47 protein-coding genes and 1 tRNA gene (1 of these 48 running past the window's edge) are annotated in these 57,671 nt (G+C 73.0%); 16 read left to right on the top strand and 32 right to left on the bottom strand.

What is annotated here, in order from left to right:
- Both ACF08W_RS18670 and ACF08W_RS18665 read right to left on the bottom strand, forming a co-directional pair.
- A protein-coding gene (locus ACF08W_RS18670) for a hypothetical protein (protein WP_392279870.1) crosses the window boundary here: on the bottom strand, positions 1-693 show its 5' portion. It extends 423 nt beyond the left edge of the window; the window shows 693 of its 1,116 coding nt (coding positions 1-693); the start codon lies at positions 691-693; its stop codon lies off the left edge, out of view.
- Between the two features lie 14 nt (positions 694-707).
- A complete protein-coding gene (locus tag ACF08W_RS18665; protein ID WP_385213674.1) occupies positions 708-1,826 on the bottom strand; it encodes an SPFH domain-containing protein in 1,119 nt (372 codons plus the stop codon).
- Positions 1,827-2,050: 224 nt separating this feature from the next.
- On the opposite strand from ACF08W_RS18665, the gene ACF08W_RS18660 reads away from it, so the two are divergent.
- The gene (locus tag ACF08W_RS18660) at positions 2,051-2,707 is read left to right on the top strand and encodes a TetR/AcrR family transcriptional regulator (protein ID WP_392279869.1); all 657 of its coding nucleotides are present in this window, start codon (positions 2,051-2,053) and stop codon (positions 2,705-2,707) included.
- A gap of 24 nt (positions 2,708-2,731) precedes the next feature.
- On the opposite strand, the gene ACF08W_RS18655 is transcribed toward ACF08W_RS18660, so the two are convergent.
- The 3 genes from ACF08W_RS18655 to ACF08W_RS18645 form a co-directional block, all read right to left on the bottom strand.
- A complete protein-coding gene (locus tag ACF08W_RS18655) occupies positions 2,732-4,804 on the bottom strand; it encodes a discoidin domain-containing protein (RefSeq protein ID WP_385213668.1) in 2,073 nt (690 codons plus the stop codon).
- Between the two features lie 195 nt (positions 4,805-4,999).
- Positions 5,000-6,253 carry an MFS transporter gene (locus tag ACF08W_RS18650; protein ID WP_392279868.1) on the bottom strand — a complete coding sequence of 418 codons (1,254 nt, stop codon included), beginning with the start codon at positions 6,251-6,253 and terminating at the stop codon, positions 5,000-5,002.
- Between the two features lie 14 nt (positions 6,254-6,267).
- Positions 6,268-7,635 (bottom strand): GH1 family beta-glucosidase, encoded by a 1,368-nt coding sequence (locus tag ACF08W_RS18645; RefSeq protein WP_392279867.1) that lies wholly within the window; start codon positions 7,633-7,635, stop codon positions 6,268-6,270.
- A 391-nt stretch (positions 7,636-8,026) separates the two neighbouring features.
- Between ACF08W_RS18645 and ACF08W_RS18640 the strand changes: the two genes are divergently transcribed.
- Entirely contained in the window at positions 8,027-8,551 is a 525-nt protein-coding gene (locus tag ACF08W_RS18640; RefSeq protein WP_392279866.1) for a hypothetical protein, read from the top strand.
- Here ACF08W_RS18640 and fusA read toward each other — a convergent pair.
- A complete protein-coding gene (gene fusA / locus ACF08W_RS18635) occupies positions 8,518-10,596 on the bottom strand; it encodes an elongation factor G (RefSeq protein WP_392279865.1) in 2,079 nt (692 codons plus the stop codon). The genes ACF08W_RS18640 and fusA overlap by 34 nt on opposite strands.
- 484 nt (positions 10,597-11,080) lie before the next feature.
- Between fusA and ACF08W_RS18630 the strand changes: the two genes are divergently transcribed.
- Positions 11,081-11,710, top strand: a complete 630-nt coding sequence (locus ACF08W_RS18630; protein ID WP_352274411.1) for a class I SAM-dependent methyltransferase — start codon at positions 11,081-11,083, stop codon at positions 11,708-11,710.
- 66 nt (positions 11,711-11,776) lie between these two features.
- Here ACF08W_RS18630 and ACF08W_RS18625 read toward each other — a convergent pair whose 3' ends face one another.
- Both ACF08W_RS18625 and ACF08W_RS18620 read right to left on the bottom strand, forming a co-directional pair.
- Positions 11,777-12,088, bottom strand: coding sequence for a hypothetical protein (locus tag ACF08W_RS18625; protein WP_352274412.1), 312 nt, complete (start codon positions 12,086-12,088; stop codon positions 11,777-11,779).
- An 87-nt stretch (positions 12,089-12,175) separates the two neighbouring features.
- Positions 12,176-13,078 (bottom strand): DUF2510 domain-containing protein, encoded by a 903-nt coding sequence (locus ACF08W_RS18620; protein ID WP_385213658.1) that lies wholly within the window; start codon positions 13,076-13,078, stop codon positions 12,176-12,178.
- Positions 13,079-13,170: 92 nt separating this feature from the next.
- On the opposite strand from ACF08W_RS18620, the gene ACF08W_RS18615 reads away from it, so the two are divergent.
- The 6 genes from ACF08W_RS18615 (at position 13,171) to ACF08W_RS18590 (ending at position 19,031) form a co-directional block, all read left to right on the top strand.
- The gene (locus tag ACF08W_RS18615; protein WP_385213655.1) at positions 13,171-13,950 is read left to right on the top strand and encodes a crotonase/enoyl-CoA hydratase family protein; all 780 of its coding nucleotides are present in this window, start codon (positions 13,171-13,173) and stop codon (positions 13,948-13,950) included.
- A gap of 68 nt (positions 13,951-14,018) precedes the next feature.
- On the top strand, positions 14,019-15,068 hold the full coding sequence (locus ACF08W_RS18610) for a S66 peptidase family protein (protein WP_352274415.1): 1,050 nt from the start codon (positions 14,019-14,021) through the stop codon (positions 15,066-15,068).
- Between the two features lie 115 nt (positions 15,069-15,183).
- On the top strand, positions 15,184-15,930 hold the full coding sequence (locus tag ACF08W_RS18605; RefSeq protein WP_392279864.1) for a FadR/GntR family transcriptional regulator: 747 nt from the start codon (positions 15,184-15,186) through the stop codon (positions 15,928-15,930).
- Positions 15,931-16,096: 166 nt separating this feature from the next.
- Complete coding sequence (locus ACF08W_RS18600; protein ID WP_352274417.1) at positions 16,097-16,864, top strand: (Fe-S)-binding protein; 768 nt, start codon at positions 16,097-16,099, stop codon at positions 16,862-16,864.
- Positions 16,861-18,402 (top strand): lactate utilization protein B, encoded by a 1,542-nt coding sequence (locus tag ACF08W_RS18595; RefSeq protein ID WP_392279863.1) that lies wholly within the window; start codon positions 16,861-16,863, stop codon positions 18,400-18,402. Before ACF08W_RS18600 ends, ACF08W_RS18595 begins: the two co-directional genes overlap by 4 nt.
- Entirely contained in the window at positions 18,399-19,031 is a 633-nt protein-coding gene (locus tag ACF08W_RS18590; protein WP_385213644.1) for a lactate utilization protein C, read from the top strand. The genes ACF08W_RS18595 and ACF08W_RS18590 overlap by 4 nt, the downstream gene beginning before the upstream one ends.
- A 52-nt stretch (positions 19,032-19,083) precedes the next feature.
- Here the strand turns inward: ACF08W_RS18590 and ACF08W_RS18585 are convergent, their stop codons facing one another.
- From ACF08W_RS18585 to ACF08W_RS18565, 5 genes are all read right to left on the bottom strand, one after another.
- Complete coding sequence (locus ACF08W_RS18585) at positions 19,084-20,985, bottom strand: DUF2264 domain-containing protein (protein ID WP_392279862.1); 1,902 nt, start codon at positions 20,983-20,985, stop codon at positions 19,084-19,086.
- A complete protein-coding gene (locus ACF08W_RS18580) occupies positions 20,982-22,022 on the bottom strand; it encodes a hydroxyacid dehydrogenase (protein ID WP_385213639.1) in 1,041 nt (346 codons plus the stop codon). The genes ACF08W_RS18585 and ACF08W_RS18580 overlap by 4 nt, the downstream gene beginning before the upstream one ends.
- Before the next feature lie 170 nt (positions 22,023-22,192).
- Entirely contained in the window at positions 22,193-23,305 is a 1,113-nt protein-coding gene (locus tag ACF08W_RS18575) for a substrate-binding domain-containing protein (protein WP_392279861.1), read from the bottom strand.
- A 180-nt stretch (positions 23,306-23,485) separates the two neighbouring features.
- Positions 23,486-25,015 carry an amino acid permease gene (locus tag ACF08W_RS18570; RefSeq protein WP_385213633.1) on the bottom strand — a complete coding sequence of 510 codons (1,530 nt, stop codon included), beginning with the start codon at positions 25,013-25,015 and terminating at the stop codon, positions 23,486-23,488.
- 94 nt (positions 25,016-25,109) lie between these two features.
- On the bottom strand, positions 25,110-26,117 hold the full coding sequence (locus ACF08W_RS18565) for a hypothetical protein (protein ID WP_392279860.1): 1,008 nt from the start codon (positions 26,115-26,117) through the stop codon (positions 25,110-25,112).
- 472 nt (positions 26,118-26,589) lie between these two features.
- On the opposite strand from ACF08W_RS18565, the gene ACF08W_RS18560 reads away from it, so the two are divergent.
- From ACF08W_RS18560 to ACF08W_RS18550, 3 genes are read left to right on the top strand one after another with little or no spacing between them, the layout of a single operon-like run.
- Positions 26,590-28,023, top strand: coding sequence for an FGGY family carbohydrate kinase (locus tag ACF08W_RS18560; RefSeq protein ID WP_392279859.1), 1,434 nt, complete (start codon positions 26,590-26,592; stop codon positions 28,021-28,023).
- A gap of 19 nt (positions 28,024-28,042) precedes the next feature.
- Positions 28,043-29,485: an NAD(P)/FAD-dependent oxidoreductase gene (locus ACF08W_RS18555; protein WP_392279969.1), complete on the top strand. Its 1,443-nt coding sequence runs from the start codon at positions 28,043-28,045 to the stop codon at positions 29,483-29,485.
- Positions 29,482-30,717, top strand: a complete 1,236-nt coding sequence (locus ACF08W_RS18550) for an NAD(P)/FAD-dependent oxidoreductase (RefSeq protein ID WP_392279858.1) — start codon at positions 29,482-29,484, stop codon at positions 30,715-30,717. The genes ACF08W_RS18555 and ACF08W_RS18550 overlap by 4 nt, the downstream gene beginning before the upstream one ends.
- A gap of 7 nt (positions 30,718-30,724) precedes the next feature.
- Here the strand turns inward: ACF08W_RS18550 and ACF08W_RS18545 are convergent, their stop codons facing one another.
- Positions 30,725-31,207: a hypothetical protein gene (locus ACF08W_RS18545; protein WP_392279857.1), complete on the bottom strand. Its 483-nt coding sequence runs from the start codon at positions 31,205-31,207 to the stop codon at positions 30,725-30,727.
- Between the two features lie 91 nt (positions 31,208-31,298).
- Positions 31,299-31,799 (bottom strand): DUF309 domain-containing protein, encoded by a 501-nt coding sequence (locus ACF08W_RS18540; protein ID WP_392279856.1) that lies wholly within the window; start codon positions 31,797-31,799, stop codon positions 31,299-31,301.
- Positions 31,800-31,905: 106 nt separating this feature from the next.
- Here ACF08W_RS18540 and ACF08W_RS18535 point away from each other — a divergent pair, with 106 nt between their 5' ends.
- The gene (locus ACF08W_RS18535; protein ID WP_392279855.1) at positions 31,906-34,539 is read left to right on the top strand and encodes an ATP-binding protein; all 2,634 of its coding nucleotides are present in this window, start codon (positions 31,906-31,908) and stop codon (positions 34,537-34,539) included.
- A 53-nt stretch (positions 34,540-34,592) separates the two neighbouring features.
- Positions 34,593-34,666: transfer RNA gene (locus tag ACF08W_RS18530), tRNA-Pro, on the top strand.
- A gap of 275 nt (positions 34,667-34,941) precedes the next feature.
- Here the strand turns inward: ACF08W_RS18530 and ACF08W_RS18525 are convergent.
- The 7 genes from ACF08W_RS18525 to ACF08W_RS18495 all read right to left on the bottom strand — a co-directional run bounded on the left by ACF08W_RS18525 (position 34,942) and on the right by ACF08W_RS18495 (position 43,069).
- A complete protein-coding gene (locus tag ACF08W_RS18525; protein WP_392279854.1) occupies positions 34,942-36,960 on the bottom strand; it encodes a hypothetical protein in 2,019 nt (672 codons plus the stop codon).
- Between the two features lie 167 nt (positions 36,961-37,127).
- Positions 37,128-37,715 (bottom strand): TetR/AcrR family transcriptional regulator, encoded by a 588-nt coding sequence (locus tag ACF08W_RS18520; protein WP_385213608.1) that lies wholly within the window; start codon positions 37,713-37,715, stop codon positions 37,128-37,130.
- 5 nt (positions 37,716-37,720) lie between these two features.
- Complete coding sequence (locus ACF08W_RS18515; protein WP_392279853.1) at positions 37,721-38,542, bottom strand: ABC transporter permease; 822 nt, start codon at positions 38,540-38,542, stop codon at positions 37,721-37,723.
- Entirely contained in the window at positions 38,539-39,495 is a 957-nt protein-coding gene (locus ACF08W_RS18510; protein WP_392279852.1) for an ATP-binding cassette domain-containing protein, read from the bottom strand. Before ACF08W_RS18510 ends, ACF08W_RS18515 begins: the two co-directional genes overlap by 4 nt.
- Positions 39,496-39,703: 208 nt before the next feature.
- Positions 39,704-40,450 carry an SAM-dependent methyltransferase gene (locus ACF08W_RS18505; RefSeq protein WP_385213598.1) on the bottom strand — a complete coding sequence of 249 codons (747 nt, stop codon included), beginning with the start codon at positions 40,448-40,450 and terminating at the stop codon, positions 39,704-39,706.
- 17 nt (positions 40,451-40,467) lie between these two features.
- Positions 40,468-41,583 (bottom strand): ribosome small subunit-dependent GTPase A, encoded by a 1,116-nt coding sequence (gene rsgA, locus ACF08W_RS18500; protein ID WP_392279851.1) that lies wholly within the window; start codon positions 41,581-41,583, stop codon positions 40,468-40,470.
- A 370-nt stretch (positions 41,584-41,953) separates the two neighbouring features.
- Positions 41,954-43,069 carry a DMT family transporter gene (locus ACF08W_RS18495; RefSeq protein WP_392279850.1) on the bottom strand — a complete coding sequence of 372 codons (1,116 nt, stop codon included), beginning with the start codon at positions 43,067-43,069 and terminating at the stop codon, positions 41,954-41,956.
- Between the two features lie 116 nt (positions 43,070-43,185).
- Between ACF08W_RS18495 and ACF08W_RS18490 the strand changes: the two genes are divergently transcribed.
- The gene (locus tag ACF08W_RS18490; protein ID WP_385213588.1) at positions 43,186-43,725 is read left to right on the top strand and encodes a CGNR zinc finger domain-containing protein; all 540 of its coding nucleotides are present in this window, start codon (positions 43,186-43,188) and stop codon (positions 43,723-43,725) included.
- A 15-nt stretch (positions 43,726-43,740) separates the two neighbouring features.
- Here ACF08W_RS18490 and ACF08W_RS18485 read toward each other — a convergent pair whose 3' ends face one another.
- The 10 genes from ACF08W_RS18485 to ACF08W_RS18440 all read right to left on the bottom strand — a co-directional run bounded on the left by ACF08W_RS18485 (position 43,741) and on the right by ACF08W_RS18440 (position 57,074).
- A complete protein-coding gene (locus ACF08W_RS18485) occupies positions 43,741-45,345 on the bottom strand; it encodes a PucR family transcriptional regulator (RefSeq protein WP_392279849.1) in 1,605 nt (534 codons plus the stop codon).
- 64 nt (positions 45,346-45,409) lie between these two features.
- The gene (gene menC / locus ACF08W_RS18480) at positions 45,410-46,516 is read right to left on the bottom strand and encodes an o-succinylbenzoate synthase (RefSeq protein WP_392279848.1); all 1,107 of its coding nucleotides are present in this window, start codon (positions 46,514-46,516) and stop codon (positions 45,410-45,412) included.
- A complete protein-coding gene (locus ACF08W_RS18475) occupies positions 46,513-47,355 on the bottom strand; it encodes a GNAT family N-acetyltransferase (protein ID WP_392279847.1) in 843 nt (280 codons plus the stop codon). Before ACF08W_RS18475 ends, menC begins: the two co-directional genes overlap by 4 nt.
- Entirely contained in the window at positions 47,352-48,497 is a 1,146-nt protein-coding gene (locus ACF08W_RS18470; protein WP_392279846.1) for a M20 family metallopeptidase, read from the bottom strand. The genes ACF08W_RS18475 and ACF08W_RS18470 overlap by 4 nt, the downstream gene beginning before the upstream one ends.
- Before the next feature lies 1 nt (position 48,498).
- Positions 48,499-49,869: a serine hydrolase domain-containing protein gene (locus tag ACF08W_RS18465; RefSeq protein WP_392279845.1), complete on the bottom strand. Its 1,371-nt coding sequence runs from the start codon at positions 49,867-49,869 to the stop codon at positions 48,499-48,501.
- Positions 49,870-49,893: 24 nt separating this feature from the next.
- Positions 49,894-51,816, bottom strand: coding sequence for a S9 family peptidase (locus ACF08W_RS18460; RefSeq protein ID WP_392279844.1), 1,923 nt, complete (start codon positions 51,814-51,816; stop codon positions 49,894-49,896).
- The gene (locus ACF08W_RS18455; protein WP_392279843.1) at positions 51,813-52,586 is read right to left on the bottom strand and encodes an ABC transporter ATP-binding protein; all 774 of its coding nucleotides are present in this window, start codon (positions 52,584-52,586) and stop codon (positions 51,813-51,815) included. The genes ACF08W_RS18460 and ACF08W_RS18455 overlap by 4 nt, the downstream gene beginning before the upstream one ends.
- Positions 52,583-54,484: a dipeptide/oligopeptide/nickel ABC transporter permease/ATP-binding protein gene (locus tag ACF08W_RS18450; protein ID WP_392279842.1), complete on the bottom strand. Its 1,902-nt coding sequence runs from the start codon at positions 54,482-54,484 to the stop codon at positions 52,583-52,585. The genes ACF08W_RS18455 and ACF08W_RS18450 overlap by 4 nt, the downstream gene beginning before the upstream one ends.
- A gap of 2 nt (positions 54,485-54,486) precedes the next feature.
- Positions 54,487-55,473, bottom strand: a complete 987-nt coding sequence (locus tag ACF08W_RS18445) for an ABC transporter permease (protein ID WP_392279841.1) — start codon at positions 55,471-55,473, stop codon at positions 54,487-54,489.
- Positions 55,473-57,074 carry an ABC transporter substrate-binding protein gene (locus ACF08W_RS18440; protein WP_392279840.1) on the bottom strand — a complete coding sequence of 534 codons (1,602 nt, stop codon included), beginning with the start codon at positions 57,072-57,074 and terminating at the stop codon, positions 55,473-55,475. The genes ACF08W_RS18445 and ACF08W_RS18440 overlap by 1 nt, the downstream gene beginning before the upstream one ends.
- 274 nt (positions 57,075-57,348) lie before the next feature.
- Here ACF08W_RS18440 and ACF08W_RS18435 point away from each other — a divergent pair.
- On the top strand, positions 57,349-57,671 hold a 323-nt coding region (locus tag ACF08W_RS18435), incomplete at its 3' end, for a transposase (protein WP_392279839.1).

Here is a 57,671-nt window from a genome sequence, read left to right as displayed (position 1 = left end):
GACGTGGGTGGTCCCGGCGACGAGGACGTCGTCGAACGCGCGGCCGACCGTACCGGAGGCGGGGGACCAGCGGGTCCGGCGCACCTCGCGGGTCTTGGTGACGGTCTCGCCGTTCTCGGTGGTGGTGTACGTCTCGGTGACGTAGTAGTAGTCGCCGCGCTGGCCCCGGTAGTGGGTGAGCGTCTGCGCGTCGTAGGTCCAGTGCGGCAGGTAGCTGCCCCGGAACGTCTCCGCCTCGCCGACCTTCTTCAGCCGGGAGGGCGCGAACCAGCGGGACGACGTCCAGGCGCGCAGCGCCTCCCGGGCCGCGTCCCGGTCCAGGCCGAAGGGGAGCACGGCCTCCGGCCGCACCCGCTCGGCGGCCGAGGCGTCGGCGACCAGCGCGGTGTCGCAGAACTGGCAGCGCAGGGAGAGGGCGTCGCTCTCGGTGTGGGCGCCGCAGCCCGGACAGACATAGGTGTGCGTCCCCCCGGCCGGGGCGCTCCGCTCCGCGACGGGCAGGGCGGCCAGCTCGTCGAAGCCGTGCTCGCGGACCTCGCGCCCCGCCGCGGCCACCACCGCCTGCTCATGACCGCAGTACGGGCAGTGCATGGCGTCGGAGCCCGGCGCGAACACCACCGCGGCGCCGCACGCCGGACAGGGATAGGAACGGGAACCGGCGCCGCCCCGGGCGCTCTGCTCTTCGGTGTCCACCGTCGTACCGCCCCTCAGCCCTGCGGCGGGAGCGGCGGGGGCACGGCCCCGAAGAGCCCGGCGATGTCGGGCACCTGTCCGGCGGGGAGCCAGCCGGACATCCCCTCCTTCCAGACGAGCACCGTCCGGGTCAGGGTGCCCGCGCTCACCAGGCCGGCCAGCGCCGCCCGGTCGTAGGGCCCCTGCTGGGTGCCGTCGACGCCGAGGAACCACTGCTCCGCCACGGGCAGCGGCGGCGGGCCCGCCGGAGGAACGGGAGCGGCGGCGGCAGCGGGCTGCGGGGCGAGCCCGGCGGCCATCCGCTGCCCGGCGGCCATCCCGAGCCCCAGCCCCATGCCGTCACCGACACCGCTGCCGGGCGTGTTCGCGGCGGCGGCGAGCGCGTCGGCCGCCCGGAGCTGGGTGTACTGGTCGAGATTGCCCGCGATGCCCATCCGGGAACGGGTGTCGATGGCCTCCTCGACCTCCGGCGGCAGCGAGATGTTCTCGATGACGAACGTGGGGACGGCGATGCCGACCGGCTGCAGCTCCTGGGTGAGCACCCCCGCGAGCCTGGCGCCGATGGCCTCCTGCTGGGTCGCCAGATCCAGCATCGGCACCCCCGAGGAGGCGAGCGCGCCGCCCAGTTTGCCGACGATCAGCCGGCGCAGGTACTGCTGCACCTCCTCGGTACGGAACTGCGGGTCCGTACCGGCCAGCTCGCGCAGCAGCGCCGCCGGGTCGACGACCCGCGCCGCGTAGGCGCCGAAGGCCCGCAGCCGCACCATGCCGAACTCGGGGTCGCGGACGATGACGGGGTTCTGCGTGCCCCACTTCATGTCGGTGAACTGGCGGGTGGTGACGAAGTACACCTCGGCCTTGAACGGCGAGTCGAAGCCGTACTTCCAGCCCTTCAGCGTGGACAGCACCGGCATGTTCTGCGTCTGCAGGGTGTACGTGCCCGGCTGGAAGACGTCCGCTATTCGGCCCTCGTTGACGAAGACCGCGGTCTGGGACTCGCGGACGACGAGCTTGGCGCCCATCTTGATCTCGTTGTCGTGGCGCGGAAAACGCCACACGATGGTGTCCCGGCTGTCGTCGGTCCACTCGATGATGTCGATGAATTCCCCGCGGATGCTGTCGAACAGCCCCATGGAACTTCCCCCGCTCGCTGATGCGCCCCGCTTCCGAACTGACAGGGAACGATAGCAACCGGCACCGACAGCCGGCCGGGCCGCTTCGGTGTTCTCGCTGCTCGGACGGGGTGCCGGACGGTCCCGGACGCCGTTTCGGCCGCCGAGCCGCCGGACGGGCCGCATCCGGCCCGCCCCACGGCCGCGTGCTACGTTCGCGTCATCGGACGACCGGGGGCGCGCAGGTGACGGAAGCAGGCGGACCGCAGCCGACGCCGCAGGCACGGCTGAGGAGGCGGCCCCAGCAGGCACGCAGCCGCGCCCGGGTCGAGGCCGTCCTCGCCGCGGCCGACCGGATCCTCTCCCAGGAGGGGTACGAGGCGCTGACGATGCGGCGGATCGCCGAGGAGGCGGGCACGCCGGTCGGCAGCATCTACCAGTTCTACTCCGACAAGAGCGCCGTCGTGGACGCGCTCGGCCGGCGCTACCTCGACGCGTTCAAGACCGCCATCGACGGACTCGTCGAGCGCGCCCTCCGGGGCGGGCTGACCGATCCGGTGGGCACGATGGTCGACAGCTACGCGGAGATCTTCCGGTCCCAGGAGGGCGGCACGGCCCTGTGGGCCGGGCGCCATCTCAGCCCCGAGCTCGCACGGGCCGACGAGGCGAGCAACGCGTACATCGCCGAGGGGCTGCGGCGCATCGTGGAGCATCTGACCGGCGCGTCCGGCGGCGAGCGGGTCGAGCGGGCGACGCGGATGGTGGTCTGGGCCGCCAACGCCGTGCTGCACGAGGTGTTCAGCGGCGACGGCGATCCGGATCCGGAGACCGTGGACGAGCTCAAGCGGATGCTGAACGCCTACTGGGCCGACCTGACCGGGCGGCTGACGGCCGAGGGGTGAACCGGGGCCGTCAGCCGCTCGCCGTCAGTCGCTGTGGACCCCGACCTCCTTGAGCGAGAAGCCCCAGTCGGTGCCGCGCTCCGCGCACTGGATCCGCACGTAGCGTGCCGGGGTCCGGGCGAACCACGCCGTGTCCAGGCCGCCGTCACCGGCGGTCGTCGACCAGACCGTCCGCCACTCCTCGCCGTCCTGCGACAGCTCGACGCGGTACGCCTTCGCGTACGCCGCCTCCCAGTCGAGGGTGACGCGCTTGACCGGCTTCACCGAGCCGAGGTCGATCCTCAGCCACTGGTCGTTCTTCCACTCGCTGGCCCAGCGGGTGGACCTGTCCCCGTCCACGGCCTTCCCCGCGGCGAAGTCGACGAACGGGTTCCACCACTGGGTCGTGGACGCCGAGGCGGCCGCGCCCGTAGCGAGATCGGCTCCGGACGCGTGCTTCTCGGTGCTGCCCCAGGTGCGCAGGTAGGACTCGGCCCCCTTGAAGAGGTCGTCCACGACCTTCTGGCCGCCGACGATCCGGATGTCCTCGATCCAGTCCGGGACCATGCCGTAGTGGGCGCCGCCGTCGGTGTTGAAGTCCCAGGTGCGGTCGCCGGTGGTCTGCTTGTCGATCACCGAGCCGCCGTCGGTGCTGCGGAACGGGTACGTCACCGGGTTCGGCGTGTCGGCGCCCCGCGGGGCCGGCCAGCCGCCCACACCGTTCATGTCGGTACCGAAGCCGTAGCCGACCTGGTACTTCTCGCGCAGCGCCTCGGTGCGCCGGGCCTCCGCGCTGAAGCCCTCGGAGCCGCCCATGTACTGCGCGGCGAACCCGCCCAGCTTGTAGAGGCGCTCGGTCCAGCCGAGGTCCATCCAGCTGTGCGAGGAGATGGCTCCGGGGTACGCCTCGGACTCGAGGATGTCGAAGGCCTGCCCGGCGGCCTTGACGCTCATGTGGTCGAGTTCCAGCATCATGTGACGCTTCATCATGCCGCGTACGGCGTAGGCGCCGAGATCGGTAAGCCCGCGGGTGTTGCACTGCGCGCCCGAGGCGTACGTGGGGACGGCCACCCCCTTGGGCAGCCGGCTCTCCGCCTCCGACGCCGTCGCGTTGCCGATGGGGTTGTCGTGCTGCGGACCGCGGCAGTCCTCCGTCTTCCAGAACGTGCCGGTCGACAGGAACTGGCCCACGTTGATCGCCGTACCGAGGGCGCCGGAGTCGAAGCGCACCCCGCACAGGGCGTTGTCGAACTTGTGGCACAGGAACATGCTGCTCACGCCCAGCCCGCGCAGCTCGTCCAGGCCGCGGTCGATGTCCTGCTCGCTGCACTGCGCGACGTCCAGGATCTGCTTGCAGCCGAACGGTTCGGAGGTCTCGACGCCCATGACGACGGCGAGCTTGCCCTGCTCGACGACCTGGCGGGCCTGCGTGCTGCTGGTGACGATCCGGAACCAGCCCTTGCCGGGGCCGCCGTACATCGTGTCGATGAACGCCTGCATGTCGTACGTCTTCTTGGCTTCGAGGCGGATGGCGGCCATCTCGTCGCAGCCGCGGTCCTTGAAGAAGTAGACGGAGCAGATCACGCCGTTGGTGACCAGGTTGTTCACCAGCACCCGCTGGCCGCCGCGCCAGGCCCGTTCGATCCAGGCGTAGTAGTTCTGCTGATGGGTCAGCGAGTCGTGGGCGGGCCAGTCCTTGAAGGTGGGCCACCCGTCGGGGTCGTGCTTGCCGTCGCCACCCTTGGTGATCATGTCGAAGATGGCGAGCGAGCCGTCGGGGTAGTGCTCGGGGCAGTCCTTGAGTGCGTCGGCCACGCCCTGCTCGGAGAACGGCTTGCCGCAGATCAGCCGGCCGCCGAAGCCCTCGTTGGACATGATGTGGTCATGGGCGTCGACGAAGCCCCGCACGCGTCCCTGGGCGTCGGTGCCCTTGAAAGGTTCGCCCGTCACGTCGATGCGGGAGTCGGGCGCGGGCCGCGCGGTCGGGTTCCACCAGCCCGGATCGGATTCCGCCGCGGAACTGGGCAGCGGGCCGAGCACCAGGGCCATCACGGCCAGGAGCAGTGACACCACCGTGAGGGAGCCGAGCCTGCGGCGTGGGGGTCGAACCATGGTCATCACTCACCTTGATTGACATGCGCATTCAAGTTACTGGCGGGTTCAGAATCGTGACCACGGCCGACGGAGTCAATGGCCCGGTTCAAGAAAGATGAGAATTTCTCATCTTTCTTGAACTCGCGCTGTGCGGAGGCGGGTTGTCGGTCCGTCGAGCGTCGACGGCCTGGGTGCCGGGACTCGGCCCCGTGGCCGCCGTCATGCCACGCCGCGGATCCGGTGGACCAGGAGGCCGCCGACGAGGGTGACGAGGGCGGTGGCGGTGTAGAGGCCGGTGTAGCCGCCGAGGTGGGCGATGACGGGTGCGGCGAGGGCGGGTGCGAGGACCTGCGGTCCCGAGTTGGCGATGTTGATGACGCCGAGGTCCTTGGCGCGGTCGGCGGCGTCGGGCAGGACCTGCGTGACCAGGGCCTGGTCGACGGCGAGGTAGACGCCGTAGCCGGCACCGAGGACGGCCGCGGCGGCGAGGGCGGCGGGCCAGGTGTGGAACAGGGCGAGCACCACCGCCGCCACGGCCATGACCAGTGAGCACAGGACGACGAAGACCTTGCGGCGCCCGGCACGGTCGGACAGGGCACCGGCGGGGACGGCCGTGAGCGCCGCGCAGAGGGTGTAGACCACCGTGAGGATCAGCACCCCGGTGCCGGGGTCGCCGTAGTGGACCGCGTCGGCGAGGAAGTAGAACAGGTAGAGGGTGCCGAGGGCGTTGCCGAGGTTGATCAGGAAGCGGGTGAGCCAGGCCCAGCCGAAGTCCGGGTGTTTCCGGGGGCTCACCCACAGCGAGCGGACGAAGGTGCGCACGTCGAGCGGGGGGCGCAGTTCCCGGGGCAGGGGAGGCTCGGAGTGGCGCAGTACGAAGGGGAGGGCGAGCGCGACGGTGAGTACGGCGAGCATGCCGTAGCCGGAGCGGACGCCGGTGATCAGCTGGGTGGTGAGCAGCGCACCGAGGACGAGGCCGAAGGACTGCATGAGGCCGGTCCAGCCGGACACCTGGGCGCGCTGCGCGAGCGGCACGCGGTCGGCGATCGGGGTGGTGACCCCGGCCAGCATGGCGTTCAGGCCCGCCTGCGCGAGGCACCAGCCGACGGCGACCCCGGCCACGGTGTGCTGGCCGGCGGTGAACGCCAGGCCCGCCGCCCCGGCGAGGCCGCCGCCGAGGATCCAGGGCCGGCGGCGGCCGAACCGGCCGGTGGTGCGGTCCGACCACGCCCCGGCGAGCGGGTTGGTCACGACGGCGACGAGCGCACCGAGGCCGGTGACCAGGGAGAGCGCGCCGTTCTTGCCCTGTGGGTCGATGTGCTCCAGTTGAAGGGGCAGCAGGATCTGGATGGGCGTCATGAACGCCATGAAGACGGCGAGCGTGGCCAGCGAGAGGTGCGCCGTCCAGCCGGCCCTGACCGGGGCGGTGGGCTCGGCGAAGACGGCGGCGTCCGCCGCGGAGGCGTGGGGCATGGCGACTCCGTCGCTCAGGACCGCTGGGAGGCAATCAGGTCGCGGTACCACCCGAAGCTGTCCCGGGGGGTGCGGCGACCGGTGGCGAAGTCGACCTCGACCAGGCCGAAGCGCTGGTGGTAGCCCTCGGCCCACTCGAAGTTGTCGAGCAGCGACCAGGTGAAGTAGCCGCGTACGTCCACCCCGAGGTCGACGGCGCGGGCGATCGCGGCGATGTGCCCGGCGAGGTAGTCGATGCGCGCCCGGTCGTGCAGTCCGGCCGGCTGGGAGCAGCCGTTCTCGGTGATCCACACCGGCGGAAGGCGGTCGCCGTAGCGGTCCTGGAGGCCGGTGAGCAGCTCCGTCAGCCCGTCCGGGACCACCGGCCAGTCGAACGCGGTCCGCTCGTACGGCTCCGCGGGCTCGGCCAGGTCGAAGGGGAGTGCGGCGGTGGGATCGGCGGGGGCGGTCACCCAGGTGGGGTTGTAGTAGTTGACGCCCAGTCCGTCCAGCGGAGCGGCGATCGTGGCGAGGTCGCCGTCGCGCACCACGCCTCCCCAGCTGCCGTCGGTCATGCCGTAGGCCGAGAGGTCCGGATAACTCCCGGTCAGGATCGGGTCGTTGAAGAGACGGTTGTGCAGCACGTCGTAGGCGTGGGCGGCCGCCACGTCCTCGTCCCGCCGGGCGTCGGGGCGCAGCCGGACGGGGGTGCAGTTGTTGGCGATCAGCACCTGGGCGTTCGGCACGGCGGCCCGCAGCGCCGCGGTCGCGAGGCCGTGGCCGAGCAGTTGGTGGTGCGCCACGGGCAGCGCGTCCAGCATCAGCGCGTGGCCGGGGGCGTGGACGCCGAAGCCGTAGCCGAAGGACATGTGGACGAAGGGCTCGTTCAGGGTGATCCACCGCGCGACGCGGTCGCCCAGCCGCTCGGCGACCACGGCCGCGTACTCGGCGAACCGGTGGGCGGTCTCGCGGTTCAGCCATCCGCCCCCGTCCTCCAGGGCCTGCGGCAGGTCCCAGTGGAACAGGGTGGGCGTGGGCTCGATCCCGGCGTCGAGCAGGGAGTCGACCAGGCGGTCGTAGAAGTCCAGTCCGCGCGGCTCGACCCGGCCCGCGCCGGCCGGCAGCACCCGGGTCCAGGAGAGGGAGAACCGGTAGGCGTCGAGCCCGAGGCGGCGCATCAGCGCGACGTCCTCCTCGAACCTGCGGTGGTGGTCGCAGGCGATGTCGCCGGTGTGACCGTCGCGCACGGCCCCGGGGCGCCGCACGAAGGTGTCCCAGATGGATGCCCCCTTTCCGTCCGCCTCGGCCGCGCCCTCGATCTGGTACGCGGCGGTCGACGCACCCCAGACGAAGCCGGCCGGGAGCCGGGGGGAGCGGGTGGCATCGGTGGAACTCGTCGTCACTGGCGCCTGCCTTCATGGGTGAGATGCGGGCCGTCCGGATCCGGCCGTCCGCGCATGGCTCCGGAACTCCGCCGATCGGCGGCCCGGGGGCGGCGTTCCGTGGCCGGGGCACGCCGCCCGAGGTGGGCCGCACCGTAACATGAACGCGCGTTCATGTTCTATGGGTCGGCAGGACCGGGACGGGACGCCCTCCGGTGGGCCGGGCCGGGGCGGCCGGGAAGCGGCGCGAGCGCCCGCGCGGACGCGGGACACCGGCACTGCTGGTGGTTGGCCGCTGTCGGCGGTTCGGCCGGTACGTGGCCCGTCACCCGCGAGGTGGACGCGGCATGGCGCGGGCGGTCCGGCGGTGTCGTTCCCGTACCGGGCGGGACCGCGGTACCAGGCTCGTCGTGTGCTTGTCACCACCGGGATCAAGCGCCACTACGCGGCCGCGCGGGAAACCCTGCGTCTGCGGCCCCACGCCGCCGAACTCCCCGCCCGCACGGGCGCCGGCCCGCTGGCCCCGGCCGCCCGGACGGCGCGGGCCCCGGCCGACCGTGAGCCCGAGGAGATCCGCCATCTGTCGGTGGTCGCCGTCGCCACCCTCGACCTCGCCGCCATGCGGACCCTCGCGTACGCCGCCTCCCTCGGGCAGCCCGTCCTCGCCGTCCACATGGGCGGTGGAGAGCCGGGCGGCCGGCTCCGGCGTGGTCAGGACGCGGATGGGGCGTGGCCCATGGGCGCTGCGCGTGCCGGGGCACCGGTGTCGGTGAAGGCCGCGGCACAGCGCAGGTGGGCGTTCCGTTCGTCGGGGAGGGGACCACCCGCCCCCGAGCCCGACGTTCCCGGGGGCGGCCCGGGCCGGTCCCGCCCGCGTACGGGAAGGACCGGCCCGGCCGTCGGCTACGGGCCCGGTGCCACCGGGGCCGGGGCGTAGCCGGTGGGGCGGGAGGTGAAGGTGCCGCGCCCCTGGGTCCGGCTGCGCAGCCGGGTCGCGTAGCCGAACAGCTCCGCCAGCGGGACGGTCGCCGTGAGCACCGCCGTACCCGAACGGGCGGTCTGGCCGGAGACCCGGCCGCGCCGGGCCGCCAGATCGCCGAGCACCCCGCCCACGGCGTCGTCGGGCACCGTCACGGTGACCTCCGCCACCGGCTCCAGCAGCACCATCGCGCTCGCCCGCAGCGCCTCGCGGAGCGCGAACCGGCCGGCCGTGCGGAACGCCATCTCCGAGGAGTCCTTGGAGTGGGTCGCCCCGTCGGTCAGTGTGACCCGCACCCCGGTCACCGGATGCCCACCGAGGGGGCCCTCGGCCAGCGCGTCCCGGCAGCCCGCCTCCACCGCCCGGACGTACTCCTGCGGCACCCGGCCGCCGACGACCGTGGACCGGAACGCGAAACCGGCCTCGCCGCCGTCCCCGTCCCCGGCCTCCAACGGCTCGACGTCGAGGACGACATGGGCGAACTGGCCCGCCCCGCCGTCCTGCTTCACATGCCGGTACACCAGCCCCGAGACCCCGCGGGCCACCGTCTCCCGGTACGCCACCTGCGGCCGGCCGACGCCGATCTCCAGCTCGTGCGCGCGCCGGATCTTCTCCACCGCGACCTCCAGATGCAGTTCTCCCATCCCCGACAGCACCGTCTGACCGGTCTCGGGGTCGGTCCGGACCGTCAGCGAGGGGTCCTCCTCGACGATCCGCGTCAGCGCCGTCACCAGCCGTTCGGTGTCGGTGCTCCGCCGCGCCTCGACCGCCACCGAGACCACCGGGGCGGCGGCGGAGGGCGGTTCGAGCACCAGCGGGGCCGAGGGCGCGCAGAGCGTGGCCCCGGCGCGGGCCGCCTTGAGCCCGATCACCGCGACGATGTCCCCGGCCACCGCCGTGTCCACGTCCGTGTGCCGCCCCGCCTGCACCCGCAGGATCCGCCCGACGCGCTCGTGGCGCCGTACCGCCGCGTCCAGCACCGTGTCCCCCTTCCGGACCGTGCCCGAGTAGACCCGCAGGAACGTCAGCCGTCCCGTGGCCGTCGAGTTGACCTTGAACACCAGCGCCGCGAACGGTGCCGACGGATCGGCGGCCCGCTCCTGCACCGCGTCGCCCAGCGTGCCGCGCACCGGCGGAACGTCCAGCGGCGAGGGCAGGTAGGCCACGACCGCCTCCAGCAGTGGTTCGATCCCGCGGTTGCGGTAGGCCGAGCCGCACAGCACCACCACGGCCTCCCCGGTACGGGTCAGATCGCGCAGCGCGCCCCGCAGCGTCCTCTCGGAGAGCGACGCCCCCGCGCAGAACTCCTCCAGCGCCGCCGGATGGAGCTCCGCCACCGCCTCGTCCAGCAGCCTCCTGCGCCGCAACGCCTCGGCACGCAACTCCTCCGGCACCGCGCCCTCCTCGAAGCCGTCGGCCCCGTCGGCCCAGACCAGCGCCCGCATGCGCAGCAGGTCGACCACCCCGGTGAAGCCGTCCTCGGCCCCGATCGGCAGCTGGACCGCGAGCGGAACGGTGTGCAGCCGGTCCCTGATCGACGCGACCGCGGTGTCGAGGTCGGCCCCGGCACGGTCCAGCTTGTTGACGAACGCGATCCTCGGCACACCGTGCCGGTCCGCCTGCCGCCACACCGACTCGCTCTGCGGCTCGACGCCCGCGACGGCGTCGAACACCGCGACGGCCCCGTCGAGCACCCGCAGCGAACGCTCCACCTCGTCGGAGAAGTCCACATGGCCCGGGGTGTCGAGCAGGTTGATCCGGTGCCCGTCCCAGGAACAGCTCACCGCCGCCGCGAAGATGGTGATCCCGCGGTCGCGCTCCTGCGGGTCGAAGTCGGTGACGGTCGTGCCGTCGTGGACCTCGCCCCGTTTGTGGACGGCGCCGGTGAGGTACAGGATCCGCTCGGTGACGGTGGTCTTGCCCGCGTCGACGTGGGCGAGGATGCCCAGGTTGCGGACGGCGGTGAGCGGACTGGTGGGTCGACGGTGCAGTTCGGTACGCACGGCCCATGGCCTTTCGGAGTGATCCGGAACGGAAGGGTGCGCGATTGCCGGACGGACCGGCCCGTCATCGGGCCGGGACCCCGCGCCGGTGCGGGGCACCGACGGGCCGCGGCCCGGCCGTGGCGGCGGGCGGCGGCGAGGAGGGCGGGGTGTCCGTCAGGGGATCCGGAGCGGGCCGCGCGGCCCGCACCGGGCGCACCGAGACACCAGGAACACCTCGTACCGCGACGGGGGGACGACGGCGGTGGTGTGGTGACGCACGGCCTGTCTCCCCTCACTGGTCACGGTGCGCGCCGCGGCACGGTCGCGGCGGGCGATGTGCGGTGAGTGTAGTGAGGCGCCAGGCCCGCGAGGAATCGATTTTCCCGACTCGTGTCCGGTTCACGTCCGGCCCATGTCCAGTCCGTCGAACGGGCGTTGAATGCGTCGGCCCATGGTGGAACGATCCGGGGGACCGCAGGGGAAAGAGGAAGGAACCACAACGATGGACGAGGCACGCGGCCCCGCCGCCACGGTGTTCGACGCGCTGGGCGCCGACTACGAGCGGGCGTTCGGCCGGTCGGCCGCCCACCACGCCTCGCTGCGAAGGCTGCTGGACGACCTCGCGCCGCACGGCCGGGTCCTGGACGTCGGCAGCGGCACGGGGCGGCCCACCGCCCAGGTCCTGTCCGAGGCCGGTCACGAGGTGCACGGGGTCGATGTGTCACCCGTCATGGTCGAACTCGCGGCCCGTAATGTGCCCGGTGCGTCCTTCACCTGTGCCGACATCCTCCGACTGCCCCTGGAGGAGCAGAGCTTCGACGCCGCCTGCGCGTACTTCTCGCTGCTCCAGATGGCGCGCGCGGACCAGTCCCGGCTGCTGCGGAAGCTCGCCCGGCTGCTGGTGCCCGGCGGCCACCTGGTCGTGGCCACGGTGCCGCTGGACGTCGAGGACGTCGACGTCGTCTTCATGGGGCAGCGGGTACGGGCCACGAGCTTCGGCCCGGAGGAGTTCACCGAGCTCGTCACCGGGGCCGGCTTCACGGTCCTCTGGGAGCAGAGCACGATCTTCACCCCGGAGTACGAAGGAGCCTCGGCCGAGCCCCAGCTGTTCCTGCACTGCCGAAGGGCCTGACACCGGCCCCGGGCGGGGCGGGCGTCAGGCCCTTCAGGGTTTCCTCCGTCCGGCGGGACCGGCCGTTCAGCGCCCGGCCGACGCGGGCCGCCGGCGGAGGGGGCGCCGGGCCGCGGAGCACCACCGCCCCGAAGTCCCGGTCAGCGGCGTCCTCCAGTCGCGCAGCGCCTGCCTGCCGCAGCCGCGCAACTGCGCGGGCGAGAGCGGCACGCCCTGGCCGCCCCGGGTGACCAGGGCGCTCACCGGCGACATCGGGTCCATGGCCATGCTCTTGGCGAGCAGGACACCGATCACCACGGGGGCCAGGGACAGCGCCAGCGTGGTGCCGGCCGAGGTGACGTGGCGGATGCGGGCGTGCGGCGGTGTGTCGGGAAGCATGACCCCCATTCGACCGGCGACCGTGCCGCGGCGGATCGGGCCGGGTACTCAGGACCGCACCGCCCGGGTACTCAGACCCGGGCTCCGCTACGCGTTGGTGCCGGGGCCGGAGCCCCTGCCCGAGACGGCCTTGATCCCCTTCGTGATGTCGTCCATCACGGAGAGCGCGGGTGCCTCGGCGCTGATGTCGAAACCGGACCGGACCACGATCAGCAGCTCCTTGGAGCGGGGCGAGGGGAAGGCCAGCGACTGGACGTACCCGTCGTCGCCGTTCTTCGTCACCACCTTCCAGCGCACCAGATAGCCCTGCTCCCCGGCGACGGTGACCGCCTCGGACTTCAGCTCCTTGTGCGAGGTGATGCCGCCGTAGATCTCCTCGCCGTACGACTCCGAGGCATTGGCCGTGATGTCCTTGAGCGCGGTGGCCTTCGCCGTCGTGGTGTCGAGCTTCAGCGACTTCGCGGGCATGGAGAACACCCCGCCGCGCACGCACTGCTCGGAGGGCTTGCCGGGGCAGGGGTACTCGCCCGTGGTCACGCCCGCGCCGCCGACCCCGGAGGTGCCCTGCCAGCCGTCCGGCACCGGCAGGCCGATCCCGCTCATCAGGTCCGTGGCGTAACCGTCCTCGGTCTGCGGCAGGCCCTTCTCCTCGCCCCGGTTCTCGCCGCCGCCCCGACCGTCCTGTCCGCCCTGTCCGTCCGGTCCGCGGTGGCGGCCGTCCGAAGGCGCGGTGGACGGGGTCCGGTCCGCGCGGTCGTTCCGGCCGTCCGAGGTGTCCGACAGCAGGAGGACGCCGCCCGCCACGGCGGCGAGGGCCACCACGGCGGCGGTGACGCCCAGCGCGATACGGGTTCGGCGGCGCCGGGCCGCGGCGGGCGGCACCCGGAGGTGGTCGGTCCACCGGGTACCGTCCCACCAGCGTTCGTGGACGGGGCCAATTCCTGTGTACCCGGGGTCTGGATGCCAGCCGGGCGGGCTTGTCTCGGTCACGCCCCCACCGTAGAGCGATTGCGTGAGAATCTCATGAATCCGCCCGGCGGTCCTCGCCGCCGGCCCGTACCGTCCCCAGGGGAGACCGAACGATGGGTGAACAGCCGCCGGTACGGATCGAGCGCGACGGCGCCGTCCTCACCGTGATCCTGAACCGGCCCGAGGTGCGCAACGCGGTCGACGGGCCGACGGCGAAGCTCCTGGCCGATGCCTTCCGCGCGTTCGACGCCGACCCGGACGCCTCCGTCGCCGTGCTGTGGGGCGAGGGCGGGACCTTCTGCGCGGGCGCCGACCTGAAGGGCATCGGCACGGAGCGCGGCAACACGGTGCGGGCCGGGGGCGACGGGCCGATGGGGCCCACCCGGATGCGGCTGGGCAAGCCGGTCGTCGCGGCCGTCTCCGGTCACGCGGTCGCGGGCGGCCTGGAGCTGGCGCTCTGGTGCGATCTGCGGGTGGCCGAGGAGGACGCGGTGTTCGGGGTCTTCTGCCGCCGCTGGGGCGTGCCGCTGGTGGACGGCGGCACGGTACGGCTGCCGAGGCTGATCGGGGAGAGCCGGGCCATGGACATGATCCTCACCGGGCGGCCGGTCCCGGCCCCGGAGGCGTACGCCATGGGGCTCGCCAACCGGATCGTCCCGCCCGGCAAGGCACGTGCGGAGGCCGAGCGGCTGGCGCGGGAGCTCGCCGCCTTCCCTCAACTGTGCCTGCGCCACGACCGGCTCTCGGTGTACGAGCAGTGGGGACTGGGTGAACAGGAGGCGCTGGCCGCGGAGTTCCGGCACGGGACGGTGCCGCTGAACGCGGGCGAGACGCTGGCCGGGGCCGAGCGCTTCGGCGACGGGGCGGGCCGGCACGGCTCGTTCGACGACTGAGCGACCGGGCGGCACGGGTGGGCGGAAATTCTCGCGACGGTCCCGTGCCCGGCTCCTAGGATCGGTGGATGTCGATCACCCGTACGTACCCGGCCAAGCCGCGCCCCGGTGACCGTGTCGCCGTCATCTCCCCGTCCTCCGGCCTCCCCGGCATCCTGCCCCGCCCCTACGAGCTGGGACTGCGCAGGCTCCGCGAGGAGTTCGGGCTCGTCCCCGTCGAGTATCCGACGACGCGGAAGATGGGCTCGACCCCGCAGGAGAGAGCCGCCGACATCCACGCCGCCTTCGCCGACCCGGACATCAAGGCCGTGATCTCCAGCATCGGCGGCGACGACCAGATCACCGTACTGCCTCACCTCGACCGCGCGTTGCTGCGCGCCAACCCCAAGCCCTTCTTCGGGTACAGCGACAACACCAACCTGCTGGTCCTCCTCGACCGCCTGGGCATCGTCGGCTACCACGGCGGGACGGTGATGTGCGAGTACGGGCGCCCCGGCGCGATGCACCCGCTGACCACCGACGCCCTGCGGGCCGCACTCTTCACCAGCGGTCCCTTCGAGCTCTCCCCGGCGAAGGAGACCAAGACGACGGACCGCCGCTGGGAGGACCCGGAGACCTTCGAGTCCGAACCCGAGACGCGCCCCTGCGACGGCTGGATCTGGCACAACGCCGAGGGCCGGACGGTGAAGGGGGCGAGCTGGGGCGGGGAAGTGGTGATCGTGTCCTGGCTGCTGATGGCCGACCGGGAGATCGGTCCGGTGGAGAGCTACGCGGGCCGGGTGCTGTTCCTGGAGACGAGCGAGGAGCTGCCCCCGGCGGTGGAGGTCTACCGGATCCTGCGCAACATGGGGGAGCGCGGTCTGCTCGCACAGTTCCCCGCCCTCCTCATGGGCCGCGCCAAGGACTGGTCGTTCGAGCGGCCGCTGGACGCCGAGGAAGGGAAGCGGTACCGCGCGGAGCAGCACGAGGCGGTCCTGCGCGCCCTGGCCGAGTACGCCCCGGACACCATGGCCGTCCTCGACGTCGACCTCGGCCACACCGACCCGCAGCTGGTCATCCCGTACGGCGGGCAGATCGAGGTGGACGGGGTGGGGCGCCGCATCGTCGTCACCTACTGACGGCCGGGCCCGGCCGCCGTCTTTGGTCCGACCATATGGGGTGTGTGACATAGTGGGAGACCGGGTGGCGGAGGCGAGGGCGACCGGGTGATCCGGTCGAGGCAGGGGGTGCGCGATGCCCGTCGAGTGGCAACCCGTACGGCAGTCCCGTACGCATGAGCTGGTGCTCCAGAGCATCGAGGAGCGGGTGTTCGCCGGTGAGTTGAAGGCCGGTGACCGGCTGCCGCCCGAGCGTGAGCTCGCGCCGGTGCTCGGGGTCAGCCGGTCCGCGCTGCGCGAGGCGCTGCGGGTGCTGGAGACCATCGGTGTGCTCGTCGCCCAGCCGGGCCGGGGGCCGGATGCCGGGGCGCGGATCGTCCGCAACCCGGACGACGCGCTCGGACGGCTGCTCCGGCTCCACTTCGCGCTGGGCAGCTACAGCCTGGAGGACGTCCTGGAGGCGCGCGTCGTCCTGGAGCGGTCCAGCTTCGAGGCCGCCGCCCGGCACGCCTCCCCGCAGGATCTCGACGAGGCGCGGGCACTCGTCGAGGCCATGGGGAAGCCGGGTGTGGCGGTGGCGGAGTTCAACGACCTGGACACCCGGTTCCATGTGCACATCGCCCGCAGCTCCGGCAACGAGCTGACCTCCACGCTCACCTCCGCCGTCCGTGAATCGGTGCGGCCGCTGATCCTGAGGGCGCTGGAGGCGGCGGAGGACTGGCCGGCCACGGCGGCCGCGCTCAACGCCGAGCACGCCGAACTGCTGCGCCTGCTGGGCGCGGGCCGGGGCCCGGCCGCCGCCGACCTGGTCGAGCGGCATATCCGGAGTCTCCACGGCACGCTGGTCGACGAGAGCCCGGGGCGGGACGAAGCGGATTCCTAGCGGATTCCTAGCGGGTTCCTGAGGGGGCCGGCTCGGGCCGGACGGTGACCGCATTGTTGTCAGGTGCATGACTTCTGCTGCGAGGTCGGTGGCGTCGCGTCTTCGTTTTCCGGACCGAGGCTAGTATGGTCTGACCATAAAATCGACGTAGCGAACGGAGAGACCCTTGCGCATCGGACTCTTCGCCACCTGTCTGGGAGACACACTCTTCCCCGAGGCGGTGAAATCGACCGCGGTCCTGCTCGCCCGCCTGGGCCACGACGTGGTGTTCCCGCCGGAGCAGACCTGCTGCGGCCAGATGCATGTCAACACCGGCTACCAGCGCGAACCCGTACCCCTGGTGCGGAACTTCGCCGAGCAGTTCGGCGACGCCTCGTTCGACGCCGTCGTCATGCCGTCCGGATCGTGCGCCGGATCGGTCCGCCACCAGCACGAGATCGTCGCCGAGCGGTACGGGGACGCGGCGCTGCGCGCGGGCGTCGCCACCGTCAAGGCCAAGACGTACGAACTGTCGGAGCTGCTGGTGGACGTGCTCGGCGTCGAGGACGTCGGCGCGTACTTCCCGCACCGGGTGACGTACCACCCCACCTGTCACTCGCTGCGGATGCTGCGGGTCGGGGACAAGCCGCTGAAGCTGCTCCGGGCCGTCGACTCGATCGATCTGGTCGAGCTCCCGGAGGCCGACTCCTGCTGCGGCTTCGGCGGCACCTTCGCGGTCAAGAACGCCGACACCTCCACCGCCATGCTCCAGGACAAGATGCGCAACATCTCCGCCACCGAGGCCGACGTCTGCACCGCGGGCGACTCCTCGTGCCTGATGCACATCGGCGGCGGACTCTCCCGGATCAGGTCGGGCACACGCACCCTCCACCTCGCCCAGATCCTCGCCGCCACCCGTACCTCGCCGTACGTCCCCACGGAGGCCGTCCGATGAGCAGCACCTTCCTCGGCATGCCCGCGACTCCGCCCCGCTCCCCGTACGGAACGGGCAACCTCCGCGGCGACCGGTCGTTCCCCAAGGCGGCCCACGACGAACTGCGCAACGAACAGCTCCGCCGCAACCTCGGCCGCGCCACCCGCACCATCCGCGCCAAACGCCTCCACGTCACCGCCGAGCTGCCCGACTGGGAGGAGCTGCGCACGGCGGGTTCGGCCATCAAGACCGACACCATGAACCGGCTCCCCGAACTGCTGGAACAGCTGGAGCGGAAGGTCACCGAGCGCGGCGGCACCGTCCACTGGGCCCGCGACGGCGCCGAGGCCAACGAGATCGTCGCCCGGCTGGTCCGGGCCACCGGCAGCCGCGAGGTCATCAAGGTCAAGTCGATGGCCACCCAGGAGACCGGCCTCAACGAGCACCTCGAATCGGTCGGCATCACCCCGTACGAGACGGACCTCGCCGAACTCATCGTCCAGCTCGCGCACGACAAGCCCTCGCACATCCTGGTCCCCGCGATCCACCGCAACCGCGACGAGATCCGGCAGATCTTCCTCAAGGAGATCCCCGGCGTCGACCCGGGCCTGGACAACGTGCCCGCCCATCTGGCCGCCACCGCCCGCGCCTATCTGCGCGAGAAGTTCATGACGACCAAGGTGGCCGTCTCCGGCGCCAACTTCGGCATCGCCGAGACCGGCACCCTCGCCGTCGTGGAGTCCGAGGGCAACGGCCGGATGTGCCTCACCCTGCCCGACACCCTGATCACCGTCATGGGCATCGAGAAGGTGCTGCCGTGCTACCAGGACCTGGAGGTCTTCCTCCAGCTGCTGCCGCGCTCCTCCACCGGGGAGCGGATGAACCCGTACACCTCGATGTGGACCGGCGTCACCCCGGGCGACGGGCCGCAGGACTTCCATCTGGTCCTGCTCGACAACGGACGCACCGCGGCGCTCGCCGACCGGATCGGCCGCGAGGCGCTCAACTGCATCCGCTGCTCGGCCTGTCTCAACGTCTGCCCGGTGTACGAGCGGGCCGGCGGCCACGCCTACGGATCGACCTACCCCGGACCGATCGGCGCGGTCCTCACCCCGCAGCTCGCCGGGATGCACGCGGCCAAGAACGACCCGAACAGCTCGCTGCCGTACGCCTCCAGCCTCTGCGGCGCCTGCTTCGACGCCTGCCCAGTCAAGATCGACATCCCGTCGCTGCTGGTCGAACTCCGCCACCAGAGCACCGAGCAGTCCGGCACGACGGCGGAGAAGCTGGCCATGAAGGCCGCGGCCACCGTCATGAAGCATCCGAAGCTCTTCACGGCCGCGCAGAAGGGCGGCGGCATCGGGCGGGTCATCGCCGGACGGGACGGCAGGATCTCCCATCTGCCCCCGCCGTTCGACGGCTGGAGCGAGAGCCGGGACATCGCCGCGCCACCGAAGGAGACCTTCCGTTCCTGGCTGGCGTCACCGGAGGGCGGCGCGACGATGCGGGCCGCCGAGGCCGAGTACCGGAAGAAGAAGGAAGAGGAGGAGGGGAAGTGACGACCGCTCGCGACACCGTGCTGGGCCGGATCAAGGACGCCCTCGCACTCGCCCCCGCACCGCGGACCACCGTGGAGCGCGCCTACCGCACCGGCCGCACCCTCCCCGACGACGAACGCCTGGCCCTCTTCACCGACCGGCTCGTCGACTACAGGGCCACCGTGCACCCCTGCACCGCCGACCGCACCGCCCAGGTCGTCGCCGAGGTGCTGGCCGAGCGCGGGGCGCGGCGGATCGGGGTGCCCGCCGGTCTCGACCCGGGCTGGCTCGACGCGTACGACGGGGAGGTCCGGCGGGACTCCGCCGACATCCCGGCCCCCCGGCTCGACGAACTGGACGGGGTGCTCACCGCCTCGGCCGTCGGCTGCGCCGAGACCGGCACGATCTTCCTGGACGGCTCGCCGGACCAGGGGCGGCGGGCCCTGACCCTCGTCCCCGACCTGCATGTGTGCGTCGTCGACCTGTCGGCCGTCGAGGCGGGGGTGCCGGAGGCGGTCGCCCGGCTGGTGCCGGAACGGCCGACGACGCTGATCAGCGGACCCTCGGCCACCTCCGACATCGAACTGGAGCGGGTGGAGGGGGTGCACGGACCGCGCACCCTCGCCGTGGTCGTCCGGACCGACGCGTAGGACGGAGCCGTAGAGGGGGTGCGCGGCGCCCGCGCGCCGCGCACCCCGGCGCTCAGCCGTGCGTGACGGCCACCGGCGCGAAGCCGATCCGGGTGGTCGCCCCGTCCCCGGCCCAGCGCACCTCCACGGTGTCCCCGTCCACCACCACACCGCTCACGACCCCGTCGAGCGGCGCCGCGTCGGCCTCCGCGGACAGCGAGGCGAGCGCGACCAGCACGGCCGTGCCCCCGGCGGGCGCCGACAGCCGGGGCACCACCGCCCAGGGTGTGTACGCGGTGCCCTGCGGGGCCCGGACCGCGTCGTGGGACTCCCAGCCGTGCAGCCCGTGCAGGGCGGAGACGAGGCCGTCGTCGCGGCCGGTCGCCCAGCCGGTCTGCTCCACCAGGGCCCCGTCCGGGGCGCCGCTCACCCGGTGCACCCGCAGCTCGTACCGGCCGCGCGCCACCGTGACGCTCTCCACCCGCAGCCCCGGCACCATCGGCGAGCCCGAGGTGAAGACCGGACGGTGCCAGGAGGCGGCCCAGCCCCAGCCGTCGCCCCCGCCGGCGCCCAGCGCCCGGACGATCCGGCGCTCGCTGCGCGCCCCGGCGACGACCACGGCCAGATGGTTGTCGGCGGCGTTGCCCGCGGCCGTGGGGCCGGTCACCGTGGAGTACGACTGGCGGCTGTACAGCGGGTCGTCCTGGACCTGCCCCTCGCCCTCGTGCACGCGCACGTGGTCGCTGCCGTGGTTGTGCAGCCGTACGATCCCGTCGGCGCCGGTCGACTGGACGAGCAGTCCCGGCGCGGGCAGGGCGAGGACCCGGTCGGGCCCCTCGCTCGGCGCGGGTTCCTCGGTCGCCGTCCACAGCGGATGCTCCTGCGGGGCGAGCAGCGCGACGAACGCCTTGGACGCCCAGTACGGCGACGCGGGCGCCGAGTAGCTCTGCAACGAGGCCTGGTGCGGGCCGTGCCAGCCCAGGTTCAGCAGTCCGTCCGTGCCCGTCGCGCCCCGGTCCAGGAAGTAGCGCAGCGCACCGCTGGCCAGCCGCCGCGAGACACCGGGCGTGAGCGGGGTGTGCCCGGTGAGGGCGCCCAGCGCGACGGAGGAGGCGGCCGCGAACCGGTAGGTCAGCGAGCGGCCGAAGTGGATCGGCGCGCCGTCGCCGCCGAACGTCAGCGAGAAGCCCGCCAGGTGTTCGCGCAGCCGGTCCCCGTAGCGCGCGGACAGCTCCGCGTCGCCCGACAGGTACGCGTCCAGCACCGGATACAGGTGCAGCGCCCAGCCGTTGTAGTGGTCGAAGGCCCGGCCGTCGCCGTCCGCGTACCAGCCGTCGCCCCGGTACCAGCCCTCCATCAGCTCCAGGGCGCGTTCCCTGGCCCGCGCGGGCAGGGCGTCGCCCCGGCCCACGGACTCCAGGAACCCGGCCACGGAGTACGGGAACAGGTACCAGTTGTTGGGGGAGGGGACGTGGCGCAGCGCGTCGCGCAGCCATGCCTCCGTCCGGTCCCGCACCCCGTCGTCCAGCCGGTCCCAGAGCCACGGCCGGGTCAGCCGCAGCCCGATGGCGACCGAGGCGGACTCGACCATGGGCTGGCCGAAGACGCCGTGGTCGCGGATGAGCGGCCAGGACTCGGCGTCCTCCCGGCCGGGGGTACGGGTCCCGGCGGCCAGCCCGTCCGCGTACCGGCCCAGCCAGCCGTGCGGGTCGCCGCCCTCCGCGCCCGCCACCCGGAACGCGGCGGCCAGGAAGGTGCGCGCGTACCCCTCCAGGCCGTCGGAGCGCACCCCGGACGAGGACGGCCGGCCCGGCAGGTCCAGCAGGGCGCCGCCCGGGGTGGCCCACTGCCAGGCGGCCCGCAGCAGTCCGTCGGCGGCGGCCTCCCAGTGGGCCCGGGTGTAGCCGGTGTGCGGGCTCGACACCCGGTCCTCGGCGGGGAGTTCGATGGGGGAGGTCGGGTGTGCGGCGGTCATGCGAGAAACGCCAGCCTTTCGCGTCGTACGGGGTGGGCGAAGCCGTCGCCCGCGGCCCAGCGGCCGGTCTCGGCGGCCGCCAGGTCGACCAGCCGCCGCAGCTCGTTGCCCTGGGAACCGGCGAGGTGCGGGGTGATCAGGGCGCCCGGGCACTCCCAGAGCGGGTGCGCGGCGGGCAGTTCGTCGGGGTCGGTGACGTCCAGGACGGCCCGGACACGGCCTTCGCGGAGTACGTCGACAAGAGCGTCCTGGTCGACGACCGCGCCCCGCGCGGTGTTCAGGAGCACGGCGTCCGGGCGCATCGAGGTGAGCAGTTCCCGGCTGACGAGCCCGCGGGTGGCGGGCAGGAGCGGGGTGTGGACGCTCACCACGTCGCTCCGCCCGAAGAGTTCGGCCGGCCCGACGAGGCGGACCCCCATCTCCGCGGCCTCCGCCTCGGAGACGTACGGGTCGTGCAGCAGCACCGGCAGGTCGTAGGGGCGCAGCAGTTCGATGACGCGGCGGCCGATCATCGAGGCGGAGAGGATGCCCACGGTGCGGCCGTAGTTGCCGATGTGGCCGGGAAGTTCCAGCCAGTTCTCGCGGCGGCGCAGGGTGCGGTAGTCGTGGGACCGTTCCAGGACGCGCTTGCCGGAGAGCAGGATCATCGCGACGGTGTACTCGGCGACCGGCAGGGCGTTGGCGGCGGCGGCCGACGAGACCTCGATGCCGCGTTCCCAGCACGCCTCGGTGATGTGGCCGCGGACGCTGCCCGCGGTGTGGACCACCGCGCGCAGGCCGGGTGCCGAGGCCAGGGCCTCCTCGTCGATCGGCGGGCAGCCCCAGCCGGTGATCAGGATCTCGGTTTCGGCGAGGACGGAACGGGCCCGGTCGGTGGTGAAGTCGTCGAGCACCGGCAGCGGTGCGGGCTCGCACACCGCGCCGAGCGCGGCCAGGGCCGGTCCGTCGAGCAGCGCGGCCGCGGCGGCGGGCCGCATGGCGAAGGCGGCGCGCGGCCGGTGGCGGGCGGCCGGGGTTCCGGTTGCGGGGTGGGGCATCTCTCTCCTGGTGGGAGGTGCGGACGGCCGGGGCTCCGGGCACGGTTCGGCGGCTTCGCCGACCGGGCGGGTACACCTCCCTCGGCCGCTGGAACGGCTCAGGGAAATCCTGATCGGCCGACCGGAACTGGTCAATAGATCGATCAAGAGAAAATAAAGCGGTCAAACGATCATTCGGTGGCGGGCTCCACGGCCCGGGTGGACCCCCGTACCTCCAGGGCGGGCAGCAGCTCCGTCCGGCGCACCGGACCGGTCGCCCCGGCGGCCCGGGACAACCGGAGCAGCAACAGCTCGGCCGCGGCCCGGCCGATCTCCGCCTTGGGCGGCGCCACCGCCGTCAGCGGCGGGCTCCCGAGCGCCGCGACCCCGTCGTCGTACGCCACCACCGAGCAGTCCCGGGGCACCTCGATCCCGCTCTCCGCCAGCCGCTGGACCAGCATCAACGCGTCCACGTCGCCGTGCAGCACCGCTGCCGTGGCGCCCCGTTCCCGCAGCAGCGCGGCGAGATCGGGTGCGTCGCCCCGGCCGTCGGCCGCGGCCTCGGGCGAGCTCAGCACCACCGTCCAGTCCGTCACCTCCGGGCGGGCCCGGACGATCTCGGCGAACGCGGCGCGGACGCTGCGCGCCGTCGGGCTGTCGTCGCGGGCGGCCAGCACGATCCGGCGGTGCCCCAGCGCGACCAGGTGCTCCACGGCCAGATGCGTCCCGTACCAGTGGTCGGAACAGACGGAGTCCAGGGCGTGCAGCCTGCTGCCCGGCCGGGGGCGCCGCTCCATCAGCACCGTGGGCACCCCCACCTCGGCCAGCCAGTCGTGGTCCCGTTCCTCCGCGAGGGCGCCGGGCCAGCGCGGGGCGATCAGCAGCCCGCGCGCCCCCTCCGCCAACGCCCGCTCCACCAGGGGGCGTTCGGCCCCGGGTGACGGGGGAGCGATGTGCAGGGCGATCCGTATCCCGGCCTCCTCCAGGGCGGACCGGGCGCCGTGCAGGGTCTCGTACAGATAGGAGTGCCGCTCCGGTACGACCAGGGCGACCGCCCCGGCGTCCGGGTACGGTTCCTCGTCGCGGCGTGCCGGGGCGGCCGCGGCCGCCACCGGGTCGCCGACCGGGCGGGCCACCCCGTGCCCCCGGCGCAGCCGGCCGGACCGGGCCAGCTCCTCGACGTCCCGCCGGACCGTGACCACCGAGACGTCCAGCTCGGCCGCGAGCACGGCGATCCGGACGGCGCCGCGCGACTCCACCACGGACAGGATCCGCCGCCGCCTCAGTTCCACCGGCTCCCGCATGCTGCTGGCCCCCTCGCCGTACCGTCGCACTGTTCGTTTGAACGCTTCGGTGGCGTCCGGCCCGCAGCATAGCGAGCGGCCCTCCCGGCCCGCCGCCCGTCGGGGCGCCGGGCCGGAAGGGCCGGAGAGAGCTCAGGGGGAGGTCGGGACGGCGCGGCGCCCCGACGGCGGACCCCCGGGTCAGACGATGCCCTCCTCGATCTCCGCCTGCTCGCGGGCGTTCCCGTACGCCGAGGGCGTGCTGTACGAGCGGCGGGCGACGAACCACCACACGGTGGCCAGCACCAGCACCGCGATCAGCGCGATCGAGGCGTAGTTCATCGAGTCGACCGTCACCGGGGAGGACTGCGGCAGCAGGAACAGCACGGTCACGATGGCCACCCACACCACGGCGATCCAGCCGATCGGCTTGCTCCACCGCCCCAGGTGCCAGGGCCCGCGCTCGAACCGGTGGCCGGAACGCAGCTTCAGGAAGATCGGGATCGCGTAGGCGGGCGTGATCCCGATGACGTTGATCGCGGTGACCGCGCCGTACGCGGTGGCGGAGTACAGCGACGGCAGAGCCAGCACCGCGGCGACGGCGACCGACAGCCACACCGCGTTGACCGGCGTCTGGGTGCTGGCGCTCACCTTGCGCCACAGCGCCGAACCGGGCAGCGCGTTGTCGCGGCTGAAGGCGAAGACCATCCGGCTCGCGGCGGCGACCTCGGCGTTTCCGCAGAACAGCTGTGCCGCGATCACGATCAGCAGCAGCGCGGTGGCCCCGGAGGTGCCCAGCGCGTCGATCAGGATCTGGGCCGGCGGGACCCCGGTGGGGCTGTTCTGGGTGCCCGCGTAGTCCTGGATGGCGAAGGTGAGCCCGGCGAGCAGCACGAAACCGGCGATCCAGGAGACCCAGATCGCCCGCACGATGCCCTTGGCGGCCGTCACGGAGGCGTTCGACGTCTCCTCCGACAGGTGGGCGGAGGCGTCGTACCCGCAGAAGGTGTACTGGGCGAGGAGCAGACCGATCGCCGCCACGTACAGCGGGTTCTGCCAGCCCGTGTCATTGACGAACTCGGTGAAGACGAACGACGGCGACTGGTGGTGCGAGGGCACCACCGCGAGCACGACGACGATCACCGCGACGCCGGCCAGGTGCCACCACACGCTGATGGAGTTCAGCACACTGACCAGGCGGACGCCGAACAGGTTCAGCGTCGCGTGCAGCAGCAGGATGCAGAGGAAGATGACCATCGTCTTCCCCGGGGTGGGGGTGAACCCCCACTGCAGGTTCATGAACGCGCCGGTGAACAGCGCGGCGCCGTAGTCGATGCCCGCGATCGCACCCAGCAGACCGAGCAGATTCAGCCAGCCGGTGTACCAGCCCCACTTGCGCCCGCCCAGCCGGTCCGCCATGTAGTACAGCGCGCCCGAGGTCGGGTAGGCGCTGGTGACCTCGGCGAGCGCCATGCCGACGCAGAGCACGAAGAGCCCGACACCGACCCAGCCCCAGAGCATCACGGCCGGACCACCGGTCGACATGCCGAAGCCGTAGAGGGTCATGCAGCCGGACAGGATCGAGATGACGGAGAAGCTGATGGCGAAGTTGCCGAAGCCCCCCATCCGGCGGGCGAGCACCGGCTGGTAGCCCAGCTCGCGCAGCCGCTCCTCCTCGTCCCTCGGCGGTGTGGGCTCCGCGCCCGACCGGGCCGGGGTGGATATGGACATCGGGAAAACCTCCATGAGCGGTACGGGAACGGGGGACGCGGAAAAGTCACGGGTACGGGGCGGCCGGGCGGATCCGGCGGCCCCGGGCCGTCGTTCAGCGGCGCGGCCCCCGTCCGGGGGTGCGGGGTGCGGTCAGGCAGCGGCCGCGGGCGCGGAGGAAGACCTCCTCCGCGTCCCCGGGGCCCTTGCGGTCCCGGGTGCGGTACGCCCAGGGGATCGAAGTGAAGAACGGGCCGAGCGCCTCGAACACCGCTGCCGCGTCGGCGAACTGGAGCGCGCCCCACAGGGCGTGGGCCAGATGGTTGAGGTCGAGCAGCGAGCGCGAGAGCGGAACCGTGCGGTGGAACCACAGCTCCAGCGCACGGGCCGCGTCCCGCTCCGCGTCCTCGGTGACCCAGTGCAGGTCGAGGGCCTTCTCGTGACCCTGCTCGCGGCGGTAGCGCTCGACCCGCACATAGAGCGGCAGCACATGCAGCGCGGAGCCGTCCGGGGCCGAGGAGGCCGCCCACTGGACGAAGTTGACCGCCTCGGAGAGGGAGCCGCCGGCCCTGCGCGCGTACACGAACTGGAGCATCCGGTGGTACGCCTCGCGGTTGTACGGATCGCGCTTGTCGGCCTCCGCCAGCAGCCCCCACGGGCCGGGGAAGAGCATCGGGCCCGGCGGGTGCAGCCGGTGCTCCTCCAGCTGCTGCTGTTCGTCCAGTTGGGACAGGGCCAGCAGGCAGACCCAGGGCACCGGGTCCGCGGGCGAGGCGTTCGCCGCCGTCCGGCAGGCCTGCCACGCCTCCTGCCACAGCTCACGGGCCCGGTGGTGGCCCTCGCGGTGGGCGCGCACCGCCCGTTCGACGACGACCCGCGCCTGCATCACCGCGGCGGCGACGCTCCGCGGATCCTCGGCCAGCCATGCCTGGACCGCGTCCGAACCGGCGGCCACCGCGCCGAGCACCTGGGTGCGCTGGGTCCACAGGGACCAGTCCGGTGTGTTCTCCAGAAGGCTGCGCATGGACATCCAGCGTCCGGTGCGCAGATCCTGTAACGCGGCCCGCAGATCGTTGTCATGGCCGGCCGGATGGTAGACCGGCCGGAAATCACTGTTGCCCATGGACCTGCCCCGCCCCCGTACGACGGGCCGGACCGCAGGCCGGAACGCGACGGTCGAAAGATCTCCTCAGCACGTCACGCAACCCGGTGGCGGCATGGGGCCCGTGCTGACACGGAAGGCGCGGGAGCCGGTGGGGCGGTGCGCGGGGCAGGGTTTCGGTTTCATCGATCCTCTGGAACGTGGGGGGTCGAGCAGCTGTTGAACAACGAACTGCCGCAAGGCGTCCGGTTGTTGCACGGCGGTGAGTGTAAGGCCATTGCTGTCGCCATCCGGCGCGATTCGCGGATCTTACTCAAGTACGTTCATCCCAACGGATGTTCAAAGTCGAATCAATTGTTCGGGTGGTTCCGGTCAAGGTCCGGTCGGCCCTTGACGCGCGCGGTGGTCTGCACCACTCTGGGCGGCGAGTTCAGTGATCACCGTTCCGCTCGATCCACCGAGCCTTCGCACCGTTCGCACCGATGGAGAGTCGATGACAGGCCCGGTACTCGCCGTGGACCAGGGCACGTCGGGAACGAAGGCGTTGGTGATCTGTCCCGAGCGCGGTGTGATCGCTTCCGCCTCCGTGCCGGTCTCCGTGCGCCACGGGTCGGGGGGAGCGGTCGAGACCGACCCCGACGCACTGCTCGGCTCGGTCGTGGAGGCGGGCCGCCGGGCGTTGCGGGAGGCGGGCGAGCCGGTCCACGCGGTGGGCCTCGCCAACCAGGGTGAGACGGTGCTCGCCTGGGATCCGGCCACCGGGCGCCCCCTCACCGCGGCGATCGTCTGGCAGGACCGCCGCTCCGCCGGACTCTGCGCCGAACTCGCCGAACACGAGGAGGAGCTGACCCGGCTCACCGGACTCCCCCTCGACCCCTACTTCGCCGCGCCGAAGATGGCCTGGATCCGCCGCGAACTGACCCGGGAAGGCGTCGTCACCACCACCGACGCCTGGCTCGTCCACCAGTTGACCGGCGCGTTCGTCACCGACGCGGCCACCGCCGGCCGCACCCAGCTCCTCGACCTCGACCGGGTCGGCTGGTCGCCCCGGGCCCTGGACGTCTTCGGCCTCGGCGACGAACGCCTTCCGGAGGTCGTCGACTGCGACGGCACGGTCGGCACGACGACCGCCTTCGGCGGCGAACTCCCGCTGACCGGCCTCCTCGTCGACCAGCAGGCGGCGCTCCTCGCCCAGAACGCCCTGGACCCCGGCAATGCCAAATGCACCTACGGGACCGGCGCCTTCCTCCTCGCCCAGACCGGCCCCGCCCCGCGCCGCGGCTCCACCGGCCTGGTCGGCTGCGTGGCCTGGCGGCTCCGCGACCGTACGGCCTACTGCCTCGACGGCCAGGTCTACACCGCCGCCTCGGCCGTCGACTGGCTGACCGGCCTCGGGGTCGTCTCGGGCGCGGCCGACCTCGACCCCGTGGGCCGGACCGTCCCCGACTCCGGGGGCGTCACCTTCGTCCCCGCGCTCGCCGGACTCGCCGCCCCCTGGTGGCGCGGCGACCTGCGCGGATCGCTGACCGGCCTCGGCCTCGGCACCACCCGGGGGCACCTGGTGCGCGCCCTGTGCGAAGGCATCGCGGCCCAGGTCGTCGAACTCACCGAGGCGGCCGCCACCGACCTCGGCACACCGCTCACCTCACTCCGCGTCGACGGCGGCCTGACCCGCTCCGAACTCCTCATGCAGACCCAGGCCGACCTGCTGCAACGCCCCGTCGAGGTGTCCGCGCTCCCCGACGCCACCGCGCTCGGCGTCGGAGCCGTCGCCCGCCTCGGCCTCGACCCGCACCTCACCGTCCGCCGGGCCGTCCCCGAGTGGAAGCCCGCCGCCGTGTACGAACCCCGTATCGGCGCCGACCGGGCCGCCGAGCGCCTCGCCGCGTTCCGGACCGGCGTACAGAGCCTGCTGGACCATGCCTGACACGTACGAGAGCCGCACCATGCGCACCACGATCACCACCACCGGACCCCTGACGGCCCGGAACCTGCCGGGAACGGGCTCCGGAACCGGCCCGCCGGTCTACGACGTGACCGTCATCGGCGCGGGCGTCGTCGGCACCGCCATCGCCCGCGAACTGGCCCGCCACCCCCTGCGCACCGCGCTGCTCGACGCCTCCGACGACATCGCCAACGGCACGTCGAAGGCCAACACCGCGATCCTGCACACCGGCTTCGACGCCGTGCCCGGCACACTGGAGGCCCGGCTCGTCCGCGAAGGAGCCCATCGGCTGCGCGCCTACGCTGCCGGGGCAGGCATCCCCGTCGAACGGGTCGGCGCCCTCCTCGTCGCCTGGGACGAGGAACAACTCGCCGTTCTGCCGAGCCTGTTGAAGAAGGCCGAACACAACGAGTACCACGCGGCCCGGCTCCTGGACGCCGACGAACTGCGGAACCGGGAGCCACGGCTCGGCCCCGGCGCGCTCGGCGCCCTGGAGATCCCCGACGAGAGCCTCGTCTGCCCCTGGACGACCCCCCTCGCCTACACCACCCAGGCCGTCCGCGCCGGAGTCCACCTCCACCTGAACTGCCGGGTACGGGACATCGACGACGACGGCGGCCTGCACACCCTCACCACCTCCCGGGGCACCCTGCGCACCCGCCACCTGATCAACGCCGCCGGACTGTACGCCGACGAGATCGACCGGCTGCTCGGCCACGACGAGTTCACCGTCACCCCGCGCCGGGGCCAGCTCATCGTCTTCGACAAGCTCGCCCGGGACCTGGTCCGCCACATCCTGCTCCCGGTCCCCACCGCCGCCGGCAAGGGCGTACTGGTCGCGCCGACCGTCTTCGGCAACGTCCTCCTCGGCCCCACCGCCGAGGACATCGACGACAAGACCGCCACCGGATCGACCGCCGACGCCCTCGCCCTGCTCCGCGAGAAGGGCCGCCGCATCCTGCCCGACCTCCTCGACGAGGAGGTCACCGCCGTCTACGCCGGACTGCGCGCCGCCACCGGCCAGGAGGACTACCGCATCCGCTCCCGCCCCGACGAACGCCACATCACCGTCGGCGGCATCCGCTCCACCGGACTCACCGCCTCCATGGCCATCGCCGCCCATGTCGTCGGACTGCTCGGGGAATCCGGCCTCGACCTCGGCGAACCCGCCGAACTGCCGCCCGTCACCCTGCCCAACCTCGGCGAGGCCTTCCCCCGCCCCTACCAGGACGCCGCGCTCATCGCCCGCGACCCGGCGTACGGCACCCTGGTCTGCCACTGCGAACGCGTCTCCGCCGGCGAGATCCGGGACGCCCTGGCGAGCACGGTGCCACCGGGCTCCCCGGACGGCCTGCGCCGCAGAACGCGCGCCGGGAACGGCCGGTGCCAGGGGTTCTCCTGCGGAGCCGCGGTCCGGGCCCTGTTCGAGGAGGCCCGGCCGTGACCCGGCACGAACGCACCGTCGACGTCCTGATCGTCGGCGCCGGTCCGGCCGGCCTGGGCGCCGGGGCCGAACTCGCCGCGTCCGGCGCGGGCCGGGTCGAGATCCTGGAACGCGAACAGACCGCGGGCGGCATCCCCCGCCACTGCCACCACGGCGGATTCGGCGGCCGGACGATCGGCCGGGGCACCGCCACCGGACCCGCGTACGCCCGCGACTGCGTCGCCACCGCCCTGCGCGCCGGAGCCGCCCTGCGCACCGGCGTCTCCGTCACCGGCTGGGCCGGACCGCTCACGGTCGACACCACCGCACCCACCGGCCTCGAACGGATCACCGCCCGCGCGGTCGTCCTCGCCACCGGCGCCCGCGAACGCCCCCGCAGCGCCCGGCTCGTCCCCGGTGACCGCCCGCCCGGCGTCCTCACCACCGGCGAACTCCAGCAGGCCGTCCACCTCCACGGGCGGCGGATCGGCGGCCGCGCGGTCGTCATCGGCGACGGACCGGTCGCCCGGGCCGCCGCCGACACCCTGCGCGTCGCGGAGACCGAGGTCGTCGCCCTGGTCACCGACCAGCCGCCCGCCCCCTTCGCCGCCCTGACCCGGGGCAACGACCGCACCCCGGTCCTCACCCGCACCACCGTCACCGCCCTCGTCGGCCGGAAACGGCTCACCGGCGTCGCCGTCCGCCACCAGGACGGCCGCACCACCACGCTGCACTGCGACACCGTCGTCTTCACCGGCGACTGGATCCCCGAACACGAACTGGCCCGGCGCGGCGCCGTCACCCTCGACCCCGGCACCCGGGGACCCGCCCACGACCCGGACCACCGCACCGACCGGACCGGAATCTTCGCCGCCGGCAACCTGCTGCACGGAGTGGAGAGCGCGGGCCACGCCTTCGCCGAGGGCCGAGCCGTCGCCGCCCCCGTACTGCGCCACCTGATCACCGGCACCTGGCCCGCCCACCGGCCGGCCATCGCCGCCGACGCCCCGCTGAGCTGGGTCGCCCCCAACCTCGTCGGCCCCGACGGCACCCTTCCGACCGGCGGACGCTTCCTTCTGCGCACCGCCGAACGGCTCACCGCGCCGCTGCTCCTCGTCCACCAGGACGGCCGGGAACTGCACCGGGAGCGGCTGCTGCGGTCCGCCGTTCCGGGCCGGTCCTTCCCTCTGCGCGCCGACTGGCTGGAGCGGGCCGAACCGGACGGCGGCACCGTACGGATCACGCCATGCTGACCACGCGTCAGGGAATCAGCAGCCAGTCCGAACCGATGGCCGCGACCAGGCCGACGGCGAGCAGCCAACTGCCGAGCCGCGTACGCCCGTTGCGACTCAGCTCGATCACGATCCCGCACAGGATCAGCGCCAGCCCGTACACCCCGACCACCAGGACGGACGACCGGCTGGCGATACGCAGTGCGAGAACGACCGCCATCGCGGCCATCCCCACCGCCGACAGCGCCATCCGCAACCGTCTCGCCTGGCGGGGCGTCAGCCTGCGGTCACCGGCCTCGTCGGCGTCGGCCTCGGCCTCGGCGTCTGCGCCGGTCTGGGTGTCGACGGCCGCCTCGGAAGCCGCCTCCGCGTCGGTCGCCGCTTTCTTTTCCCCGGCGTCCGCCTCCGCGCCCGCTTCCTTCTTCGTCCTCGCCCCCGCGACGCCCGTGTCCGCGGCTATCGGGGCGTCCACGCTTCGGCCCTGCTCCTGGTCCTGGTCAGAATTGCTCATGACGCGCGATCGTAATGGCTGCGGGCCGCCCTGTTCGCCGCTCGGTGCGACGGGCGCCGGATCCGCCCCGGAGCGGACCGCTCCCGGACCCTCAACGCACCGGGCCGCACAGCCGCGGCGCCTCCGCCACCGGATCGATCCGCCGGCCGGCCGCGCCCTCCTCCGCCACCCGCCCGGCCAGCCCCTCGGCCCAGCCGATCAGCCCGGCGACCCCGATCCCGTACGGCCGGCCCGCGGCGAATCCGGTCAGCGCCACCGCCCCGCGCCGCAGCAGCCGCGCCCCGCCCGTCGCATTGCCCCGGGCCGCGTGGGTCAGCCCCACCGCCAACTGCGCGAGCCCCCGCCACAGCTCCCGCTCCGACTCCGGGCCCGACTTCCACGCGTCCTCGAACACCTCGTGCGCATGGAACGGCATCCCCGCGTCCAGGAGCCGCTGCGCCTCGCGCACGGTCTCCTCGGGGGCACGCACCACCCCCTCCGGCTGCCGGGCCACCCCCTCGCTCCCGTACGGAAGCGGGCGGCCCAGCCCGTCACGCGGGCGCGCGTTGCGTGCCCGGCCCCCGGTGTCCCGGTCCCTGCGATTTCCGTCCACTCCACGATTGTGCCCGCACCCGCGCTGAACTGTCCGAACCACTGTCCGTGGACCAGTGTTCACGACTAGTGTCGAAACCACACGCATCACCTTGGGGAGGGTAGGGATGAAGCCGTCCCGGCCGCTGTACGAACGCGAACCGGAACTCGCCGCCGCCGCGGAGGCGGTGGACGCCCTCTGCGGCGCCCAGGCCGTCGGCGGGCTGCTGATCTTCAGCGGCGAGGCCGGTATCGGCAAGACCGCGCTGCTCGCCGAGATCCAGGCGATGGCCGCCGACCGCTGCACCGTCTGGTCCGCGCGGGGCGGCGAAACGGTCACCTCCGTGCCGTTCCACGTCGTACGCCAACTGCTCCAGCCCGCGTTCGACCGATTTCCGCCCGACGAGGTGCGGGCCCTCTTCGGCCCCTGGTACGAGGTCGCCGCACCGGCGCTCGGACTGGCCGAGCCGAGCGGCCCGCAGCCCGATCCGCAGGGTGTGCGGGACGGCCTGGACTACGTCGTCGCCCGGCTGGCCTCCCGGCTGAGCCACCGTCCGCTGCTGCTCGTCATCGACGACGCGCACTGGGCGGACGGCGAATCCCTCGCCTGGCTCGCCTCGTTCACCGCCCGGCTGAACGAGCTCCCGGTCCTGGTCGTCCAGGCCCACCGCCCGGAGGAGTTCGCCACCCGTGAGAAGGAGGACGGAGTGGGCGGCGCCCACCCCGCCCAGGTCCGCGTCGCGCTGCGCGCCCTCACCCCGGACGCCACCGCGGAACTGGTCCGCGCGGCCCTCGGCGAACACGCGGACGACCCCTTCTGCCGCGAGGTGTGGGCGGTCACCGGCGGAAACCCGTACGAGGCGGTCGAGCTCGTCGCCAAGGTGCAGGACCGCGAGCTGGTCCCGCTGGACGAGTCGGCCGGACTGCTGCGCGAGCTCGGCGCCTCCGCCCGCGGCAGCGGCCTCGTCGCCCGGCTCGAACGGCTCGGTACCAACGCCACCCGCTTCGCCTGGGCCGCGGCCGTTCTCGGCACCGACATCTCCCAGGACCTGGCCGCCACCCTCGCCGGAATGACCTCGGCCGAGGCCGCCGACTGCACGGCGCGGCTGCGCGAGGCCCGCATCGTCACCGGCTTCGACCCGCTGGAGTTCGTCCACCCGCTCATCGCGAGCGCGATCTACCGCGCCATCCCGCCGGCCACCCGCACCGCCATGCACGGCCGGGCCGCCTGGGCGATCAACCGGGCCGGACTCGGCCCCGCCGCGGCCTCCCGGCATCTGCTGGAGGTCCACCCGGACGACGACCAGGAACTCGTCGAGCAGCTCCGCGAGGCGGCCAAGCAGCACCTCGCCGTCGGCGCCCCGGAAGCCGCCCGCCGCTGCCTCGAACGCGCCCTGCGCGAACCCCCGCGCGAGCGCGTACAGGCCACCCTGCTGTACGAGCTGGGCTGCGCCACCCTGCTCAGCTCCCCGGCCACCACCGTCCAGCACCTGCGCAACGCGCTCGACATGCCGGGGCTCGACGACGACCAGCGGGTCGACGCCACCTACCGGCTCGCGGCCGCGCACTCGCACAACAACCAGCTCAAGGAGGCGGCGAGCGCACTCGCCGCGGAGGTCGCCCGTACCGCCCCGGGCCCCGGCCTGATGCGGCTCCAGGCCGCCCACTTCCTCTGGGAGGGCATGCAGGCCACCGAGGAGGACGGCCCCGGCCGCTCCGCCCGGCTCGCCCGCAACGCCGACCATCTGCACGGCCGGGACAACGCCGAACGCGCCCTGCTCACGCTCCGGGCCTTCGACGCCATGGTGCGCGGCGAGAACGCCCAGCTCGTCGTCGACCTCTGCGAACGCGCCCTGGTCGGCGGACACCCGGCCAGGGGACTCGGCTGGACCGACACCGAATGGGGCTTCGAGCTGCCGACCCTGGTCGGCATCACCTATGCCTTCACCGACCAGCTCGACCGCGCCGAGGAACTCTTCGCCGAGGCGGTCCGCGCCTTCGAGATCTCCGGCTGGAGCGGCGCGCACCTCGCGTTCGCGCACACCCTGCTCGGACTGGTCCACCGCCGTCGGGGAAGGCTGGCGGAGGCCGAGGGCTTCCTGCGCGAAGGGCTGCGCCTCGCCGACCGGGTGGGCAGCGGACTGCCGGTCCACTGGGACGCGGCCTGCCTGCTCATCGACACCCTGGTCGCCCGGGGCCGGGTCACCGAGGCCCGCGAGATCGCCGACCGCTACACCTTCGAGGCGCCCTACCCCAGCGCGATGGTGCTGCCCGACGGCCCCTGCGTACGCGGCAGGCTGCTGCTGGCCGAGGGCCGGACCAAGGAAGCGATCGTCGAGCTCGAAGCGGCCGGTCAGAAGCTCGAACCGCGCGGCAGGTTCAACGGTGTGTGGGCGCCCTGGGCCGGTGATCTCGCCCGCGCCCTGGCCGAGGAGAACCCGGACCGCGCGGCCCAACTCGCCGCCACCGCACGGGTGCACGCCGAGCGCTTCGGCACGGAGACTGCGATCGGTGAGGCCCTGCACTGCCTCGCCCTGTTCGCCGCTCCCGAGGAGGCCACCCGTCTGCTCTCCGAGGCGGTCCGCCACCTGGAGTCGTCCCCGTCCGCGTACGAACACGCGCTGGCCCTGGTCGACTACGGCATCGCGATCCGCTCGCCGCGCGAACTCGCCCGGGCGTACAAACTGGCCACCGCCTGCGGCGCGGAGTCCCTGGCGAACCGCGCCCACCAGGCACGGGCGTCGATCCGGTCCTCGGAGTGAGGTAATGTTTGTCCTGCGAGGCCACCCGGCAACACCGGGATGGAACATCGCATCGGGACGTGGCGCAGCTTGGTAGCGCACTTGACTGGGGGTCAAGGGGTCGCAGGTTCAAATCCTGTCGTCCCGACTGGAGACAGTCGCAGATCAGGGCTGGTTTCGGAGGAATCCGAAACCAGCCCTTGATCATTCTTGGGGGCCTTCGACGGGCTGCTCGGTCAGTCGGTGACGGCGTTGCGATGGTCACCGAGATCGGCTTGACCAGGTGGAAGCCTGGACGCCGTGGTCACGCCATCGGCCAGGATGTTCCCGGATTCGCGCGGTTCGAAGAGCCCAAGCGGCAGGCAGCGTGAACGCCGGGCGCAGGGTACGGGCGGCGGCAGGGTGGCGCCGCCCGTACCTGGGTCAGAGACCCGAACTGAGTGCCGACGTATCGCTCGAAGTGACGTGCGCCGTGCCGTCGGCGTCCAGCCATGCGATGCCGCTGCCGAACTTGTCCACGTCGTAGTTCTTCCAGCCGGTCGAGACGGGCAGGTCTGCCAGCGTCCGGGGCGCGGCGACGGTGCCGGTGTGGAAGTCGATGAGCTGCAGCTTGCCCGTGGCTGTGTCGTGGTTGACGAGGAAGCCGTCTCCGAGCTTTCCACGTTTGGGCAGACTGATACCGGCACCGGACTTCAGGTCGTACACGCCGAACGGGGTCGACTGGTCACCGGTCGTGTCCTGGCCCAGGCAGTCCCAGTACATCCAGTGTCCGGCGACCTGGATGTCCCGGATCACGCACGAGGCGCCGACCGTGTACGGGGTGATGGCGCCCGAGACCAGATCGCGTGCCTCGACGCGTCCGCCGGTGCCGTCGGTGGTCCACAGCGTGGATCCGCCGAGTGCGGCCGCGGGGGTTTTCAGCTGCTGGACCACCGTCCCGCCACCGGGTGCGTCGAAATCGACGACCACCCGCTCGTCGCCACCTCCGTAGACCGCGTACCGCCCGGCGGCGTCGCGCAGGCCGCGGCCCGAGGTCGGAGGCATGGCGCGGTCGAGGGGCACGACCTCGGTGCGCGTACCGCCTGCCGTTGCGCGGACCAGGACGTCCCGCTGAGAGGCTTCGTCGTACCGTACATGGACGACCGAACCGTCTCCCGCGCCCAGCGGCTGGCCGTAACCGTCACCGAGGGGGGCGGTGGTGACCTCGGAGCGTGCCCCCGCCGACGGTGTACCGGTGAGGGTCACCTCGCGGGTCTGATAGGAAGGCCGCGGCCCGCTGTCCTCCTCCTTGGTGACCAACTGGCCACCGGAGAGGGCAATGCCACGCAGAACGGCGGGCGCGGCGGGTACCTGGGAGAGCGTGCGCAGCGTCGGGCGGCCGTCCGGTCCGGTCTCGACCCGGCGCACCGCCCAGTCGCCGGCGTGCGCGCCGCCTACCGTCACCGCCCCGCCGCCGGGGACCTGCAGCAGGTCGGGCTGCGCCGCGTCCAGCAGGGTGACGGGTGAACCGCCGTCGAGCGGGACGGCCTTGAGGGGACCTCCCCGACGCGCGGGAGGGTTCTGCTCGGTGGGGGCCTGCGGCCGGTAGCTTGTGAGGAGCCACTCGCCGGCCAGTCCGACGACGGGAGTGCCCTCGTCGGAGGGCGGCACGGTGACGGAGGTCTGTGCCCCGGACGGGGCGTCACGGCGGATCACCCGGGCCTGGCTCATGCCCTTCTGGTACCAGGCGATGTGGGTGGGGGAAACGGCGGCCTGGACGGACCAGGGCTCGTCGACGGCGACGTTTGTGGAGACGGGCGTCAGGGTGCCGGTCGTCAGGTCGACGAGGCCGATGGTGTGCGCGCGGGTGAACCTCACGACGGCCAACTGCCCGTCCCCGGCGGCGACGGGGTACCGGTCGAAACGCAGTCCCGGTGGTGGTTCGACCGGGGTTTCGGTGGTCACGCCGTCCTGGAGCCGGAGGACGTGCAGCTTGTCCACCTGCCACACCTCGTTGTACGAGAGCGTCAGCACGGTCCGCCCGAAGGAAGCGACGGTGTACTGACCGTCAGGCACGGTGAGCGGTGTCGACTCGCCCGTCGCCGGGTCGCGCAACTGCACGACTCCACTCGCACCCACGGGCACGGGAAGGATGTCCGTCCCCGCGCCGTAGTAGCCCTGCTGGCCCGGCAGTTGGCCGGTGAAGTTCTCGACGTTCCGCTCGGTTCCGTCGTATCCGCGCCACTGGTACGGGGCGGTGGAGCCGTCGTCCGTCTCCCGCCGGTGAAGGTAACCGGTCTCTCCGGCGGCGTACAGCACGTCCTGGACGGGCGTATATCTGTCCGGTGCGGTCAGTGCGACCTCAGGCGTCTCGGACTCTTCGGCGTGGGCTGTGGGAGAGGCGGCGACGGGCACGGCGGCGAGCGCGAGGACGAGAGCGAGACGACGCACAGAATCGGACACGTGTTTGAATTTTGTGGTCACGTATATCTCAGCGCCGAACGGGCCGAGAACATCACACCGGCCGGGGCGGGCCCCTCGGCCGATCAGGGGACCGTCGTACATCCCCTGTGCGACCTCGGCGTTTCAAGCACACGGCCTGGCTGGATGTTCGAAGGCTGAACTTCAGGTCAAGGGGTGTCCGGGCCGGCTCCTCGCAGGAAGAGGTCGACGACGTCCTGGGCCAGGCGGTCGGCGGACGCCTGATGGCAGTCGTCCTGCGGGGGATGAACAGTGGCGGCGAGCTCCATGAAGGCGGTGGCGAGGAATCCCGGGTCGGCTTGCCGTAGTGCGCCCGTGGCCACCGCCTGGGCCATGAGGTCGGTGACGGGCTGGATGAGGCCGCGCACGTAGGCGTGGGAGACCTCGGCGCGCCGGCTCTCCTCGAGATGGCGGGTGGCGTAGTAGATCTGGTTGCTGAGTGCGGAGTTGTAGGTGCCCTGGGCATAGGAGGCGGCGAGGGCGAGAAGCTTGTCGCGCAGGGTGCCGGGGGTGGCGAGTGCGCTCTGGAGGAGGGCGGAGGCTTCCTTGGTGTAGTGGTCGGCCACCTCCATGAACAGGGCGGGCTTTCCGCCGGGGAAGTGGTGGTAGAGGCTGGCCTTCTTCACGTCGACGGCTTTGGCGATGTCGTCGAGGGAGACGCCGAGGTAGCCGTAGTCGGCGAGTCGTCGGGCGAACTCGTCACGGGCACGGGCGCGGGTGTCGCTCTGGCGGGGCATGGTGGTCAGACTCCTGTACGAGTACGACGGGTCAGGGTGAGGTGGGCCGCAGCGGCGCCCGCCGCCAGGAGAACGAGAGCGACAAGGGCGCCCGGCAGCAGGTTCTGCTCGTTCCAGGAGGCGGTGAGCAGACTGCGCATGGCTTCCAGCGGTGGGGTGAGCGGGTTGATGTCGGCAGCGTGGGCCATCCAGCCGTCGAGTTGGTCACGCGGGACGAAGGTGGCGGTGAAGAAGGAGAGCGGGAAGAAGACGAGGGTCACGGAGCCGACTGCCGCGCTGTTGCCGGTGTGGAGGCCGACCGCGGCGGCCAGCAGCAGGAACCCCGTCCCCAGCAGGACGGTGGCGCCGATGAGCGCCAGGACGGCGGGGGGCCCGGAGACGGGGTTCAGGCCGAGCAGCAGGCCGAGTCCGGTGAGCGCGGCGGCCTGAGCGGTCAGGACGACGACCCCTGCCAGGACGGGGGCGGTGATGAGGGCCCAGCGGCCGACCGGGGTGAGCCAGAGCCGTGCGTGATAGCCCGAGCCGATGTCGTTCACGAGCAGTTGCCCCGCAGTGGCGCCCCCGGTGAAGGCGGTAGTGAGCAGGCACAGCGGCAGAACCACCTCGATGTAGCGACCGCCGGGAGCGGCCGCGGCCGTGACCGAGGACAGCTGCCCCTCATAGATGATCATGAAGAAAGCGCTCGTGAGCAGCGGCGAGAGAAGCAGCGAGGGTATGCGGAGGCAGGACGTGAGCGAGCGAGCGGTCAGTGGTCCCAGGGCCGCCCACGACCTCGGTGCTGCGGGCGGGTACGCGGGGCCGGTGACGGCGGTGGTGATCGTGCTCATGCGGCGGTGGCACTTTCCGGGGTGAGGGCCAGGCGGAGGAAGACGTCCTCCAGGCTGGGTTCGTCGACGGTCAGGGATTCGGCGCGCAGGCCCGCGGAGGCCAGGGTGAGCAGCGCCTCCCCGTCGGCTCCAGGACGGGCGAGCCGGATGCTCACCGTGTGCGGGGCGGTTCCGGCTGTGTGGATCTCCGCTCCCTTGGCGGTGAGCAGCTCCCGGGCCTGGCCGGCGGTGGGGGCATCGAGGAAGCGCAGGGTGAGGACACGGTCGCCGACCTCCTCCTTGAGGGCGTTCGGGGCGGCGGAGGCGATGAGGCGGCCGGCGCGAAGGATGCCGACGCGGTCGCAGAGCTGGTCGGCCTCTTCCAGGTACTGGGTGGTCAGCAGGACGGTGACGCCGTGGGTGGCGGCCAGTGTGCGGATCTCGTCCCACAGGTCCCGGCGGCCGGCCGGGTCGAGCCCTGTGGTGGGTTCGTCGAGGAAGAGTACGTCCGGGCGCTGGACCAGTGCGACGGCGAGGTCGACGCGGCGGCGCTGGCCCCCACTGAGCTTGCCGACCGGGGTGTCCGCGAAGTCATGCGCGTCGAAAGCGGTGAGGAGCTCGGCGCAGCGTGCGCGTGCCTGCCGGGCGCTGAGTGTCTGGAGTCGTCCTTGCAGCCGCAGCAGTTCGCGGGCGGACATCAGAGGGTCGAGGGCGGCGCCTTGAAGGACGACTCCGGTGCGGCGGCGGACCGTTCCGGGGTCACGGGAGATGTCGGCTCCGGCGACCTGGGCAGCGCCCCGGGAGGGGCGGAGCATGGTGGTGAGCATCCGGACGATAGTGCTCTTGCCCGAGCCGTTGGGGCCGAGCAGGCCGTAGACCTCTCCGGGGTTCACCTCCAGGTCGAGCCGGTGCACCGCGGTGTGCTCGGCGAAGTCCCGCCCGAGCCCGACGGCACGGATGGAAGGGGTGGTCATGTTGTCCATACTGCAAACCTACCTATCAATAGGTAGGTTTGCAAGCGACTTCCGGTCGCCGGTACTCCGAGCCCCCGGTCCGTCCGAAGGCCGGCGTCTGCACGGCGGCGGGGGCGTCGGCGCCGCTGCCGTCGGATCGACCGCCGTGATGATGCCCCAAGCGGGGCCCGGACGATCTGACGTCCGGGCCCCACCGGGGACGGGGATGTCAGCGCTTCATGAGGGCGAAGACGCCCCAGCTGAGGTACTCACGCCCGTAACGGGCGTAGTGGGCGGGCTCGGTGGTGAGTTCTTCCCGTACTTCGGGGGCGAGTTCGTCGTCCGGGTTCTCATCGAGCCAGCGGCGCATGCTGAGCCACTGCGCCGCGGCGTAGCGGTCCCAACTGTTTTGGTCGGCCAGCGTCATTTCCACGACGTCGTACCCGAGTTGCTGGAACTGCTCGATCAGACCGGGGAGGAGCAGGAAGTCGGCGACGGAGGTGGCGTGGCAGGCCTTGGCGGTCTCGTCGTCCGGAGGGGTCTGCCGCCAGAACGGTTCGCCGATCAGCATCGTCCCTCCCGGCCGGAGGCTGCGCTGGAGCAGCTCGGTCGTTCCGGCGACACCGTTGCCGATCCAGGTGGCGCCGACGCAGGCGGCCAGATCGACCGGCTGGTCGGCGACGTGGCCGGCGGCGTCACCGTGGACGAACTCGACCCGGTCGGCGACGCCGAGTTCGGTGGCGCGGGCCCGGGCCTGCGCGGTGAAGAGCGTGCTGATGTCGACCCCCGTACCGGTGAAGCCCAGGTCGCGGGCCCAGGTGCACAGCATTTCGCCCGAGCCGCTGGCCAGGTCGAGCACCCGGGTCCCGGCGGGGAGGCGGAGGGATTCACCCAGGGTGGCGAACTTGTCCGCGGTCAGCGGGTTGTGGATGCGGTGGCCGCTCTCGCGGATGGTGAAGATGCGGGGAAGGTCCATGACCGTATTCCTTTCCGTCATGCCTTGAAGTGGGGGGACTGCTTGAGGGCGCGCACCTGGCGCGAGATCCGCTTCATCGGCCGTTGCAGCTCGGCGCGCAGCCGCGCGTCGGTGCGGGCGGCTGCGTAGGCGTTCTCGCGCTGCAGCCGGTGGTAGCTGTCGAGGCGCCGCTGGGTGAGACGGCCGTCCTCGACGGCGGCCAGCACGCCGCAGCCCGGCTCGGTGGTGTGGGCGCAGTCCGCGAAGCGGCAGTCGCGGGCCAGCTCGGTGATCTCTGCGAAGGTGTGCTCCAGGCCGTCGTCGGCGTCGTGCAGGCCGACGCCGCGCAGGCCCGGGGTGTCCAGAAGCACTCCTCCGTGGGGCATCGGCACCAGTTCGCGCCAGGCGGTGGTGTGTCGGCCCTTGCCGTCGCTGCCGCGTACCGTGCCGGTGGCCAGGAGATCCTCGCCGAGCAGTCGGTTGCCGAGGGTGGACTTGCCCGCGCCCGAGGGTCCGAGCAGAACGACCGTGCCCGACAGGACGGCGGTCAGGACGTCCAGGCCCTCGCCGGTGGTGGCGCTGGTGACCAGCACCTCCGCCCCCGGGGCCGCCTCGGCCACCTCGGACGCCGCAGAAGCGGGGTCGGTGGACCGGTCGGCCTTGGTGAGCACCACCACCGGTGTGGCGCCGCTCTCCCAGGCCAGGGCGAGCATCCGTTCGATCCGCTCGAGCTTGAGCGGGTCGGCGAGAGAGACGGCCACCACCACGGTGTCGACGTTCGCGGCCAGGATCTGGGCGTGGGAAGTCCGCGAGGAAGTGGAGCGGACCACCGCACTCCGTCGCTCCAGCACCTTCACCACGGTGGCGGAGGTCGCCGGTCCGGCCGGCCGGACGGCCACCCAGTCACCGGTGCACGGCGTCAGCCCATCACCGGTACCTGAGGAGGGGAGGACCGTCGCGCGGACGGGGCCGGTCTCGGCGACGATGTCGCACAGACCGCGCTCGGTCCGCACGACCCGGCCCGGTACCAGTCCCTCGTCCCTCGATGGACCGAAGGACCGCTCACGTTCCGTGTCCCAGCCGAAGTCGGCCAAGGTCGGGACGCGCGAAGGACAGAAGAGAGCAGAAGGGGGAGAAGCGTGTTGGTGAAACAATGGAAGAGACCCTTGAGAGGGGGTCTCGCCGGACGTCAGACGTGCCGGAACCACTCCCTGCAGAGAAGGGAGGTCGACAGAGGAAAGGTCAGGCCGAGACCCGAGAGATGCGAACGAGTCGGGCACCGCACACAGCGGTGGTCACCACGACCGTCATCGCGCATCTCCTCCGATCTCCAAGAATGGCCTGGTTGCCACTTCAACGGAAACCGTAGCATCTTCTGTGAACCCATGAGTCGGCCCCGACCGACCGGAAGCGTTTCTTGGGCAGTGCTTCAGCACGCAGCCCAGGGCCAGGCGCCGGTCGCATGCGCACGAGCGACGCACAGGCGCAGATGAGGGCCGGTTTCGAATCCGAACCAGCCCTTGATCATTCTCGGGGCCCATCCGCCGACCTGAGTCCTTGACCGGGGCCAGTGGGGAGGGCCTTGACCATTTCCCCGTCGACCAGGACGACGAGGCAGCCGCAGCCACCGGTGCAGTACTCGACCTCGCCCTCGGACGTGCGGTGGCGGGACCGCAGCGTCCACCACCGTGCCTCTCCCTCGGTCGGCCCGTGGCAGACGGGGCAGCGGTCGTGTGCCGGTGCGGCGGTGGCCGAGGGTGCGCGGGCCTCCGGCGCGGCAGGTTCTCCGGTCCGCCGCACCGACCAGGCGCCGGCCAGGACGACCAGAGCAGCGGCCGCCAGTTGGCGTACGGTCAGCTGCTCGTGCAGCAGAAGGAGACCGACGGCCGCCGCCACGGCGGGGCTCAGCGCGAGGAGCACCCCGAAGGCGCGGGTGTCGATGCGCCGCAGCACCGTCATGTCCAGCGCGTACGGGATCAGCGAGGACAGAAGGGCGACGAGGAGACCGGTGAGGAGAACGGCCGGGTGGGCCGCCACCGCGGCGCCGCCCGTGACGGCGGAGACCGGGGTCAGGACACAGGCGCCGCAGGCCAGTGCCAGCGACAGGCCCGTCCAGTCGGGAAACAGTCGTCCGACCCGCCGGCTCAGGACCACGTACCCCGCCCGGCACAGCGCGGCGGTGCCTCCCAGCGCCAGCCCGACGGCGGGCAGCGAGGCCCCCGGGCCCGTCAGCAGCAGGACGCCCGCCAGCGCCAGCAACGCCACCACGAGGTGCTCCAGCCGGCGGGACAGGGCGATCGACAGGGCGAGCGGGCCGAGCAGTTCCACGGTCGCGGCCACGCCGATCGGCAGGTGGCTGATGGCCTGGAAGTACGCCACGTTCATGGCCGCGAGGACCAGGCCGAGCGGGATCACCGCACGCCACTGCGTTGCCGTGACCTCCCGCGGCGACGGCCGGACGAGCAGCCAGAGGACCACGGCGGAGAAGCACAGCCGCATACCGGCCAGGGCCGAGGGGCCGACGGACGCGTACGCCTCCTTCGCGACGGCCGACCCCGCCTGAAGACTGGCGATCTGGACCAGCATCAACGCCGGCGCCGTCGCGGACCCCTGCCGCGACAGGCGGGCAGCCTGCACCATCGTGCCTCCGGGATCTCGTCGTGTCCGGTGTCGTCCGGAGGGCCGCCCGAGGTCGTACGGCGTCATGGTCCGTCGCCCCGGTACCGGCCCGGGGCATACGATGATGTAATCGTCTTATGCAGTTCAACCATTACGGCGGTGAGGCCGCCAGGCTCGCCGCCGACCTGGTCAACCTGACCGCGGCGCCCCACCCCGCGGACCTGGAGCCGCTCCTGGCCGCGCACGGCGTGGTGAACCGCACGCTCACCACCGCGCAGGCCGAGGCCGTCTGGACATGGAGCCGGCGCCTGGCCGCGTGTTTCGGGCGACAGAACCTCGACGAGCGGTGCGCCGCGGTCAACGCGCTCCTCGCCGACGCTTCGAGCAGCCCCCGTATCTCCCTGCACGACGGACGGCCCCACCTGCACTACAGCGCCACGGGCGCGGACCCGGCCGCGCACATCCGCGCCATCACCGCGGCCGGACTCGCCTACGTCATCTGCTCCGCCGACGCCGAGCGGCTGGGACGGTGCGCGCGACGCGACTGCGCCCTGGCGTTCGTCGACACCTCCCGCAACGGCAGGCGCGCCTACTGCTCGGTGCGCTGCGCCAACAACGACGCCGTGGCCCGCCACCGCGAGCGCCGCCACGGAAACCCGACACCGAGGACCCGCTGAGGCGTGTCCGGCGGGTCATGGCCGGGGGCGCGGTGGGCGCAGCCGTAGTTGGAGCATCGCCTCGAACCGCGCCTCCGGGTCGTCGAGATCGATGTCCGCGACCGCGGCCAGCCGCTTGAGGCGGTAGCGGAAGGTGTTGGGGTGGACGTGTACGGCGGCAGCGGCGGCGGGCACGTCGCCGAAGGTGCTCAGCCAGGCGTCCAGGGTCTCGGTGAGGGCCGTGCCGTGCTCGGTGTCGTAGGCGAGCAGCCGTATGACGGGGCCGTCCGGCAGATCGTCCTCGGCGGCCATCCGGTCCGTCAGCTCCTCCAGCAGCGAGGCGGCGTAGACGTCCGACAGCCGGGCGGCCCTGCGCCGGGCGCGGCCGGAGCCGAGGACGCGCAGCGCACGGTCCGCGTCGGCCCGCGAGCGGCGCAGCTCCACCGGGCGGGCGGCGAGCCGGCCGACCCCGATGACGGCGGGCACCCGGTCGCCGATCCGGCCGAGGAACGCCTCGGCGACCCGCAGCCCCTGCTCGTCCGAACCGGTGGGCAGGACCGCGTAGGTGACCTGGCCGAGGGTGGCGGCGGCGGTGCGGGGGTGGATCGCGGCCAGGTGGAGGGTGAGCGCCTCGGCGACGCGGTGGCCCACGGCCACCTGGTCGGGCTCGTACTGCTCGCCGGTCACCGCGAGCGCCAGTACGCAGGCGGGCTGGGCGGAGAGGCCGAGACGGACGGCGGCCTGCGGCGCGTGCGTGCCGCCCTCCAGGACGGTGGCGAGCAGATCGGCGCGGAGCCGGCGCTCGGCGTCCGCGCCGGTGCGGCGGCGCAGCAGGTGCAGGGCGGCGACCTTCGCCGCCTCGTGGAGGGCCTGGGTCCTGTCCGTGCTCAGCGGCCCGTCGACCACCACCCAGATCGAGCCGAGGACCTCGCCGCCGGCGCGGACGGCGATCGCGACCCGGGGCTTCTCCGCGATGCCGTCCACGTAGACGGGCTCCTCCTTGCGGTACAGGGCCTGGAAGGCGCCGAGTTCTTCCAGGGCACGCAGTTTCTCGGCGGGTACCTGACGGTCCAGTACGGTCGCGATCCGGTCGGGGTCGGCCTCGTCCTGCCGGCTGGAGAAGGCCAGCACCCGGCCGCCGCGGTCCTCCACGGTGACCGGGCCGTCCAACAGCCCGGCCGTCGCGTTGGCCAGGGCGAACAGGTCACCGGCGAGCGGCTCGGCGCCGTCGGCCTCGTCCGGACCGCCCACCGTGCCCAGTTCGTCGACCGCCAGCAGCGACCGCAGCAGCGCGGCCACCTGCGCCCAGGACGCCCCCGGCGTCAGGCCGAGCACGGTGACGCCGGTGCGGGCCGCCGCCTTCGAGACGGGTCCGTACACCGGGACCGGGGAGCGGACGACCACGGCCGCCGCGCCGAGTCCGGCGGCCGTGTCGACCAGGGCGGCGACCGGCCCGGCGCCGTACACACCGACGCCGAGCACCACCGCGCCGGGCAGCCTCGCGGGTTCGTCACGGGGGTCCTGGATCAGCACCCCCGTGACGGCACGGGCCGGGTCGGCCTCCCCGGCCACCACCTCGATCAGCGTCGAACCGAGATCGTTGATGATCCGGCCGAGAACGGCCCGCGGCTGTTCCGTCATGATCACAAGCTAGTGGATCGTGGAAGGGGCGCGGCGGGTGCGGACGGTCCGGCTCCGGGGGCCGTCATCGGCCGATCCACTCCGTCGACCTGGTCACCTCGGCCAGTTGCCCGGGGACGGGGGAGATCCCGATGCCGGGTCCGCGGGGCACGTCGAGATGGCCGTCGCGGAGTGTGAACGGCTCGGTGATGTCGGTCCGGTAGTACCGGCCGGAGGCGGACGTGTCGCCGGGCAGGGTGAAGCCGGGCAGTGCGGCGAGGGCCACGTTGGCGGCGCGGCCCAGACCGGTCTCCAGCATCCCCCCGCACCAGACGGGGACGCCGTGGGCGGCGCACACGTCGTGGATCCGCCGGGCCTCCAGATAGCCGCCGACCCGCCCCGGCTTGATGTTGACGACCGAGCAGGCGCCCATCGCGAGGGCGTCGGCCGCCGAACGGGCGGACACGATGGACTCGTCCAGGCAGATCGGGGTGCGGATCCGGCGGGCGAGTTCCGCGTGGCCCCGGACGTCCTCCTCGTCCAGCGGCTGCTCGATCAGCAGCAGCCCGTACGGGTCGAGCCGGGCGAGCTGGGCGGCGTCGGCGAGGGTGTACGCGGTGTTGGCGTCCACCTGGAGCTGTACGTCGTCGCCGAAGCGTTCCCGGACCGCGCGCACGGGTGCCACGTCCCAGCCGGGTTCGATCTTCAGCTTGATCCGCAGATAGCCCTCGGAGAGATATCCGTCGACGGTGTCGAGCAGTGCGGGGATGGAGTCCATGATGCCGACCGACACTCCGGCCGGCACCCGGTCGGCCGTCGCTCCCAGCCACTGGCCCATCGACAGCTGGTGGGAGCGCAGCCAGGCGTCGAGGACCGCCGTCTCCAGCGCGGCCTTGGCCATCCGGTGGCCCTTGAACGCGGCCAGTGCCGGGGCGACCGCCCACGGGTCGAGCGACGGCAGGGAGGTGAGGGCGGGCACGAAGTAGTCGCGCAGCACGTCTGCGGCGCCCGCGGTGTACTCCGAGGAGTACAGCGGATCGGCCATGGTGACGCATTCGCCGTAGCCCTCGTGGTCCTCGGTCTCGACCCTGACCAGCAGGATCTCCCGGGCGGTCATCGTGGCGAACGAGGTCCGGAAGGGCGCGACCAGTGGCATCGCGATCCGGCGCAGTTCGACCCCTGCGAGCTTCATGGCTGACTCTCCTGACGTCTGTCGATCACGTACCAGCCGTCCCGGGTGAATCCGGTGACGGTGTGTCCCTCGGCCATCAGTCCGCCGAGGACCTCGCGCAGCGCGTACCGCCATGCGCGGGCCAGGGACGGGTCGGTCCGGCGCAGTTCCTCCGCCTCGGCGGGGATCCGGACCAGGACGGTGTCGCCGTCCTGCCGCCCGACGACGGGGCGGCCGTCGGGTCCGGCATCCAGTGCCACCACGGTGCGGGCCCCCGCGCCGTCGACGGAGACGGCACGGGGGAGGCCCGCGGCGGATGCCACGGCGGGCTCGCCGGTCAGCTCCCAGCGCACCAGGAGCCGGTCCGTCTCGGTCCCGGCGTTGACCTCGTCCTGCATGACCCCGTAGAAGTCGGCCAGGTACTCGCTCGGTTCCGCGCCCAGTTTGGCCAGGTTGAAATAGGCGTTGCGGCTGATCAGCGGGTCGAAGGTCCAGGTGACGGTGGTGATGGAGCGTTCCAGCGCCCAGGCCCGCTGGTGCTGCTTGACCGCGAAGCCGGCGTTGCGGCCCCGGAGGCTGCCGTCGACCCCGGCGATGTGCGAGTGCAGTCCGGCGCTGGCCAGGAAGGCCAGACAGAATCCGGCCATCCGGCCGCCCTGGTCGATCCCGACGACATAGCTGCCGGAGTGCGCGAAGACCCGGAGCAGCTCCGGGGTGATCAGCGGCTTCCCGGGATCGGGCCGCCAGATCCGGTCCAGCACCCGGCATGCCTCGTGCATCTCGTCCAGCCCGTGCAGCTCCCGGACCGTGACGCCCGCACGGAGCGCGGCCCGCTCGGCGGCCTCCCGCGCCTCGTTCATGGGGTCACCCGGCCGGGGGCGGCGGGTGCCCCGCGCAGCAGCGAGTCGACCAGGCGGGCCACGAGCGCCGTGCGGCGGGGCAGTTCGGCGACGACCACGTGCTCGTCGTCCGCGTGCGCCCCGCCGCCCACGGCGCCCAGGCCGTCGAGCGTGGGGGTGCCCACTCCGGCGGTGAGGTTGCCGTCGGAGGCGCCGCCGACCGCCACGCCGCGCAGCGTGCCGAGGCCCAGCTCCGCGTAGTGGCCCCGGGCGAGTTCGAACAGCCCGGCCGACGCGCTCGTCGGCAGCGGCGGCCGGTCCGGGCCGCCGGAGAAGGTGAGCGAGGCGCCGTCGAGGACCGGGGCGAGGCCGCGTACGGCGCGGTCCACCCGGTCCTGTTCGGCGGCCGTGGCCACGCGTACGTCGACCATCAGCCGGGCCGTGTCGGGCACCGTGTTGCGGGTGGTGCCGGAAGCGGCCACGGTCGGCGTCACGGTGGTGCCGGCCGCCGGGTCGGCGAGGGCGGACAACGCCAGGACCTGGTGGGCGAGTTCGGTGGTGGCGTTGACGCCCTTGCCGGGCTCCAGACCGGCGTGCGCGGCACGTCCGGCGACGGTCAGCTCGTAGCCGGACATCCCCTTCCGCGCGGTCTTCAGTGCCCCGCCCTCGCTCGCCTCCAGGACGAGGACGGCACCGGTCCGCCGGGCCTCGTCCTCGACGAGGGCGCGCGAGGTCGGGGCGCCGATCTCCTCGTCCCCGGTCAGCAGCACCGAGACCCCGTCCAGGCCGTCCAGGACCGAAAGGGCGTGGAACAGCTGCACCACACCGGCCTTCATGTCGAAGCAGCCGGGTCCGGTGAGCCGCCCGCCGGCCACCTCGAAGGGGTGCCGGGCCAGGGAACCCACCGGCCACACCGTGTCGAAGTGGCCGAGCAGCAGCACCCGGTCGCCGGAGCCGAAGCGCCAGCGCAGGGCGGGCCGACCCGAGCTGTCGACCCACTCGGGCGCCGTACCGGTCAGCCGGGTGCCGAGCCCGGCGACGACCCGGGCGCAGTCGGCGACCGAGGCGAGGTCCTCGCTGGGCGACTCGGTGCGGACCAGCTCCCCGATGTCGGCGAGCAGTCCCGGCAGCCCGGCCTCCAGGGCGGTGACGATCTCGCTCATGTCAGCCCACCTTGGGGGTGGCGCGGCCACCGTGGTGGAGGTACGGAGTGCCGTCGTCGAGCGTGTGGAACACGACCGGGACCCAGGCTTCGAAACCCGGGCGCCGTACGACGAACACGCCCGGCTCGACGGGGTGCAGCTCGTACTCGTGCTCCGTCTCGGGGGCCAGGGCGGCCAGGGGGCCGGTGATCCGGTCCAGCATCACCAGGCCGCCGTCCCGCTCCACGATCTCGATCGTGCTGGAGAGCCGCTGGTAGACGCCGACGTGGCCGGCCGGGTCCACCGCCACCGGTCCGGCCGCGGGCCGGATACCGGCGCGCATCGTCACCCCGGCCAGCTCCCGGACGATCTCCGTGAACACGTCCCGGTAGAGGCCGGAGGTGTCGCCGCCGTTGGTGAGCAGGCAGATCGCCAGCTCGGCCTCGGGCAGGACCCGCAGGTAGGCGCTCTGTCCGATCGTGCCGCCGTCGTGTCCGAACACCCGCTGTCCGTCCCAGGTGTCCAGGAACCAGCCGAGGCCCCAGGCGTTGCCCAGGATGTACGGGTCGGGCAGTTCGACCTGCGGGGTCTGCATGGCGGCGACCGACTCCGCCGAGAGGATCCTGGTGCCGTCCGCGGTGGTTCCCCCGGCGAGGTGCAGCCGGGCGAACTCCAGCACCTCACGCGGTGTGGAGCAGATCAGTCCCGCCGGACCGGCCGAGCGCATCAGCCCCCACAGCGGGGCCTGCGCCGGAGGGCTTCCCAGGTGTCCGATGGCGGCGCGGAAGCGCAGCACCTCCTCCGGCAGGGTCGCGGTGTGCGTCAGACCGAGGGGCCGGTACAGACGCTCGCGCATCAACTCGTCCCACTGGACGCCGGTGACGACCTCCAGCATCCGGCCGAGCAGGGTGAAGCCCGCGTTGCAGTACGACATGGTGGCGCCGAGCGGGTGGTTGGGCGGGGTGTCGCCCAGCAGCGCGACGTACTTCTCCAGGCAGTCGTCGCCGCGCCCGGTGTCGGTGAAGAGGTCGCCGTCGATGCCGCTGGTGTGGGTCAGGAGATGACGAAGTGTCAATTCACGGGTCAGCTCGTCGTTCTGAAGGCGCAGTTCGGGGAGTATGGAGACGACGGGGGCGTCCAGGTCGAGCAGGCCCTCGTCGACCAGGGCCATGGCCACCGTGGTCGTCCATACCTTGGTGATCGAGCCGACCTGGAAGAGGGTGTCGGTGGTCGCCCCGATCCCCGCCCCGGTGTTGGCGAGGCCGACGGCGGTCTCGGCGACGATCTCGCCGCGGTGCAGCACCGCGAGACCGGCGCCGGGCACGGAGCGGCGGGCGGCGAGCTCGGTGAGCCGGGTGGTCCAGCGGGCCGACAGCTCGGTGGTTTCGGTCATGTCGTGCTCCGGTTTCCGTGTCGTTCAGCGGTTGGTGTGCGTGGTGACCCAGTCGACGAGCCTGCGGGAGTAGTCCTCCCGGTGCGAGGGCCGGCCGTCCAGGAGGAAGAGATGGGAACTGCCGGGGTAGACGACCAGCCGGGCCGGTACCCGTCGGGTGCGCAGCGCGTGGAACCACTGCTCGGCCTGGCCGACCGGGCAGGTGTCGTCCGCGCCGCCGTGCAGGATCAGGGTGGGGGCCCGTACGGCGTCGGCGTGGGTGAGCGGCGAGAGTTCCGCCATCCGTGCCGGGTCGCCGATCTCGTGTTCGGCGATCAGATGGCCCTCCTCGGAGGTGCCGGCCATGCTCCTCAGGTCGACCAGGACCCCGCCGGGGACGACGGCGGTGAACAACTCGGTTCGGGTGGAGAGCCAGCAGCTCAGGTAGCCGCCGTAGCTGTAGCCGGTGAGGGCGATCCGGTCCCGGTCGACGAGCCCCTCGTCGACCAGGGCGGCGACCGGTTGCAGGACGTCCTGCTCGTCCGTCTCGCCCCAGGCGCCCACGGCGGCGGTGTAGTGCGCCTCGCCGTAGCCGTCGCTGGCGCGGACGTTGAGGGTGAGGACTGTCCAGCCGCGTGAGGCCAGCTCCTGGTGGTAGAGGTGGACCGGGTCGGAGTGCGGGGCCCAGGCGTTGTGCGGGCCGCCGTGCAGATCGACCAGGAGCGGGCCGCCCGGGGGAGTGCCGGCGGCCCGGGTGATCATGCCGTGCACGACCGTGCCGTCCGCGATGCGGAACTCGCGTTCGGTGACCGGGTGGAGGGCGACCTCGGGCAGCGACCGGGCCATGTGGTCGGTGAGCCGCTCCGGCCCGCCCGGCTTTCCGTCGGCCCAGGCGGCCAGGTCCAGCAGCACGATCTCGCCGAAGCGCTCCGCGTCGCAGACCACGACCGCGGCCCGCCCCGCCCCGTCCGCGACCGAGCAGCCGCCGACCCCGGTTCCCGCGGGCAGCGAAGAGGCGCTGGTCCCGTCCGCACCCACCCGGTACAGCCGTGTCGCGCCCCGGTCGCGGGCGCAGAACACGATGTCGTCGCCGTGGAACTGCGGCAGCGCGCCCGGGTAGCCGGGACCGCCGCCCATGACGTTGCGGTCCAGCGCGGCGCTGAGCGACACCGGCGCGGAGCCGTCCAGCGGCTGCCGCAGCAGCTCCGCGTGGCCGACGCCGAACGAGGCGCGGCCGACGACGAGGAGCGCGGACCCGTCGGGGAACCAGCAGACCGGACCGGCCAGACCGTCGGCCGGCCCGACCCGGCGGGGCGCGGACGCGTTCTCCCCGACCCCTACGACATGGGCGGCCGAGGGGCCGAAGGACGCCGCGTCCGGCGTCGTCCGCGCCGGGTAGGCGAGCCGGGTCCCGTCGGGCGACCAGCTCGGCGGCCCGACGTGCCGGTCGTCGTGGGTGAGCTGTGCGACCTCTCCCGACGCCACCTCCACCACGAACAGCTGGGTCCGGACCGACCCGGTCAGGCCCGCCCCGTCCGCCTTCCAGCCGAGGGCGTCGATGACCACCGGCGCACCGTCCGCGCGACGCGCCTCGGGAGCGGCGAAGGCGATGCGCGACCCGTCCGGGCTCCAGACCGGGACGCCCGCCCCGGCCGGGCAGTCGGCGGACGTGGTGAGCGGCACGGCCTCCTCCCCGTCGACCGGCAGCAGATGGAGCTGCCCCGCGCGCAGGAACGCCAGCCGCGTCCCGTCCGGGGACCAGCGCGGCGCGGTGTCCGCCGGGCCGCGGGTGAGGCGCCGGGCCGGTCCGCCCCCGCCGCGCACCTCCCAGATCGAGCGGACCGCCCGGTCGTTCCCGGCGTCCTGCGTGGTCAGGGTGTACGCGACCCGTTCGCCGTCGGGGGACAGCGTGGGATCACCGGGGATCTCGAACCGGTACAGGTCGTCGATCGTCAGCGGTCGGGTCATGACGCCTCCTCGGAGAGGGCGAGTTCGGGTACGCAGGAGAGGAGTTCGCGGGTCGTCGGATGCTCGGGACGGGCCAGCACCCGATCGGCGGGACCGCACTCGACGAGGCGTCCGCCGTCCATCACGGCGACCTGGTCGCACAGGTGGCGGACGACCGCGAGGTTGTGGGAGACGAAGAGCATGGCGAAGCCCAGTTCGCGCTGGAGACGGCGCAGCAGATTGAGCACCGCGCCCTGTACGGAGACGTCCAGGGCCGAGGTGATCTCGTCCGCGATCAGCGCGGCGGGCCGGGCGGCCAGGGCCCTGGCCAGTGCCACGCGTTGGCGCTGGCCGCCGGAGAGCGCGTCCGGGGTGAGCGCGGCACGGGAGGGGTCGAGGCCGACGAGCTCCAGGCAGCGCGCCACCTCGGCGTCGCGTGCGGCGCGGCGTTCGCGGCGGGGCGACCGGCGCCCGTCCGCCCCGACGGACAGCGCCTCGGCCACGGACGCGCCGATGGTCATGCGCGGGTCGAGCGAGGCGTACGGGTTCTGGAACACCAGTTGCACGGGGCTGCGCCCGCGTCGGCGGGAAGCGTCGGTCCCGTCGACCAGCACCTGCCCCGACCGCAGCGGGGCCAGCCCCACGACGGCCTTGCCGAGGGTCGACTTCCCCGACCCGGACCCGCCCACCAGCCCGGTCACCGTGCCTTCCGGTATCAGCAGGTCGACGTGGTCGACGGCGGTGAATCGGCCGTGGCGGACCGTGATCCCGCGCAGTTCGAGTGAGCTCATGACGTCGCCTCCACCGTGCGGGACGTGGTCGCGGCCGGCCCGGCCGGGTACCAGCAGGCGACCCGCCGCCCCGGACCGAGGTCCGTCAGTTCGGGGGTGTCCTCCTGGCAGCGGTTCCGGGCGCGGTCGCAGCGCGGGGCGAACGGGCATCCGGCGCCGGCCTCCCCGGGTTCCGGCGGCCGGCCGGGGATGGTCGCCAGTTCCTTCCCCGGGTCCGCGGCCATGGTCGGCGCCGTCCCGACCAGCGCCCGGGTGTACGGGTGGGCGGCGCCGCCGAGCAGTTCGCCGACCGGGAGGTCCTCCACGATCAGGCCCGCGTACATCACCAGGACCCGTTCGCAGACCTGGGCGACGACGGCGAGGTCGTGGGAGATCAGCAGCAGTGCGGCGCCGGACTCCTCACGGACCTCGGCGAGCAGGCCGAGGACCTGTTTCTGGACCACCGTGTCGAGGGCCGTGGTGGGCTCGTCGGCGATGATCAGCCTCGGCCTCCCCATCAGCCCCATCGCGATGACGGCCCGCTGCCGCATCCCGCCGGAGTACTCGTGCGGCCGCTGCCGGGCGCGGCGTTCCGGAGCGGCGATCCGGACGGCACCGAGCCGGTCGACGGCGCGCGCGGCGGCCCGGGCGCGGCTCGCGCCCAGGTGCACCTCTGCCACCTCGGCGAGCTGACGGCCCACCCGCAGGGCGGGGTTCAGCGAGGCCATCGGGTCCTGGAAGACCATGGCCAGCCCGGTGCCGAGCCGCGGATCCGCCCGCAGGTCGGCGCCGTCGAAGCGGAGGGCGTCGGCCGAGACCCGGCCCGGGTGGGGCACCAGGTCCGCGAGCGCCAGCGCGCTCAGGCTCTTGCCCGATCCCGACTCGCCGACCAGGCCGACGGCCTCGCCCGCGTGGATGTCCAGCGAGATCCCGCGTACGGCCTGCCGCCCGCCGGGGAACGTCACCCGCAGACCGCGCGCCCGGACCAGGGCCCCGTCGTCACCGGCGACCGCCGCTTCCCCGGTCGTCGGCGACGGCTGCGGCGGAGGCGCCGGTTCCGCCGTCCGTGGCGCCCGCCGGCCACCGGCCTGTGCGAGCACCTCGCCGACCAGACCGAACATCAGCCCCGTCAGGACGACGGCCGCGCCGGGCGCGAGAGCGGCCGCCGGGTTCACGAAGACACGGCTCAGCTGCTCGTTGAGCAGCCGCCCCCAGTCGTACTGCGGCGGCTGCACCCCGAGCCCGAGGAAGGACAGCCCCGAGAAGGCGACCAGGATGCCGCCGGTCGCCTGGGTGGCGAACAGCACCGACGGTTCGGCGATGTTGGGCAGCAGATGACGCACCACCATCCTGAACCGGCCCACGCCGAGGATCCGGGCCGCCGCCACATAGTCGGAGCCCGCGACCGACGCCGTCAGGTTCTGCACCAGCCGCGCCATGGGCGGGACCATGGCCAGCCCCACGGCGAACACCGCCCCGGTGGTGCCCACCCCGAAGACCGTGGCGAGGAAGAGCAGGAACAGCAGGCCGGGAAAGGCCACCAGCACACCGACGACCGCGGGGATCAGCCGGCCTGGACGCCGTCCCACGACCGCCGGGGCGACACCGAGCAGCAGCCCGCCGCCGACGCCGATCACGGCGGCCAGCAGGGTGAGCCGCAGGGTCGGCCGGGTCGCCACCACCACGCGGGCCGCGATGTCCCTGCCGAGCTGGTCCGTACCGAGCAGATGGGCGGCGCTGCTGCCCTGGTTGATCGCGTCCGTGTCGATCCGCGCCGCCCGGTCGCCGAGCAGTACGGGACCGAGAACGGCGACCAGCGCGACCAGCAGGCAGGCGGTGAGCGCGGTGACGCCGAGCGGCGTCCGCAGGGTGCGCCCGAGCCGGTGCCGCAGTGAGCTGTCGTGGTGGGGATGAGGCATCGTCAACTCCCGCGGACGGTGGAGTGGGGGTCGGCGACGGCCACGGCCATGTCGACGACGAAGGTGATCAGCAGCGCGGCCGCCCCGTAGACCAGCACCACGCCCTGGACCAGCGGGTAGTCCTTCTCGGTGATCGCCTGGACGATCGTGGTGCCGAGGCCGGGCCAGGCGAAGACGTTCTCGACCAGAACGGTCCCGGCGAGCAGCGAGCCGAGGAGCAGACCGCCCAGGGTGAGCGAGGAGGTCAGCAGGTTGGGCAGCGCGTGCCGCAGATAGCGCAGCCGGGCCGGGAGCCGCTTCGCCCGCGCGGTCCGCATGTAGTCCTCGCCGAGCACCCGCAGCGTCTCCACGCGGACGATGCGCGACAGCGAGGCCGCCGGTACGACGGTCAGGGCCAGCACCGGCAGTACGTAGGAGTCCGGACCGCCCCGCGAGGCGACCGGGAAGAGCGGCCAGGCCACCGCGAACGCCGCGACCAGGCCCACCGCCAGCAGGAACTCCGGCACCGCGCCCAGGAGTCCGGTGACCCCGGTGAAGGCGAGTTCGCCGCGCCGCCGGCGGCCGTCCCTGGTCAGCGCCGCGGCGGTCATGCCGACGGGCACGGCGATCAGCAGGATCAGTACGAACGCGGGGACGGCGATCTCCAAGGTGGCCGGGGACCGGCCGGAGATGATCTCGGACACCGGTATCTGGGCGCCGATCGACTCGCCCAGCCGGCCCTGGAGGAGATCGCCGACGAAATCGGCGTACTGCTTCGGCAGCGACTGGTCCAGGCCCAGCGCCTGTCTGCGGGCCTGGACCAGGGCCGGGTCGGCGGTGGGGCCGAGAGCCGCCCGCACCGGGTCGCCCGGGATCAGATGGATCATCGCGAACGCGGCCGTGACCAGCGCGGCGAGCGAGACCAGCAGCCGCCAGGTGCGCCGCAGGACGAATCCGGCCCAGGGGGTGCGGGCCCTCGCCGCCAGGGAGTCCGGGGTGACCGTCGCCATCAGTCGGCGCTCCGGCGCAGGGTGCTGGGGACGATGCCGTTGCCGTCCACCTGGAAGGTGACGCCCTTCGCGTAGTACCGGTTGGCCTTGCTGACGATCGGCGCGATGTCGACCCGCTTGACCAGGGCGGCCTCGGCGGCGTCCCACAGGGCGCAGCCGGTGGCGCCGGGTTCGGCGGCCGCCTCGGCGGCGAGCCGGCGGTAGTCGGGGTTGGCGACGGAACCGAAGTTGTTGCCCTTCGGCGGTGGCGGACCGTCGTAGAACTGGGTGAGCTGGTCCGGAAGCGTGACTCCGACGGGCGCCCAGGCGATGTCCCAGTCGCCGCCGCCGAGGACGCCGACGATGCTGCCGGACCCGGTGGGTTTCGCCGTCGCCCGCACGCCGAAGGACGTCCACCGCTGGACGGCCAGCTCGACCGCCGAGGCCACCTGCGGGCCCAGGTTGGTCGCGTAGCCGAGCCCGACGGTGAGTGGCCTGCCGTCCTTGGCCCAGGTGCCGCCGCTCTTCGTCCAGCCGGCCTCGGTGAGTGTGGTGGCCGCCTTCGCCGGGTCGTGGGCGGGGAGGTTGCCGTCGACCGTGTCGCCGGTGCAGGGAGTGGGGGCGATCTCGCCCGTGCGGGTCGGTGTCCGGCCCTTCCCGCCGGTGGCGACATCGCCCAGCTGCTTCAGGTCCAGTACGGAGACCAGGGCCTCGCGCACCGCGGGGTCGGCGGTCGGCCGGCCGGCCGCCTGGTTGAACATGAGCTGCCCGAACAGCGCCTCCAGACTCCGGTACTTCACTCTGGCGGCGTCCAGCCGGTCCTGGTCGGCGCCGTTGACGAGGGCGACATTGATCTGGCCCGCCATCAGGAGGTTGGCGGCGGTCGACTCGTTGGCCACCACCTTGACCACCACCTTGCCGGGCAGGCCCGCCCCGGTGGAGCCGCCGGGCCCCCAGTCGTATCCGTCCCGCTTGACGTAGGTGTAGTGGTCGCCCGGGACCGCTTCGGCGAGCCGGTAGGGGCCGCTGGCGTTGGTGGTCCGGGCCAGCGCGGCCGGCCTCGCCAGGCTCTCCTCGCACACCAGCGGCAGCAGCCGGGCCATCTCCACGATGAACGGTGCGGGCTTCGTGGTGGTGACGGTGACCGTCCGGGCCGCCGCGTCGGCCTTGGCGACGGCGGTCACGGGGACGGAGAGACCGAGCAGCGGCGACCGGTTCTTCGGGTCGGCGATGTGGTTGTACTCGGCGGCCACGTCCTCGGCGGCGAGCGCCGAACCGTCCTCGCAGGTGACCCCGGGACGGATGGTGAACGTCGCCGAGGTGGTCGTCGCGGACCACTTCTCGGCCACTCCCGGCACCGGCGAACCCTCGGCGTCCAGGTGCACGAGGGTGTCGTACGCGAAGGAGTTCATCGCCACCGCCGTGCTGGCCAGTGCCGTGGTGGGGCTGAGGCTGCCGGGATCACCCCCGACGGCCACCGTGACCGCCGACCCGTCACCGGCGGACGTGCCGCCGCACGCGGTCGCGGTGCCGACCAGGCCGAGCACCGTGACCACCGCTGCCGCCGCCCGGCTCCCGCGGGCCCTTCCGTTCCTGGTCTCCGCGCCTGCGGTGCCGCCCATGGTCCACCTCCGAGGGAGCGGCACTCCGCCGCCGAGTGAGGGAACAGTAGGCAGCGCCGCACCGGCTCCGACTGGTCGCACCGCACGAAAAACCGGCCCCCCGATGGTGCGCCGCACCGAAGACGGATGAGGGGACCCGGTGATCGGTGCTCCCGGGGACGCAGGATTCCCGGCCCACGGGAACACCGGACGCGGCGAGGCTTAACTGATCGTTTCAGAATGAAGTTCGTTGTGGGTCTCGGCGGTTGGGTGATGTGTCGGCAGGATCTGTTGGGTGTCTGCTGATCTTGTGCCTGATGACCTGTGGGAGCGTGTGGCCCCGCTGTTGCCTGCTCGTCCGCCGCGGCGGCATCGGTATCCCGGGCGGTTGCCGGCGGATGACCGGGCTGCGTTGCGGGGCATCGTTTACGTGCTGTGCAAGAGCGTGAGCTGGCGGGACGTTCCTGCCGAACAGGTCGGCTGCAGCGGTGTGACGGCCTGGCGTCGGCTGCGGGACTGGACCGAGGCCGGTGTCTGGCCGCAGCTGCACGAGGTACTGCTGGCCGAGCTGCGGGCCGCGGGCCTGCTGGACATGGACGACGCGGCAGTCGACGGCTC

The sequence above is a fragment of the Streptomyces sp. NPDC015144 genome, assembly GCF_043079735.1.
Lineage (GTDB): Bacteria > Actinomycetota > Actinomycetes > Streptomycetales > Streptomycetaceae > Streptomyces.
Note: the sequence above shows the minus strand (reverse complement) of the source record. Positions and strands in the feature narration are given on the sequence as shown.

Coding starts and splice junctions, on each gene's coding strand:
- ACF08W_RS18515 (WP_392279853.1), bottom strand. CDS start 38,542: ATGAGCACGATCACCACCGCCGTCACCGGCCCCGCGTACCCGCCCGCA.
- ACF08W_RS18570 (WP_385213633.1), bottom strand. CDS start 25,015: ATGTCCATATCCACCCCGGCCCGGTCGGGCGCGGAGCCCACACCGCCG.
- ACF08W_RS18665 (WP_385213674.1), bottom strand. CDS start 1,826: ATGGGGCTGTTCGACAGCATCCGCGGGGAATTCATCGACATCATCGAG.
- ACF08W_RS18440 (WP_392279840.1), bottom strand. CDS start 57,074: ATGGGCGGCACCGCAGGCGCGGAGACCAGGAACGGAAGGGCCCGCGGG.
- ACF08W_RS18610 (WP_352274415.1), top strand. CDS start 14,019: ATGTCGATCACCCGTACGTACCCGGCCAAGCCGCGCCCCGGTGACCGT.
- ACF08W_RS18510 (WP_392279852.1), bottom strand. CDS start 39,495: ATGACCACCCCTTCCATCCGTGCCGTCGGGCTCGGGCGGGACTTCGCC.
- ACF08W_RS18455 (WP_392279843.1), bottom strand. CDS start 52,586: ATGAGCTCACTCGAACTGCGCGGGATCACGGTCCGCCACGGCCGATTC.
- ACF08W_RS18470 (WP_392279846.1), bottom strand. CDS start 48,497: ATGAGCGAGATCGTCACCGCCCTGGAGGCCGGGCTGCCGGGACTGCTC.
- ACF08W_RS18565 (WP_392279860.1), bottom strand. CDS start 26,117: ATGGGCAACAGTGATTTCCGGCCGGTCTACCATCCGGCCGGCCATGAC.
- ACF08W_RS18650 (WP_392279868.1), bottom strand. CDS start 6,253: ATGCCCCACGCCTCCGCGGCGGACGCCGCCGTCTTCGCCGAGCCCACC.
- ACF08W_RS18490 (WP_385213588.1), top strand. CDS start 43,186: ATGCAGTTCAACCATTACGGCGGTGAGGCCGCCAGGCTCGCCGCCGAC.
- ACF08W_RS18615 (WP_385213655.1), top strand. CDS start 13,171: ATGGGTGAACAGCCGCCGGTACGGATCGAGCGCGACGGCGCCGTCCTC.
- ACF08W_RS18630 (WP_352274411.1), top strand. CDS start 11,081: ATGGACGAGGCACGCGGCCCCGCCGCCACGGTGTTCGACGCGCTGGGC.
- ACF08W_RS18450 (WP_392279842.1), bottom strand. CDS start 54,484: ATGCCTCATCCCCACCACGACAGCTCACTGCGGCACCGGCTCGGGCGC.
- ACF08W_RS18520 (WP_385213608.1), bottom strand. CDS start 37,715: ATGCCCCGCCAGAGCGACACCCGCGCCCGTGCCCGTGACGAGTTCGCC.
- ACF08W_RS18575 (WP_392279861.1), bottom strand. CDS start 23,305: ATGCGGGAGCCGGTGGAACTGAGGCGGCGGCGGATCCTGTCCGTGGTG.
- ACF08W_RS18595 (WP_392279863.1), top strand. CDS start 16,861: ATGAGCAGCACCTTCCTCGGCATGCCCGCGACTCCGCCCCGCTCCCCG.
- ACF08W_RS18475 (WP_392279847.1), bottom strand. CDS start 47,355: ATGAACGAGGCGCGGGAGGCCGCCGAGCGGGCCGCGCTCCGTGCGGGC.
- menC (WP_392279848.1), bottom strand. CDS start 46,516: ATGAAGCTCGCAGGGGTCGAACTGCGCCGGATCGCGATGCCACTGGTC.
- ACF08W_RS18505 (WP_385213598.1), bottom strand. CDS start 40,450: ATGGACCTTCCCCGCATCTTCACCATCCGCGAGAGCGGCCACCGCATC.
- ACF08W_RS18555 (WP_392279969.1), top strand. CDS start 28,043: ATGCGCACCACGATCACCACCACCGGACCCCTGACGGCCCGGAACCTG.
- ACF08W_RS18460 (WP_392279844.1), bottom strand. CDS start 51,816: ATGACCCGACCGCTGACGATCGACGACCTGTACCGGTTCGAGATCCCC.
- ACF08W_RS18585 (WP_392279862.1), bottom strand. CDS start 20,985: ATGACCGCCGCACACCCGACCTCCCCCATCGAACTCCCCGCCGAGGAC.
- ACF08W_RS18580 (WP_385213639.1), bottom strand. CDS start 22,022: ATGCCCCACCCCGCAACCGGAACCCCGGCCGCCCGCCACCGGCCGCGC.
- ACF08W_RS18605 (WP_392279864.1), top strand. CDS start 15,184: ATGCCCGTCGAGTGGCAACCCGTACGGCAGTCCCGTACGCATGAGCTG.
- ACF08W_RS18485 (WP_392279849.1), bottom strand. CDS start 45,345: ATGACGGAACAGCCGCGGGCCGTTCTCGGCCGGATCATCAACGATCTC.
- ACF08W_RS18445 (WP_392279841.1), bottom strand. CDS start 55,473: ATGGCGACGGTCACCCCGGACTCCCTGGCGGCGAGGGCCCGCACCCCC.
- ACF08W_RS18655 (WP_385213668.1), bottom strand. CDS start 4,804: ATGACCATGGTTCGACCCCCACGCCGCAGGCTCGGCTCCCTCACGGTG.
- ACF08W_RS18465 (WP_392279845.1), bottom strand. CDS start 49,869: ATGACCGAAACCACCGAGCTGTCGGCCCGCTGGACCACCCGGCTCACC.
- ACF08W_RS18560 (WP_392279859.1), top strand. CDS start 26,590: ATGACAGGCCCGGTACTCGCCGTGGACCAGGGCACGTCGGGAACGAAG.
- ACF08W_RS18545 (WP_392279857.1), bottom strand. CDS start 31,207: ATGAGCAATTCTGACCAGGACCAGGAGCAGGGCCGAAGCGTGGACGCC.
- ACF08W_RS18495 (WP_392279850.1), bottom strand. CDS start 43,069: ATGGTGCAGGCTGCCCGCCTGTCGCGGCAGGGGTCCGCGACGGCGCCG.
- ACF08W_RS18535 (WP_392279855.1), top strand. CDS start 31,906: ATGAAGCCGTCCCGGCCGCTGTACGAACGCGAACCGGAACTCGCCGCC.
- ACF08W_RS18625 (WP_352274412.1), bottom strand. CDS start 12,088: ATGCTTCCCGACACACCGCCGCACGCCCGCATCCGCCACGTCACCTCG.